Here is a 57671-nt window from a genome sequence, read left to right on the forward strand (position 1 = left end):
CTAAAGCGCTCAGGTTGTGGCTCTGGTAGACGATGGCACACGGTTTCGATAACCTTAGGATCGCTCCAAGAGAAATAATTGGCTAATTGAGGCAGATCGTGTAACGCATACTGCGCAGGCTCGCTCTGCGGTGAATAGTAAAATAAACTACCAAGGATTCGAGGAACAATGGCTAACATTGGCTTTCCTTTCTGTTTTAAAAAGTACTCAGCCCGTGAGCCAACTCCCAGCGAATTCGCTTAAAGTCGCTGCTCTCACAGGCTGAACGGTACACACTGTTTAGGAGAAGAATACGCTCAAAGTATCCTCCCAACCGCCACTACATGGTTATCCACCATAAGTTATAAAAGGTAATACGTGAGGCCAGCTCGCCAAGGATCATCAGTGCCGCACCGCTAAAAAGCAAAGGTTTAACGGCTTGTTTTTTCAGTAAGACCCACAAAGCAAGCACCAGCGCGATGGTCATCGCGAACAAATACGTGTACCAAAACATCGTTTGTGCATTCACTAAATGCGGTACTTGCTCGGTTAAAAACGCCATATAACCGGTACGAGTTGCAAACGAAATCGCCGCTCCCACGATGACCGCTAACGCACCGAGTCGTTTAGCACCGAGTGCTAAAGCACACATCCCACCAGAGATAGCAACAGTTAGCCACAAATGCAGCGACGTATAATGGCTATTCCAAGCCGGGACGGTTGCCAATTGATAAACCTGCGTAATCGACCAAGCAAAAGCTAGGCCTAATAGTACGGCAATCCCATTCAACCATTGGTGCAATGTATCGGTAACAGTAACGTTAAACTTGCTTTTCAGTATATCGCGCAGGCGAGGAGCACTGAGTGCCACCGTTAAAAAAGCACAACCAAAATAGAGGCCACTTAAAACAATTTCATTACTCATCGGTGAACGGAATAAACCAAACAGCAAATTAATCGCACGCTGAGGTTGTCCCATATGTAAGCCACCAATCGCCATGCCTACAGCAAATAAAATTACGGCAACCAGATTGATTTTATGACGCTGAGCATTGGTAATTTGTCCAACAAGACCAGCAATAAAAGCCAATAACATCATACCAACCGCGGTTTGGCCTAAAACCGTGAAAAAGACTAAAGGTAATTCATGCATCGTTTATACCTCTGAAGGGTTTTGAACAGCACCGGTTTTATCACCAGTCATACGGGCATCCGCGTGTGCTTTAATCACTAAACTGGGTTTGGTCAGTTGCGGATCCGGTAAGGGTGCGACCGCATTGGTATCGCCATATTTGGCGCGTAATGTGGCTATCTCATCAAAATCAAGCGCGCGCTGTGGACAAGACTCGACACACACGGGTTTTAAACCTTGAGCCACTCGCTCATAGCAACCATCGCACTTCGACATCACTTTCTTTTGTTCATCAAACTGCGGCGCACCATAAGGACAACGCATTTCACAATAGCGACAACCAATGCATTTATCTTGATCAACCACCACTAAACCATCTTGTTTCCGTTTATGCATCGCTCCTGTCGGGCAACCTTTCACACACGTTGGTTCAGCACAGTGATTACAGGAGATCGATAAGTAGTAGTTGAAGGTATTTTGCTGCCAAGCATTGCCTACTTTCTGCCACTCACCACCACCATACTCGTATACTCGTATACTCGGCGATATTTTGGGCCTACCTCTTGCGCCTTCTCATCTTTACAACTGATTTGGCACGTTTTGCAGCCAGTACATTTGGATGAGTCGACAAAAAAGCCATATTGTTTCATTTAAAAATCTCCTCAGACGCGCTTAACGTCGACCAAATTGGTGTGTTGTGGGTTACCTTTAGCTAACGCCGTTGGCCGTAGCGAGGTTAGTCGGTTGATACAGCCACCAACATCAACACCTTGTTTATTGGTCTGCGCCCATGCGCCCTCTGGCATCGCCGTTACACCGGGCATAATGCGTGGTGATACCTTCGCTTTAATTCGTACTCTTCCTCTGTCATTAAAGACTTCGACAAAGTCATCATTGTGGATACCTCTCGCTTGAGCATCGATAGGGTTGATCCACAAAACATCCGGCGCAACTTCTTTCAATTGAGCAACGGACGAATACGTTGAGTGGCAATGACCTTTGGTATGAAACCCTGTCAATTGCAACGGATATTTATTCAGCATCGGTTTATCTTCGATACCTTCAACGGCTGGCCAGTATTCTGGAATCGCCGAAATTTTATCTCCGGGCAGTAATTGCCATTGAGTCGCCAATTCAGCCAATTGCTCTGAATAAATCTCAATTTTTCCTGATGGCGTTTTCAGCGGATGTTGCTGTGGATCATCACGAAAATCTTTTAACGCAATATGTTTACTGCTATCGGCGATCCGGCGATCAATCACGCCCATACCATCGGTTTGCTCAAATGGAGGCAAATGCGGTTCTTGTTTACGCACTTGGTTATAAGCGTGTTCAATCCACTCTTGGTAGGTTCGACCTTCGGTAAACGCCTCTTTCAAACCCATCTTATCGGCGATTTCCGCCAAGACATCGTAAGTCGGCCGATTTTCCCACATCGGTTCAATCGCTTTTTGTAAGCGAACCAAATAATGATAAGACCCTGATTGATAAGAGTTATTAATTAACTCATCGGATTCTAAGGTTGAAACATCGGGCAATAATAAGTCGGCATATTTAGCGCTGGCTGTCATGTGGTTATCCCATACCAGAATAAATTCACACAAAGACTCATCACGCAGCACTTTATCGACTTGGTTAAGATCCGAATGCTGATTAGCGGTGATATTGGACGCGTAATTCCATAGAAACTTCACATTGGTCGTTAAACGATCTCGACCTTTGATGTAATCTTTTTCTGGTGTCATCTCGGTGCCGCGCGTGATCGCATCGACCCAGCTAAAACATGGAATCGAAACTTTGACTGGATTTGGTATCGCCAGACCCGCTAGTGGATAATTGACACTGCCTCCCCAAGTACCAATATTGGTTCCAGGACGACCAAACTGCCCGGTCATAATCGGCAGCATCATGATCGCGCGCGCAGCATGCTCACCGTTTTGTGTGCGTTGCACTCCCCAACCTTGAGAGATCCACGCTGCTTTAGCGCTAGCAATTTCACGAGCCAACTGACGAATACGTTGCGCGGGAATTTCGGTCAATACTTCCGCCCATTCTGGCGTTTTTTCAATCTTGTCTTCCCCAAGACCGAGAATATAAGCTTTATATGATGAGTTCGCTGGCGCACTGGCAGGCAAAGTTTCTTCACTCCAACCGACCGTATATTGGTTAAGCATGGCCTCATCGAGCAGATTTTCTTTGATTAAGGTATGGCCAATTGCCGCGACTAACGCCGCATCGGTTCCCGGGCGAATCGGTAACCATTCGGCATTAAATGCCGTCACGCTGTCGGTGCGGCGAGGATCAATCAAAATAACCTTAGCGCCGCTTTGTTCGAGAGCATGATAAATTTCCGCAATTTGTCCGCCCCCTGACATGCGTGTTTCTGCCAAGTTTTGGCCAAACATCACCACTAAGTCGGAATTTTTGATCTCAGCAAAAAGCGTTTGTTGCTCAGTGCCGTAAATATTCCCTGCTTGTCCAAAAACAAACGGCTGAATCCGGTTAAGTTGAGCTTCTGAATAGGTATTGTGCATATCTAAGAAGCCACCAGCTAAATTAAGCAGGCGCTTACACGTATTACGGCCTTGTAAATTCGCCCCTGTCGTTCCACTACCATATTGATAGTAAATGGCTTCATTACCATAAGTGTTGATCACTCGTTGCAATTGCTCAGCCACAATGGTGGTGGCTTCATCCCAACTGATGCGCTTGAATTTACCTTCACCACGTTCACCGACCCGCTTCATTGGGTACTTTAAACGGTCAGGGTTATAGGTACGAAAACGAGCTGAGCGCCCCCGTAAACAAGGGCGGATTTGATGCTGACCAAAAATAGCTTCATTGACCCCATCTTCTGGAGAGATCTTAACGGCTACACCATCGCGCACATGAACTTTAAATGGGCAACGACTGCCACAGTTCACTAAACAAGCGCTATAACGGATCTGTTCTGGGCTCAGCGAGGATGATGGTGTTGGTGCAGCCAGCGCATTAAATGGCAAGCTGATCGAACTGGCAGCAATCGCTGCGCCAGAAGCAACCGCAGAGCTTTGTATAAACTCACGGCGCGTAAATAGTTTTTTGATTATTGATGTGGACATAGACCCTCCAATGTATCGGCCTATTATCCAAACCTTGCATGATCTTCCCTATGATCACTATCAATGAAAATGTAATTAGTGGTTACATTTTTAAACATTTACTATCAAATAGTAACAATAATAGTTATCATTAGTTTTCTTTTAATTTGCGAAATTGCCACTCAATCGCATTAGCAGGACAAATCGGACGGCATTCACCACACCCATTGCATAAGTCCTCATTCACTACGGGTTGTTGATTCGGCTCGCACTGAATCGCTTGAGTTGGGCACTGCTCAATACACAATTCACAATAACCCAATAAACGATTATGACACTGATAAGCAAAGGTCGGTAAAAGCTCAGTTTTCGTGGCAGGCAGCAGCGCCCCGGTTGGACACACTTGCGCGCACTGAGTGCACAATTGGCAATGATTGTAATCTAGACATAACTCAGGCCACTGGCCTGTTAACTGGATAACGGAGCTTGGGCACGCTTCAACACACAGACCACAGCCATCACATAACTGCCTGAACGTTGCCTCTGCTAATGCCCCCGGTGGACGAGGTATGGTGCGTTTCGGCTGATCATCCACCTCATGATAAGCGGCCTTACCTCTGGCAACTAAACCACGAAAAAGATCACGGCGACTAAAATTACGGGGACTCTGACTCATCATCACCAAGCTACGATAAACAACACACTTCAATCATAGCGCGAAAAGACGTAAAGCTAAAAGTCTTGTTCATGTTCATGTTCATGTTCAAAAAGCAGATGACCTAACTTGCGCTTACTAACTCACGCGATTTTGAATATTTGCTCTATTTATGTTAAAAAATAAACCAAAACATACACCAAAACTAGGTTATTTAGCCTCATTCAACTAAAAGGAGTATTACGTTGAATCTTTCTTCGCAGCACCACACCACTCGTAGCGCATTAACGAGCCTGACAACACCATTTCTCTACAGCACATTAGGCGTTATTGGCGCGCTCTCATTATCAGGCTGCTCAAGCACATCATCGACACTGTCAGCACCGCTTTCTATTCCAGACAACGCGATTATTGCTCATCGTGGCGACTCCTATAACGCACCAGAAGCGACTTTACCGGCTTATCAATTAGCCTGTGAATTTGGGGCAGACTATCTTGAAGTCGATCTACAACGCAGTAAAGACGGCGTTTTAATTGCTGTACATGATAATAATTTGCGCAATAAAACCAATATTGCGGAGATTTACCCAGAGCGAGCCGATAGTCCAGTAAGCAGTTTTACTTGGGCTGAATTAGAAAAATTAGATGCCGGATCTTGGTTCAATAACGCCTATCCAGAACGCGCAAGAGAAAGTTATCGTGGCTTGCAATTAATGACCTTAGATCAAGTCAGAGACGTTGCTGAAAATTGCTCACATCAACCTGGCCTTTATATCGAAACCAAATTACCTGAACTGTTTCCCGGTATCGAAGCGGATCTGAGGGCGAACTTGCAACAGCACGGCTGGCTAGATAAGGAAATGAAAGGTAAAGTTATTTTGCAAACCTTTGAAAAAGAGAGTTTAGTTCAACTGCAAGCGGAAATGCCGAACATCCCTAAAATCCTTCTGCTATGGACTGGCGACGGTTATATCGATATGAAGCCCACAGAGCCGAAACAAGATGATGAAAGCTGGGCGGCTTACTACGCACGAGTGCAAGTCGCATCAAAATCGGCTTATGAAGAATGGATAGATTTTGCTAAAGACAATGGCGCAATTGGCGTTGGCCCATCAGGGACTCAAGCCAACTTTGCTGACTCGTGGTCGAGTAATTTTAGCTATATGGATCTCGCTAAACCTTGGATGATAGAGATGAATCAGCAAAAAGGGTTAGTGACTCATATTTACACCTTAGATGATGCTGAAGATCTTATCCGCTATCGCGATCGGGGAGTGACCGGCTTTTTCACTAACCGTCCTAATCTCGCCGTCGAAGCGTTAACTGGACGTCCAGCAAAAGACGTTACCGCAACGCTAGTGAAACTTGGTTATTAATCTCAATCAACGTTGATGGTTTCTATAAAAAATCCCGTATCAATACGGGATTTTTTGTTCTGCTGACAATAACTTGCTTCACTCAAGCTACCGATTTAGCGCAGCTAATTGGTCGCAGAGAGGAATGAACGAGGGAATGTCTGAGCGATATCGGTAAAGACACCATCCACGCCCCAGTTAAATAATTGGTTGGCTCTTAGTAGGCTATTGACGGTATAAACGTTCACTTTGTAGCCTTTGGCTTTAAAAGCGGCAACCTGCTCACGAGACAATCCTTCATTTTCTGGGTGAATATATTCAGCTTGGCATGCCTGTAAAATGGATTCCCAATCTTCCGATAGTGTCTCTTTTGTAAATAAACAAGCGGTCGGATAGTGCGGCGCACGCCGTTTAAATTCATAGAGAGCAATATGATTAAAACTCGAAATGATCACTTTTCTGTCACTATCAAGCAGTTTTAGTCCCTCAATCACGCCCTCAATTAATTTGAGCGTTTTCTCCCACCCTGCCGTACAGGATTTTATCTCAATATTAGCGTCGAGTTTTAGCTCATTAAGCAGTTCAATAAATTGGCGAAAGGTCGGGATCGGCTCACCAGCAAACGCATCAGAGAACCAGCCACCAGCATCAATATTCGCTAGATCCTGTTGACTCAACTCATACAGGCTACCACTGCGATTGGTACAACGATCTAATGTGTCATCGTGAGAGATCACTATCGTATCATCACCAAGGATATCAACATCACATTCCAGCCACTGCACCTTATGTGTATGGCAAAGACGAAAAGCAGCTAAGGTATTTTCAGGGGCTAACGATGACATGCCACGATGGGCAAAAAGTGTGTTCATTTTCAATCAACTCTCTGTGAATTGTTGCATTTCGAGCGCAGATAATCGCTCGTTCGAGCTTGAAATGCACTATACCGGAGTCAAATTGTTAACAATAGAGTGGACGGTTCAGAAATGTGATTAGCCGTTGAAAATCAGCCAATACACTACGCAACCTCAACTGTAGGATAGAAATAAAGTATCATACTGATTGTCTTGAGCATCACAATTGATCATCCACTGCCTTGGCACGTTTCTGGACAATTCTGAGTTACGATTTGCGTAGCACTCTATCTTTTCTGATTATTTTAGATATAGAAACCTAAACATTCTTTGGTAAATTTACGCCCAACTATTCTCACACTAACTGCATGAAAAATTAGTAGCTAGCGTATTTCAATAGCCGTAGCTCTGGGGCCCTTAGGGGTCTTAACGACTTCAAACAGCAAACTCATTCCTATAGATATGGAATCAATGTCAACCTGCGTTATAAAGTCGTCTATAGTGAAATAAAGGTCTTTTCCTTTCTCTCGCCTTATAAAGCCAAATCCCTTAAAATCATTAAAGGCATTAACTTTTCCGTTCACTTTTGTCATTTAACTCTCCCAAAACTCCTCAATAATTGGCACTGATGAATAGTGTTTTACCAATTTCTTCCTAAAATGTTGAGCGCGGTTTTTATTTGTACGAGATAGTATGCCCAACTGGTAAATTAACTTATTGTATTTTCTAACTATCCCCCACTGCCCATGCTGTTCTATTGGTACTTTTAATGCAGTATAATAACGCTTAGAAATCTTATTTTCTTGGTATTGGTCGTAGAGGGGTAAGATCTTAGTCAACCTTTTTCGGTAATCATTACCTTCCGAGTGTTCTAGTCGAACAAGTTTTGCCACAAGGCCCGATGTTTTATTCCACAGGCTATGATACTCGTCGCTGGTACGCGACTGAATAGCACTTTGCTCGCAGTGATACACCAGCTGCCTAACATATCTTCTATCTCGCTTACGCACTTTTGGAGAGCTAGCTCGGACACATAATCCAGTAACCTCAAATTCCTTATGTAACTCTTTCCTATCTGAAATTTTCGTCTTGGGAGATTTTAGAGATAAATTATGTTTGCGGAGCATTGCTGCCACCTGCTTTATAATCAGCTCGCAGGTGTTTTTATCTAGCGGTTTTTGAGATGAAATCGTTACATCATCCAATAATCGCGTGTATCTGATCTGCTTTCCTCTTAGAGAGCTTACCAAACGATACTCATCGTTAAAAAACACTAAATTTGCCAAATAGCTTGATGTACAACCACCCTGTGGAAGCTTTCCTTGGTAGGTCGTTAATTTGGTTAGAATGTCTACAACGTCATCGCTAAACTTAAAGAAATACTTGAAAATACTCTTTACTTCGTCTGCCTTTATATTTGGGTAGAAATTTTTAACGTCAAGATTTATCAACGTTTGACTGCGCCCATGAATGGTAGCATTTTCAATATAATCACGTTTGTTATCTTGCGTCGCTTTAATCCCACCTTGAATGTAAGAAGGAAATTTAACGTTGGTAAATATTCTAGAGTTAATTCGTTTTTGGATTTTTTTCAGTTCATGCTTTGGATCACAAACTGTTCTAACCTTACCTGTAGAACGGTGCGGCTTAAGATCGTAGGAGGTATAGGAGCTTTCAACTTTGTTGGCAATACTTTTAAGTTTTAGTGGGTGTACACCCAGTGTATTGGCTAGAGCCACAATAGAGCCAACAGGTTTATAAGGGTATAAGGGCTTATCCATAGTACACCACAGTCGTTAGAAAAAGAGAAGTCAGCTGTTTAAGTCATATAAAACAAAGCATCAGTAATTACTGGTACGATAATTGTCAATAAAACATTAACAGCCAAAGGGAAGTAGTCTACGACGAGTCCTCGCAATCCCTTCGGGCTCTGGTCATTTTGCTTTTCAGGTTTCTCATAGTTGACTTCAACTGTAAGTTCTGTGTTTTCTTTTCGATTTGTGTAACGGATATTTAAATCAAGTTTAGACATTTTATTGTCTCCTTATTAGCTTTTGGCGAAGTTGCCTGCCAGACCAATAAGTACTTATACAGAAATATTAATAATGACCGTTGAGCCGACTTCTCTAATCAATGCCAGACAACCGTCGACCAAAATTTGCGATATTTAGTGGAGCGCTCATGGCGCGCGCTAAAAATCGAATTAGGGTGCAAGGATGCGGGTCAAGAACCTAGCAACTTAATAGCCACAGGTTCGCTCAATAGAGCGTCGTTTTTCTGCTTGTTACACAATAAAAACAATAAGCAAATGGGCGAATAGCACCCACGCACAAAATATTATTCTTACATGTACGCGTTGTAAAGTTTTTTTTAGTTGTATTTATACAGTTAGAGATGCAGAGTTTGCCTTTTGGCTTTAGATTAATTATTGCAAAATATGAACTATGCAACTTGCTCTAGTATCAGTCTCAGCTCACTTTGGTGCATAAACGTTTTAGAAATGGCAGCGTACCGATGTGAACGCTGCCATTTTTGTATGATACTAATACTCAGTATGAGACTTTATTCTTCTCCTACCTCAGCTGTGAGAGTAGAATAAAGTATCATACTGGAAGGCATCGAAATCCGCAGTATACAAAGGGCTTAAATCTTAGTATAAAAAATAAAGTATCATACTAGTTTAACATTTCTTCCTATTCTGCTCTTAAATTCGTGTAATAAAGTTTCATACTAGATATAACTCCAATAGCCACATCGGTTTAATCTCTTCTCTATAGCCTTTTTTCATTTACCAGTCGCCAGTACTGGTACCCTAAAGCTGTTAATCGGCATGATGTTGAATTCATAGCCGCAAAATACATGAACTCTGCATCAACTGGAACAACTAACCCTACACTCTGATATTTCTGCAAGTCTTTAAATATTTTTACTTTTTCTGGATCAGCACTGGCCTGTGTGTCTTCATACGAGGGATCAAGCTGATGCTCAGATTCTGCTGTTGGAAAATACTGTATTATTTTCCGTAATGTTTCAAAAGGTACTTTAGGTGGTATAACGCGTAAAGGAGAAAAACTAGTTACATTTGTTTTGAATATCGGGCGTTGATCCCAAGCTCCGAGCGCCTCATCAACATACGCATACAAGGAACCAGGAGTGATGTTTCCACGAATATCAGCAGCCCCACCTTTTAGCGCATCAATCAATAGTGACGTAAAAACTCCCGCTCCATTCGATTCTAAAGCGTATTCACTATCGCGACTCGCAGTTAACACTGACATTCCTTCGGCTAATTGCGCTGTACCATTTCCAGACAGACTAGGAGATCCCATTGCGCCAGAATGGCAACAATCAAAGATAACAACTTTATTTCTTGCTCGTGATTGATTTGCCAAAGCTAATATATCATCCATAGATACGCCTTCATCGTATCTAGTAGCATCAGTCGTAACTAAATACCCTCCTGTGCTTTTAATATATCCATGCCCAGAAAAATAAAGCAAAGCCATATTGCAATCTCCTGAGAATAATTGTTCGATGGCTTCTCTTAATACAGGTCTGGTAATTTGAGTGCTTGGACATGTAATTTTACGTACTGAAAAATTTGGAGAGCCATCACCATTGGACTCTAATACCGTAGCCAAAGTGTTGGCATCATTAACACACCCTTGCAAAGGAGATGATGGATAATCATTTATTCCAATAATCAGTGCCTTTTTCATGATTAGCTCACTTCTTGTTTTTTCCCTCACCCATCATTTGCTTAATCGCTGCTGCTATCTTATCCCAATCCCATGGAATGGTACGATTACGTTGTAATCCTTTAGGCAAGTTGCTGGTTGTAGTTGCTCCGCCAACATATACTCCGAAGACTGGGACATTTTTATCCTTCGCCATGGCAATCTCTTTAGCAACACCTGTTGCACTAGCCATTGTTTTTCCACTGAGAACAATGACCATATTACATTTACCAATCTTATCTTTTATCAATGCTTCCCATTGCGCTTGAGGTAAGGATGATTTTGATGACCAATCCTCAATAGAAAATGGAGTTTTCGAGTTCTTAGATTGACCGATAAATAAATTCTTTTCTGTCACGTTATGATCAAAGTCAAAACTGATAAATGCTCTTGGGTCCGCCATCTAAAATATTCCTTATTAAATTTACCTTGAAATACAAAGTGAAAATTAAATCAATAACATACACTGTCACAATATGATTATTCTTCTCCAGGTGGAGTAGGTGTATTAGTTGGATTGCCACCACTACCACTTGTTGGAATATAACCACTCTGAGGCTCACCAGTCGGCTGAGGAATAGGACTTGGTTTTACCGGTTGATAGCCTCTTTCATTTCGCTGCGGGATATAACCTTCGTTAATTGGTTTACTGTCAGCCATAAAGACTCCTTTAGTTTCTGAGTTCAATGTGTGAAATTTCACTAGATAAAATTATCACTCCTGCCGTTTGTTTTTTTGCTCTTTCAAAGCCGCCCTTTTCATTGAGTATCCACGTTTCTTCCAAATAAATTTGCTCAGGAGCAGGCGCACTTGATGCGAATGACTTTTCAGCATATCGCCCAGCGATTACTGAACCATCTTTCAAAGTAACTTTGACCCAATATGGTTTTCTTTGAGCAAAGACATAATCCCATGGTTTTAGTGTTGGATGAGGTGCATTTCTCTGAAAAAAATCTCTTGTTCTTAGGTACTTCCAGACAAGAACCCAAATGATAGGAGCAATAAAAAGAACAAATATGTAGAACAAATAATATAGTGATTTACATGTATCCTTCAGCGTTCCCGATTCAATTGAAATAATGGGAAAAATCAGCAATGCATAATTGATAGAACTATAAGCTATTGCATCAATGAGTTGATCAGAAGTAGCACGTTCAGCTCCGGGAAAGGTTAGCTGATATGCTTTGATACTAATAAATCCCGGAATTACAAATGCGATAAACAGAGTCAGCTTATCGATTTCCCATATATCCATGTAATTTTCTCTTTCTCATCATTTATGACCGAGCAAAATTAGTAACTCTCACCCACTATCATTATTAAATATCACACATATAAGCACAATAAAAGAAACGCCTTCTCACATAATAATCACCGGCCATCCAACCACCCAATAACCCGCTCAGCCCACCTATCGATATCAGCAGGATCAATCAATCCTTTGTGCTTACTCGGAGGATGTGAAACCCCATCAAAGTTACCTTCACCACAAATCATTTCAATGTAGTCACGAGGCCATGATAATGACTTTTTAAGCAGTCGGATTTCCAACTCTGCAATTTGATCAAAAAGACCACTGGTATCTTTTAGCTTCATAAGCATGGTCGATATTGAATTTTTCGCATCCGAAGTATCTACTTCAACAAGGTGGTATATCTGCCCTTGATAATTCAATTCTACGACTGCCAAACATCTCGGGTTTGCATCATCCGCCATCATATGTTTTGTGCATCGGGAAAGTTTAGGCAACTTTCTTAACGGATGACGATACGTATTGCACCTGTGATTAATCTCCAATCGCTCGATCATCTCAAGAAAGCTATTGAATTTACTTTCATATAAATATGAATCGTCACTTTCGTCATTCAAAACGTCATAATCAGCACCGGCAATTGTACCTGTAACATTATCACCATTCGGAGATAACTTATTGGGAAGTTGTTCATTAGACTCACTATCATCGGGCTTACCGCGATTAGCCTTCCGAGTTTTATCAGTTACTCGATTAGTCTTGAATGGCTTACGAAATGACAAGCCAACTGATTCAGTATCTAAAACAACACGTTTTTTATCGGGGTCAGCCTCTTCCTCATCATCAAGTTCGTGCTCTTCCGGACGTTTAGGCCTACCTGAATTAGCTCCGCCACCTTGACCTATTACCTGCCTTTTGAAATCAGGGTGATAAAAATCTAGTTCATCAGGCATACTCGATGGCAAGTCTTCCACCCTTCTAATTTCCCAGACAAAAAAGCTGTTACTGTTCCAATCGTGCCACCCTGACACTTCTAGTTTTGTTCTATTTAAGCAAGGAGGTGTAAAAGAGAAATCCCAAAATTTATACTGCCCACTGGATGTATGCTCTCTCATCATTGTCTGGTGAATACTTTCAAATGAAGTTCGAGCTTCAGGGTCCATCAATATCCAACTTAAGAATCGTCGTGAACGTTCATCATTAAAAGCGGCAATCGGATAGCTAGAACTTGGCATCACATCAATCTGCCAATGCCCGTTTATATTGGTGATATTGAAGTCTGATGACAGCTTTCCGTGTTCCAAACAGATTCTGGACATATAGTTATCATGCAGAAAAAGAACACGTGCTAGTTCAAGCTGAGGTAGGAAAACAGTTGGACCATCAGGCACATCAAATTCAAAGCACCACTGTTCAGAATTGTGCCCATTCCCCATTGAATGAAAAGCCGGGCAGTCCCTTAAACGCTTTCTGCCCCACTGCTGAGCATCCCTAATGGTAAAAGCTAACTGTCTTCCTTTTAACTGATTAGACTGATTGGCACTTAATGATTTGTAGCGTCGAATCAATGGAACACCAGCAATGGGTATTGATGGACGATCAAGCTTTTTTGAAAAGCTGAGGTTAATTCCCCAAAACACGTTACTATTTTTCTTAAACAGCGAACCAACACCCAACACTAACGCATCTTCTGGGATGTGCTTAAATCTGTAATCGCCCATATACCTTCCGTTATTCCTGTTAAAAAACCTCTAGCCAGTGGAGTTAAACGCTCTTCACTTAGCCCAGAGCCACGTAGTAAACGCCACCGTTCAGTTTGAATATTTTGTAAATAGAGTGAGATGTACTGATTGCCCAATCGTCGGATTTGGTATTGAGCAACCGATTCCGAATACTTGGTAAGAAATTGCTTAGTTAAAGGTAAATACCGAAATTTCCTCTCTGGCATAGCCCCAATCTTTAGTTTTGACAGCAAGAACGTACTCGTCATACGGGGAGAAGAATCATCTTGTTCACATTTCTGTCGCAACTGACATAATCGACGAACGAGCGAACGATCTCGTTTAGGCCAATCGACACGCCTATCTTCATATATGATCGGACGCTCATAGCGTCGGTTAATTTTCATCAGCCATTCGTAATCATGCCGGTACAACCACATGTACAAACCTTGCGAGCCATGTAATCGAGCGTGTTTGCACCCATACTCTTTCAATAGCCTCAGCCATTGGGTTCTCTTATCTCTATTAATCTGCTTCGGCAAAACCATCGAATGGACATTTCTTTGCTTTTTCGGATAACGCTTTACGTTAGCCAAAATGTCAGATGGTGAAATATCTCGGTCTAGTAAACTGGACTGAATGATCAGGTGTTGCATAAAACTGAACGATTTTCGGTGCTTTCGTAAAATAGTTCTGGCCCAGCAGGTATCTCGCTTCGTCAAAGTTAGTTGGTTATCCGCCAACCAATTTCTACTCCAGAATGAATGGATACGCTCCCGAATTTCATCATGCTTTACATTGGAACCTCGGTTACAACCGGCTAACACGACCAAATCGCGGTAATAGCAGCTCCATTGATAAAAAGTTGGCGATTTTTGTGGTTCCACTTGCAGAAGTTGTTCGACAACATGGCTGATGCGTAAAGCTTCCCTTTTATGATGTCTTAATGGTCTGTCATCTGGTGTTGTGTCCGCTGCATAAAATTCATGGCGATGTTCGTAATGTGGTTGAATAGAAAATTCACACAAAGGGGTTGAGTGTTTTTGGCACCATGTGGCTCCTGACGCTTGCCAGGCACGCATCCAATACCGCTCACCATATTGGGCTAGTTGCTCTTCAAAACACTGGGGACAATATCTGAGTAGCTTCGGCTGCTTAACAATTGAAGCGGCAATTCCGAAAACCAAGTGTATGAGCCCTTTGGATTGATTTGCCATCCAGCGCATACCAGCCTGTCTTTTTCTTTCTTCAATAAAAGGTGCATAAATAGGGAAAAGCGTGTGCTGGTATATCAGTGAAGCCGTAGTAATATTTAAAACCGATGGATATTGCCCGGAAATTTGAGCCAGGTGACTCGGTAGGTCGACCGTAGCGATAACCTTCCGGTCTCCATAAACCTCATCCAATAGCTGCTTAGGCGATATGGTTCCGCTATGAACCCCAGCCCTAGCAACCAAGCTGTAAATCAACTCATTTGGATACGGAACGGGGAAACCGAGCATTTAACTGACCTTTTTTAAATCCAAGATAAGTTTATTGGCCTTAAGCACACTGTACATATCTTCTTTCTTGGTCAGTTGTGAATACACAAATCGCAAATCGCCAGTTTCAAGGCTTGACCAATCTGCACGTTTAACTACGGTCGCTTTTGGTGCCTTCGGTTGCTGATCGACAAACTGCTTACTTTCGTCATACCAATCAAGTACAACCGGCATCATTTCGCGCATCGTCAGTTTGGGTTGTTCACGGAAGATTTTTTCAACCAACGGAATGAGAATTTCAGACTGACAATCGGTTTGAACGAGTAGCTTGTAAAGCCGCATCGCTTGTTCGTTATTACTGAAAGGTAATTCCGGCTCATCTGGGATCTGATTGATTTTTTGGTGAAGGCTAAGCACTCGTTTGTCGATATCCTCGACTCGGAGATCAGAGTATTTGGCTATCAAGGTCGGGTTACCCCGGCGAATAGCATTCAGCATAGGGTGTACCGGTTTAAGTTCATCGTCGTAAACTGAGCGTAAAACGTTAACCGTTATACGCTCCAGTTTTGATGCTATGGCTCGTAGCTGAGCCAGGACAAACAACTTAACCACAATATCCAAAACACCTTGAGATAGCTCATACCAACAATCTCTGATTTCCTCGGTAAGCACTTCATCACGCCGATTAAGCAACTGGTATTTCCAAAGCTTATTCGTAAAAGCAACCCATTCACTTCTGGCGTTCGGATTTTCTGGATATTGCGGCATAGGTTGCCAATAAACAGAGCCAATGCCGGTAGTTCGCCTTGCAGACTGCAATTCGACTTCAAACAAAGGGCGAGCTTTCGGCGTACCAACCAATATCACAGGAATACCGACCGTATTAACCAGTTCGACGAAAAACTCCAACATTTGCTCTCGGCCAACCGCCTTGCGAATTTTCAAGCGTTGAATTTCATCAATAACCAGGACACCTATAGCACGTTCATTCGCAACCTGGCTCATTAGAGCCAGTAACGTTGGCACCCCGAGACGACTTCGGCCATGCGTATTTTCATAATTAGTACCTAGCCGCTTATCCACCTCACGGAAAAAATTCAAACACAAACTTTGTTGCGACCCATTATTCGGGCATTCGATTTTCAGATAGCTGAGTTGAAAAAAGTTATGTTGTTCGTGATAGATGACCTGAGGGTAGGTAGCCAGAATGCGCTCAAGGGTTGAACTTTTACCACTACCTGAGCATCCGATAAGAGACAGACAGAGCGCTGTCGTTGACACATCTCTGAATTTATAACTTTGTAGATCACCACTCATTACTCTCTGGTAACCATTTTGCAGATGCTTATTAAGTGATCCATCCAACAGGTTTCGACCAACGTAACCACGCCGCATCATGATTGAAATACGTTCTTCCAGTAATACATGTTGGGACAAAGGCTGAAAGAAATCATGAAGCAATGCAGCGACCATATGTGCCCGTTGTCGTGGTTTGTCCTGCAGGTTATTTAACGAGAAAGTAACTTTGCCTTCCAATCCTTCTTTTAATTGCTTAATTTCCATGATTGGCGGCAACGCCTCGATAAACGGATTCCCGTTGTAGGAGGGATTGCCGGTATCCTGATAAATGGCAGTGACATATTCACTTGGCAAACTCATTCGTTATCATCCTCGTCATCGAATAACTCATCGACATAACTCGGGTAGTCATAATCTTCCTCTGGAACACCACGTAAAGGAATGATATCTGCCGTGTCTTTCACATCTGTTTGTATTTTCGGTTTTCTGCTGTCGCGTTCATTTTGTAGTTCAGCCTTTCGGTTCGACCTAATCTCACCGATGCGTTCAGTATTCGGGATACTTGAGGTATCCGGACTTAATTTCTCTGCTTGTTTGATTTTGTCAATCACTCGTTGCTCATGCTTTCGTTTGTGCTTATCAGCTCTGACTTTACTTTCAGCATGAGTGAATTTTTTCTGCTCTTGTCGCTGCCACACTTCCCAGAAAGTGCAATTAACAAACTCCCTGGATCGTCCGGAGAGTTTACAAACCCAGTGCTCGGCACTGTTTCGACTAGGAAACAGATAAATTTCATCGGCAAGGTTGGGATCATATGCCACCAAGACTTTTTGCGGACGAGTCACTTCTTGGGCTCGATGCATCCAACCTTCGACAATCGCCTCTTGGCAGGTGTAGTAGATACCAAAAATGCAAATCCCCAAATCAGAGACTGTTGCATCTACTCTGGGAAGTAAACTTAATCTTACGGCTTCTTCAGGAGCTGAGCGCAAGCGGCCAGTACGATGCTGAATCCCCCAGTTCCACAGTTCTAATGGCACGGAAGGCAAATCAACCGGCATATCGGCAGATCTGTCATAGGTCTTCATCACATGGTACAGATTGTGATATAGAATTGAGGACAGGATAATCTCTTTAAAATCCGAAATAGATAACTTGGCATCAAGACGATAATCCTTACCACCCCGTTTTTTAACGATGGTTCCCGTCACTACACCAGGAGCAAATGGAGTAAAGTCAGCTTGCAGCGTCTTGAAATTGCGCTCAACAATACCCTTGGCGTCGCCTCGAAACGGCGGTGTATTTTCAATTCGCACTGAGAAGCTTTTTTCGAGATTTTCTATCTGATAGCCCAGTAATTCACCTCTGTCTGCCAAAATGGCATCTGGAAATCCTATTGCGGGCCAATCTTGAGATTCGATTTCTATCCCATATTGGCGACATAGTTCGACTTTATCGGTCATGGCAACTTGTAAAGCCTGCATAGCAGCTACATAAGAGGGATTTTCAAAACCGATGTAACATCCAACTATCAAACGACTGAATACGTCGATAACGATATAAACAACCGGACGTCCAACTATCCAGCCTCGGTTCACATCGGAAACCACGTAAATATCGGCGATGGTCGCATCAATTTCAAAACGGGAGCCCGGCCCCAAAGCGTGCATAGTCGCCGTTCCGGTCAAAGGTCGAATATCTTTGTTATAGGAATTTTTACTTGCCCGGCTTTTGATTTTTTCTACCTGGGTATATTCACGCTGATAGAAGTGCTTCATCTGCCAATTGGTTGGAATTTCTGCCTCGGGTACATCCGGGAAATAGGTTTCATACATATCTTTAAAACGCCGATGAGCATAAGGAAATGAATAACCTTTTTCAGTTAGCAAATACTTCTGAATAGCAATCCTGAATAGCTTCTCGATGAACTCGTCAACATTGACCCCAGAGCCCGGATCATACTTTCTGGGCCGCCCTAACTTTGTTTTGCCTGGAGTGCGCTTTTTGCCTTTCGCGCCGGAATTTTTGTAGTCAGGAAGAAGCGCGTTAACAATCTGCCCCCTCTGCCAGTATTGTCGGATTAGACGATACAGTGTTTGTTTGGTTGTTTTGTGATTAGCCATGACCAAATCAATGGCTTTAGCGCGCTGTTTCGGTTGATAGTATTCTTCAAGATGGATGATAGGGCTTATCAGTTTATAGTTTTGGTCTCTTTTTACTTGAGCTGTACTGCCATCTTCAGGCGAGAGCATGATCAAATAGGAATAGGGATCTTCGACTCGGTGTAACGATTCATCTTGTATCGCCAAATCCAGCGAATATAAATCAATAATGCTGGGGAAGGCGCTTTTATTATCGATCGATATCCAAACAAAATTGTTTCCGAATCGGCTCAAAATCCGGAATCGCTCGTTTTCGTACTCCAGAACCTCATTGATTCGAAACATGACGAGCTCCTATTAAGTTCCCCATATTCTCAACAACGAAATCCTTACCTTTTAGTAGATGGAACGGTTGGGACAACATATCAAAGTAGAAACAGCGATTAGCCAGTAATTGCCTGATTTCATAAATAGAAGAACCATCAGGCTGATTGTAAGTACGATCAGTCAACTTACAGATATCAGTGACAGTTTTATTGGAATTTTGCTGAAAAAGGTCACTGTAATACGCCGTTCTGTCTAACAAGACTTCATCCTCAATCTCATCCTGCTCAGCCGGGTATATCCAGCTAATATTCTGGACAAGCGTTGGGGATACGTCGTTTTCCGTGACCAGAAACCAAGGAACCTTTTTCAGTAGCCAATAACGGCGTTCAATTTCCAGTTTTTCAATAACACGGGGATCTTTTAAAACATTAGTGTACTTCGCTTGAATGACATACTGTGGAAGTTCGAGATCTAAGCCATCAACCAAAAAATCGGATGACATGTACGTCTTTACACCGGCTTCGGCTGGATGTTTGATTCCACTATCAAGGGCAATATCAAGTGTTTCTTCGCGCCTAAGTGGAAACTGCTCGCGAATATCAGTTGTTTGGGAGTTCCATTCGAGGGTTAAGAATACGGCAAGCTCCAAATCGGATAGCAAATGATGAGTACGCTGGCTTTTATGACCGAATACACGATGAGAACGGCCATCGGATGGCACATCGCGAACCGTTATCCAAGGCAGATAATCGGATCCGCAGCCATTACCACGGCCTTCTTTTATCCAGCGTTTATATTTTGTCTCTGACGGGGCATACTTGCTTTTTGCCATATAAACCACCACATTTTACTTATAAAACAAGCATAAACACAATGCATTTAGTGTGCAACTTTATTACTAATCAATTTCACTTGGCGAATTTATTCATAGTACTGACAACTGAAATGCCAGTATCTTGCTCACGATGAGCCGTTGTTACTTAAGTGTTGGGATTGAAGTGCTATAACACGAATCAGGACAGAGAGTTGGGAGCTTTAGCTTGGATCTACCCTTCGCATAACTTTTGATATTGCAAAAAGCAGAATGGCACCGGTTGATATGGTGCCGTCCGTGCTCGGAAATGGACATTATATTAAAAACATGGTGTCCTAAACAAGCATCCTTCGTATACGTGATTATGCAAGTCCACAGAAAGACGTTGCTTGATGAGCTGACGACAGTGGACATCAAGGACATTTCTACGTATCAAGTTTTGCTTAATTGCAGGTTGTAAAGAGTTTCTGAGGTGTTTTGAATCAATAAAGAAAGGCCATCTTCTAGAATTAGAATTCTATGTTTCAGTACTGCCTGACCTCTTTTGCTTTCACCTCAAAGCTCAAGTATTACTTTCATTGCGCTAGGCTCTTACAATGTAATGTGTATAATATCAGCCCTCTTGGATACAGTAGGGGCATGTGTGAATTTCTTCGATCGTTTAAACATCTACTTGTACCACACAAAACGATGCAAAGAGTGGGCGAACCAGCCACATAAGATTCTTGGCTGGAAAAGCGAAGAATCCCAGTTGTCGCGCTTTGGTGTTATCGCCAGACAAACTGACTTTAACAATAAGAGTGTTCTTGACCTGGGTTGTGGCTATAGCGACCTTAAACCCTACCTTGATCAGTACTATGATATTACTCACTACACTGGAGTAGACCAACTAGAGTTTTTCATTAAGGCTGCCCGAAAACGGCAATTGAAGAACAGCCAGTTTATTCACGCGGACTTTGCCAGGCAAACGTTGACAAAATGCGATATTGTCGTAGCTAGCGGCTCTCTGAATTACCACAGCAGTCAATACAACCATCTATTCAGAATGATAGATAAGATGTATCAGACGGCAAATGAATTCGTGATCTTGAACTTACTCAATACAGAAACCTTTTCCGGAGGTGAGCTTTTGACAGCGTATTATCCTGATTACGTGCTAAACCATTGTAAAAGTTTAACATCAACTAGCTATATTATTGAAAATAATGACAATAACGACTTCTCTATTGTTTTGAAAAAGAACCCTTCAAAATTGTAACCGGCTCACGCCACAGACAGAATGAGCCACTACTGCTTCTACGGATACCTGAAGAAAGATTGTTTGAACACAGACTCTAACTCGCTGAATTTTTTCTCCAGACCAATAAAAAATTATTAGCAGGCATTGCTACTTTAGCCGTTAATTTTAAGTCAGTTGCCCATAAGTTCAGTTGTTCAATATCGAGAATCCCTCCGAACCCGTTCTGTTTAAGATACTCATCAAACTCCCTGTTGCTTTGAGTTGTGAACTCATCATCCACTTTCATTGGCCCATACTGACAAAAGATACCGCCTTCAGGGAGTTTTTCTGAAACTAACTCCATCATTTTTTTGGCTTCAGAGGGTTGCATAATGTGAGTCGTGTTTGCTGTAAATACCGCATCAACATCTATATCAGGCCAGGTATCTCGACCTATCATAAATTCCAACGAAGTATGAATGTTCTTCAAGGAAGATTCGGCTATCCATGCATTAATGCTGGTATGATTTTCAGACATATCGCTGGTGTGCCAGTTCAAATGAGGCATTCGAGAGGCAAAAAACACTGCATGTTGTCCGGTACCGGAACCGATCTCCAGAACATGTCTACTGGATTTAAAATATTTGGATAGTTGATCCAAAATCGGTCTCTTGTTTCTTTCAAAATAAGGGCTAAAGCTCTTCGACATGATTGTCCACCTGCAAAAATTAAGCGTCCTTTGGTTTATCCATTATTAAGTCACCACTATATCAATAATCCATTACATTGATTATTGCTCATTCTGTAAAAGAATTTCTTAAAAAAAGCGGATTATCAACTAAGGAGCAACAAAATAAAATGTTTTGGAATTCACTGATAACCACTTTTCATTCATATAAGGAAGAAAATAATGAGCAATGTTTTTTATATGCCTCCAATGACCCTGATGGGAAAAGGTGCGATTAAAAACTTAGGTGCAGAGCTGCAAGCCAGAGATCTGAAAAAAGCTCTGATTGTCACAGACAAAGGCTTGGTTGACCTGAATCTGGTTGATGCTTTAACAAACGAGCTGGACGCATTCGCTATCTCTTACAGTATCTTTGATGGTGTAAAACCTAACCCAACTGAAGAAAATATCGAAGATGGCCTGGCTCTGTTAAAAGAAAAAGAGTGTGATTTTGTTGTTTCATTTGGTGGTGGATCTTCTCACGATTGTGCCAAAGGTATTGCGCTTGTTGCTACAAATGGTGGTCATATCCGCGATTACTCAAAAGGCGTACATGTATCTAAAAAGCCGCAATTACCGCTAGTTACAGTTAATACTACTGCCGGTACAGCATCAGAAATGACGGTATTTGCAATTGTGACCGACACTAAAGGTGAAACTAAATACCCGGTTGTTGATAAGAACATTCTGCCAATGATTGCTGTAAACGATTCTGAACTCATGGTTGCAATGCCTAAGTTCCTTACAGCGGCAACTGGTATGGATGCACTAACCCATGCTGTAGAAGCTTATGTTTCAACCATTGCAACACCGGTAACTGACGCATCCGCAATCAAAGCCATTGAGCTTATCGCTCAGAACCTGGAAGCTGTGGTAAAAGATGGGCAGGATCGCGAAGCACGTGATGCAATGCAATATGCTGAATACCTTGCGGGCATGGCGTTCTCAAATGCTTCTCTTGGTTATGTTCACTCAATGGCACACCAGCTAGGCGGAGTTTACGATCTAGCTCATGGCTTGTGTAATGCTATTCTACTTCCAGAAGTATCACGCTTTAATGCGATAGAGAAAACATCCCGATTTGCAGATATTGCTAAAGCTATGGGTGTGGATACCACTGGTTTGAATGATATTGAAGCCGCAGAAGCTGGTATTCAGGCTATTGAAGCACTTTCAGCAAAAGTTGGTACTGCACAAAAACTTGCTGATCTGGGCGTTAAAGAAGAAAAAATGGAGTTCATGGCAATTAATGCTCTGAATGATGCTTGCTCTCTGACTAACCCAAGAAAAGCTTCAACTGAAGAAATTATCAATATTTTCAAAAAAGTAATGTAAGCTTTATTTCTTACTAAAAGCCGCCTCGTGCGGCTTTTTTGTGTTTGCCCAGCGAAGCTGGCAAACACGTCAGGTTGAAAGAAACCTGAATCGCCCCGACTGAGGGGAAGATAATCCGAATCGCAAGGGCGTTGCTGGCCAACGGCAAGGTCTGAAGGAAGCCATAAGAAGTCAGAGACACACAACGCAAGTGAACCTGATTCGGCTCTACAGGTGGGTAAGCGTGCACAATAGCGCAAAGTCAGACCTGTTTGAGTGATTGAGGGTGGCGTTACTGACAGGGAGCCAGTGCAGTAACTGGGGAAGCCTGGCACCACATCCGGTCAAATGCCGGAAGCACAAGTGACAAGGTGAAAGCCAAGGCTGGTGTTGGTGTGAGGTGGCAGATGAATCCGTAGTAGTGAGTAAGGCTCGGCCTGAGAAGCCCAGTAATGGTGTGGAGGAGAATACTGAGCTGACCATCAACACGGTGTCTGATGGAGCACCAACTTGCCAAAAGCGTTTTGGTGTTGCGAAGGGAGGGAGCGGAAACGGAAAACCGTACATGGGAGTAGCTTTGACTCACTTTAGTATATTGCCATTGTGCTAGAAGGCTAGATAGCAGAGCGAAACAGACCGACACGAAAAGAAAGCATCCAGTCCTCACGCAGCACACAACCTAAAGGAAGACGTTGAAAGGCTATTACAGCTTGTATGGCCGTTTGCTCAATAAGGCACAGTTATACAAAGGATTTAAAAACGTGTGGAAAGCGAAAGGCGCGGCCGGAATAGATAGGCAGAGCCTGAGCGACTTCGCCTCAAATCTGAGTGATAATCTTTACCAACTTCTTCTCGAACTCAAAACTAAGCAATACCAACCACAACCAGTCAGACGGGTAGAAATCCCGAAAGAAGGCGGTGGAGTCAGATTGCTTGGCATCCCGACCGTTCGGAACAAAGTGATCCAACAAACCCTGAACGACCTGTTTAGCCCTATCTTCGAAGAGCAGTTCCATCCATCAAGTTTTGGATATCGGCCGAATCGAAGTTGTCATGATGTCATCAACAAGGCCACGATGTTCATCCGTCGATACGGACGCCAACATTTAGTTGATATGGACTTGTCGAAATGCTTCGATAAACTCGACCACGAGCTCATCATAAGTAGCATCAGAAAACGGGTCACCGATGGTAGCGTGTTGGAACTGTTAAATCTGTTCCTGAAAAGCGGGGTGATGGTTGACGGACATTAGCAGGCGACAGAGTTAGGGAGTCCGGAAGGTGGCGTGATAAGTCCACTGATAGCGAATATCTATCTGGATACGTTTGACCAGGCGATGCGAACTCGAGGACATCGAATCGTACGCTACGCAGATGATATCCTGATATTCTGCCGTAGCCGAGCCGGAGCAGAAAATGCGTTGGTACAGGCAACTGTAGTAATGTGATGGACGCCCCTCCAACGGCTTCAATGCGCCAGAATTAAGTTGTTACCACTTAATTCAAGAAAAGGATCGTCCATCATGAATATTAAAGTTGTTAGTATCGATTTAGCAAAAGTGTTTTCCAAGTTTGTGTATGGCAACAAAGCTAATTCAGCTTTTCTGACATAAAATCAACAAGTAACCGGACTTTAGGTGACAGGTTTCTATTATGAGGGTAAACAGCCCAGATACCCTCTTTTTCATCCCTGTAGTCGCTTAATACTTCAACTAATTTCCCGGAATCTAAAGCATCCTGAACATAATACTCCGGCAATTGAACCAAGCCTAAACCACGACAGGCCGCATTTAACAGTGCAAACCCCGAGTTGCAATGAATACGTCCAGTCACTTTAACGGATTTTTCTGTTTTATTTTCTTTAAAACGCCAATATTCAGAAGAGCCAACAAGACAATTATGTTTTTCCAGTTCGGACAAAGTATGGGGGATGCCATATTTTTCCAGGTAACCCGGTGTGGCACAGACAAACAATTGCCGGGAGGCTAACCTTTTTGCGATCAGGCTGGAATCTTTAAGACGACCCAGACGAATAGCGACATCCATACCAGATTCAATAAGATCAACCGTTAGGTTAGTCAGGTTGAGTTCGAGATTAATCTGAGGATAAAGCTCCAGAAAATCATAAAGCAATGGAGCAATATGGGATTCACCATAAGCGACAGGCGCGGTTACTTTTAGCAGCCCTTTCGGCGTCGATTGCATCTGGGTTACGGCAAGCTCTGCGGTTTCAAGCCCTTCTACCAGGCTGCGGCAATGAAGGTAGTAGATCTGCCCTGCTTCTGTGACGTATACTTTTCTGGTTGTTCTGAGCAGCAATTTTACTGCCAGCCTCTCTTCCAGCATTGAAACCCGTCGGCTTATCTGAGCAACAGATGTATTCAGTTTTTTCGCCGCTTTAGTGAATGATTGTGTATCTGCCACCGCTACAAATTCCGTGACACCTTCCCAATTTGCCATGCCTTATTCTCATTAATTAGTTCATTAACAGTTTAGCAATTATTACGTATACGTAAAAGATATTTTAAATTTCACCGGATTATCAATTGATAGGAAACATTTAAAATATGCCTAACTTAAATGTTCACGAGTTCTAAACGTTTTCATCTTTAGGACTTTATCTTGTACTGAATTCTAAGGAATTAACTATGTCATTAGATATCAAACCGGGTCAGGAATTTATCAAATCAAAAGCAGCGGTTGCATGGGCTGCGGGCGAGCCACTGAAAATGGAAGAGGTGGATGTTCAACTGCCTAAGAAAGGAGAAGTGTTAGTTCGTATTCTTGCCACCGGCGTATGTCATACCGATGCTTTCACTCTTTCCGGTGACGATCCGGAAGGCATTTTCCCTTCAATCCTTGGCCATGAAGGTGGCGGTATCGTCGAAATGGTCGGTGAAGGTGTGACCAGCGTTGAAGTGGGTGATCACGTTATTCCGCTTTACACTGCAGAATGTGGTGAATGTAAGTTCTGTAAGTCGGGCAAAACCAACCTTTGCCAGGCCGTACGTGAAACTCAAGGTAAAGGCCTGATGCCCGATGGCACGACCCGTTTCTATAAAGATGGCCAGCCTATCTACCACTACATGGGTTGCTCTACTTTCTCTGAATACACTGTGCTGCCGGAGATTTCTCTGGCGAAAGTAAACAAAGACGCGCCACTTGAAGAGGTTTGCCTGTTAGGTTGTGGTGTGACCACCGGTATGGGTGCGGTTCTTAATACGGCAAAAGTAAAAGAAGGTGACACAGTCGCTATCTTCGGTCTGGGCGGCATTGGTTTGTCGGCAATCATTGGTGCCCGTATGGCGGGTGCAAGCCGAATCATTGGTGTTGATATTAACGAAAGCAAGTTTGAGCTGGCTCAACAGCTAGGTGCGACTGACGTTATCAACCCTCAAAAGTTCGATAAACCAATTCAGGAAGTCATCGTTGAAATGACCGACGGTGGTGTGGATTACTCATTTGAATGTATCGGTAACGTGAATGTGATGCGCCAGGCACTTGAGTGCTGCCATAAAGGCTGGGGAGAATCTGTCATCATCGGTGTTGCCGGTGCTGGCCAGGAAATCTCCACTCGCCCGTTCCAGCTGGTAACGGGCCGTGTATGGCGTGGCAGCGCATTCGGTGGCGTTAAAGGCCGATCTGAGCTTCCTGAAATCGTAGAGCGCTACATGGCGGGTGAGTTTGGCCTGCAGGAGTTTATTACTCACACCATGGGGCTGGAAGATATCAACGAAGCCTTTGACCTGATGCATGAAGGTAAGAGTATTCGTACTGTTATCCATATGGATAAGTAACCTCAATAATCCGATGACAATCGCTGTGCTTTCTCATTGACACGGCGGTTGTCATCACCAACGTAAAAGATTAAAGACTATGACACTTGTAAACATAAGTCAGAATAAAGTTGCCGGGGGGTGGCACAAGCAGTATACCCACGACTCCCGCACCTTAGGCTGCAATATGCGCTTCGCGATATTTTTGCCGCCAGACGCTTCAAAAGCAAACCCTGTACCGGTCCTGTACTGGCTGTCAGGCCTGACATGTACCGATGAAAACTTTATGCAAAAAGCCGGGGCTTTTAAAAAAGCGGCTGAGCTGGGTATTGCGATTGTTACCCCTGATACCAGCCCTCGTGGCGATGACGTTGCTGACGACGAAGGCTATGATTTGGGCCAAGGCGCCGGCTTTTATGTCGATGCGACTCAAAAACCCTGGTCGGAGCATTACCACATGTACTCTTACGTTCTTAAAGAGCTCCCTCAGATCATTGAAAAGAATTTTCCGGTATCGGGGATAAAATCGGTCTCGGGCCATAGCATGGGCGGGCATGGCGCACTGGTCATCGGGCTTAATAATGCTGAGCAGTATCAATCTATTTCAGCCTTTAGTCCAATTGGAAATCCGATGCAATCTCCTTGGGGAAAAAAAGCGCTCATGGCATATCTGGGCAATGATTTTTCTACCTGGAAAACCTACGACGCATGTGAACTACTGGCGCAAAAAATGTCCGGCCTGCCAATTCTGGTCGATCAGGGGGATGCAGACGAATTTATGGTAGAGCAACTCAAACCAGAGCAACTGCTTAAAGCCGCAGAAACCAGTGGCTCCTCACTTAAACTGAGAATGCAACCTGGCTATGACCATAGCTATTTCTTTATCTCAAGCTTTATAGACGACCATCTGGAATTTCATGCTAAACATTTAACTGTTTGAATAAACTTAAATAAATTTAACAGTCCGGATTTGTCGCGTAATTGACCTGAAGACCGGCGGTTAACTGTACGAAATGAACCCAGGTGCATGAGTCCTGGGTTACCTCTATATGTGGTTGTTTTATGACTAGTTTTTCTTTGAAGTTAGCCCGGATATCCCAAAAGCCCAGTGTATTGAATAACCTAAAACGTGGCATTGAACGAGAGGCTTTGCGTTATAGTGAGGAAAGCAGACTTGCCAAGACACCTCATCCCAAAGCGCTGGGCTCCGCCTATGCAAATAAATGGATCACAACCGATTTTTCGGAGTCACAACTTGAACTAGTGACACCCGTTTCGACATCTATTGAGACGTTATTCGCACAACTGGAAGATATCCATCATTTCACCCAGACCAATCTGGGCAACGAATATATGTGGCCAATGTCGATGCCTTACAAGGTGAATGAAAGTGATATCGTTCTCGGGCAGTATGGGACATGCAATGCGGGAAGGCTTAAGACTCTTTACAGAAAAGGCCTTAAGCACAGGTATGGCAGTAAGATGCAGATCATCTCAGGTGTCCATTACAATTTTTCATTTCCTGAATCCTTTTGGGATGAATTATTTGGGAAGCAGCACAAACAAGAAAGGCAAGAAGCCAAATCCAACGCTTACTTAGGGCTGATCAGAAATTACTACCGGTTTGGATGGCTGATACCATATTTTTTTGGTGCATCTCCGGCGGTGTGCTCTTCATACATAAAAGATCTGAAGACGGATAAGATGTTCCTTAAAGCTGAAGACATGTTATATCTGCCTCACGCAACATCTCTGCGTTTAAGCGATATTGGCTATTCCAATAGCAATCAGGAGCAACTTAATATCGGTCTCAATAGCCTGGACGATTATTTGTCTGGTCTGAAAAAGGCGATACGTACATCTTCGCCTGCCTTTGAACAAATGGGTGTAAAAGTTAGTGGAGAATATCAACAGCTCAACAGCAATATTCTGCAAATGGAAAATGAGCTTTATGCACCAATCAGACCTAAACGAGTTCCTGAAGAGAATGAGAAAGTCTATGAGGCCTTGAGTCAGCGGGGCGTTGAATATGTTGAAGTTCGCGCACTGGACATCAATCCATATAGCGCTGTGGGCATAAGTGAAGATCAGGTCCGGTTCCTGGACTTATTTTTGGTATGGGCAGTATTAAAAGATTCCGACTTGATGACAAAGCAAGAAAAGGACATCAGCTTAAGTAACTGGAATAAAGTTATCCATCAGGGAAGGAAACCCGGACTGCAGCTTGAGTGTTGCTCTAGTGAAAATGCGCAGACGCTGAAGGAGTGGGCCATGTCGATAATCAAAGAAATTATCGCGGTTGCAAAGGCGATGGATAAAGCAAACGGAGACATAAAGTATCAATCCGTGTGTCATAAACTGGCTGCAGCAATCCACTATCCTGAATTCACGACGGCCGGTCTGCTACAGGCTGATATTGAAAAGGCGGGAGGGATCGGGCAATTCGGTCATGAGATGGGAACAAAGCATACGCGCTCACATCTAAAGCATCGCTACCGCTTCTATAAAGCACAAGACATGGAAAATGAAGTCGCTCGTTCATTGCATGAACAAGAGGCATCAGAAAAGTCCGATGTATTAGATTTTGATGCTTTTCTTGCTGCAAATTCCTAAGGTATGTTTTCTTTGATGAACCTGATTAATCGGGGTAAATAATGATTAAACTTGGCATAGTAATGGATCCAATTTCATCCATTAACATAAAAAAAGATTCAAGCTTCGCCATGCTGCTTGAAGCGCAAAAACGCGGTTATGAAATTCATTATATGGAAATGCAGGACCTTAGCTTGGAACAAGGCGTTGCCATAGCAGAGACAAAGGTCATAGAGCTAAAGGAAGATCCAAACGGCTGGTGCGAATTCAAATCCGAGCAGACTATTGTTCTTTCTGAATTGGATGCCATATTGATGCGTAAAGATCCCCCGTTCGATACGGAGTATATCTACGCAACCTATATCCTTGAGCGCGCAGAAGAGAAAGGCACGCTAATCGTCAATAAACCTCAGAGCCTTCGCGACTGCAACGAGAAGCTGTTTACCGCCTGGTTCCCTGAGCTGACTCCGACAACGATTGTTACCCGTAAAGCAAAAAGGATCCGCGAGTTTCAGGATGAACATGGCGATATTATCCTTAAGCCGCTGGATGGTATGGGGGGGGCGTCCATCTTCCGTGTAAAGCAAGGCGATCCGAATGTTTCAGTCATCATTGAAGCGCTGACCAACCACGGCGAATACTATGCCATGGGACAGACTTTTGTTCCGGATATCAGTAATGGTGACAAGCGGATACTGATTGTTGACGGTGAACCAATGCCTTACTGCCTTGCCCGAATTCCAGCCAAAGGAGAAACCCGAGGCAACCTTGCTGCTGGCGGCAGAGGCGAACCAAGACCATTAAGTGAAACAGATCTTAAGATTGCGAACGCTGTTGCCCCCACCCTTAAGGAAAAGGGACTTATCTTTGTTGGCCTGGATGTGATTGGTGACAAACTCACTGAAATAAACGTAACTAGCCCCACCTGCATCCGTGAGATAGAAGCGGCATTTGATATCTCCATCACGGGTAAACTAATGGATGCAATTGAAGAAAAAGTCAAAAATAACAAATAAATATCCTTTATATTCATTTTTTCAGAGCTAATAAGAAGAGCGCCGGTATGTTTTACTGGCGTTTTTTATGATGTGGTCACCAATACAGAACCAGGTGAAATTTATCTGCCAGAATCAACAGCTCATGAGTATTTATATTTTCATCTAAACATAGTAGAGAGTAGGAGGAATTGATGGCTATTGGCTGGTCTAAAGATGGAATGGTGCAAGAGCAAATCGAAAATAGCATTGATGATGCAATAGCACTAGTGAGAAATAAGCTGCATTCAAACAGCCAAAGCCTTAGCTTCTGCGAAGAGTGTGATGCACCTATACCAGAGGCAAGAAGACGGGCAATTAAAGGTGTACGGCTATGCATAGAGTGCCAGAAAATACAGGATAAACGAAATAAATATTAATTATCGGATGGGGTTCTTTTACCATATAAATTAAACAATTTGCTTTTCTTTGGGCGGTGAAATATGAATAGGTACAATACCTATTCATATTTCACAAACTAAGCACATCTCTGCTAAGCAAAGCAGAATTGTGGCATTAAAAGCGGTAGACATTCCGACAAGGGCGGGATCGAACTTTAACCACTGAAACTTAACAACCACCTACTAAAGTAGGTGGGTTAGTATTGCGGACTGAAAGTCCGGATACGGGGCAAAGACCCGTTGTTAATCGCTTTCAGTTCGAAAGTTATCTTCGACCTTCGGCTCAAAATGATGCTCTAGATATTCTTCGATCATTGTTTGAGTTAGTTCACCCGAAGTGACACAAAAGTACCCTCTCGCCCAAAAATGACGCCCCCAGTACCTTCTTTTGAGATCTGGGAAACTCTCAAACAATTTACTAGAAGTGGACTGCCACCACTCTCCTAGACAAATTTAGCCTATTCTTGGACTGCCACCACTCTCCTAGACAAATTTAGCCTATTCTTTTTGCATAGGAGAGTTGATTATGAGTGGACAAAGATATACCCCAGAATTTAAAGATGAAGCAGTAAAATTGGTGTTAGAACGTGGCTATTCTGCTGCTGATGTATCCAACCGTTTAGGCGTATCGCAACACAGCATCTATAAGTGGATCAAAGCAGCTCAACCACTGTCTCGACCTAAAGATGAAAATGAGTTATTAGAAGCGAAAAAGGAAATACTCCGACTTAAGGGGCTTTTAAAGCAGACTGAAGAAGAGCGCGATATTTTAAAAAAGGCCGCCAGATACTTTGCAAGCCTGCCAGAGTAAAGTATCAGTTTATTCTAGCGCACTCTAAGATGTTTAAAATCATGACAATGTGTCGTGTGTTGCAACTAGCAAGAGCTGGCTATTACGCATGGCTGCATGAACCAGAATCACAGAGTGCAATTGAAGATCGGCGACTACTCAAGTTGATCCGTACTTCCTATGATGCCAGCTACGGAATATACGGTTATCGACGCATCACTTTAGACCTCAAAGAACTAGGCGAATGCTGTGGGCCTAACCGCGTGCTTAAGATCATGAAAAATAATGGTATAAAGGCGATCAGAGGCTATAAGAAAAACCGAAGTTACGGTTATGGCCGTCCCCCAATTATTATGCCCAATCATTTGAACCGAGAATTTAAGGTTAGTGCTCCAGACAAATCATGGGTAACCGATATTACATATATCCGAACCTGGCAAGGCTGGCTTTATCTGGCTGTCGTCATCGACCTCTATTCACGAAAAGTTATCGGTTGGTCAATGAAGCCAACATTAGCAAAAGACATCGTTCTCGATGCCCTTCTCATGGCGGTATGGCGACGTAGACCTGAGGGAAATGTAATTATACATTCAGATCAAGGTTCCCAGTATAGTAGTGGAGATTGGCAAAAATTTTGCCAAAAACATAACTTAATTCCGAGCATGAGCAGACGAGGAAATTGCTGGGATACTGGGATTAGAATATAAATACAGACTGTTTGTACTGACCCGTGCTGGGATTGACTGAAATGTCTTTGTGTTGACCTGTCGTTCAAAGAGTCTGTTTAATTCTATCGACTCAGTTGTGACCTAATAGGAGCTTTGTCCTGCACCTCCAGTGTCCCGTCCAGCTGGGCGACTCACACAGGAGAGTGTTTAGATGAACAGTGACGATCCCCGCTATAAATTGTATCTCGGCGTAGATACTCATCTAGAGCTTCATGTTGCAACACTTATCAATGAGCTTGGTCAAGTTGTTAAGAGTGAAGCATTTAGTGCTAATCTTTCAGGTTATCGTAAACTTTTGGCATGGTGTAAATCTTATGGGTTCCTTCAAAAATCAGGAGTAGAAGGTACGGGCAGCTATGGCGCTGAACTGACAAAGTTTCTGATCAAAAACGGCATTGACGTATATGAAGTTATGCGGCCAAATCGGATGGAGAGACGCCTAAAAGGCAAAACAGACGTTTTAGATTCAGAGAATGCTGCTAGAAGCGTATTATCTGGTGAGGCTAAAGTTATTCCTAAAAGCCATACAGGGCCCGTTGAATCACTGCGAAGCCTACTAGTGACTCGCAACAGCGCTGTTAAAGCAAGAACTCAGGCAATGAATCAAATTCGAGCACTTCTTGTCTCAGGCCCTGACGAACTAAAACAATCGCTTTATCTTCCAAAACCAGGAGCGTGCGCAACTGCATGCTTAATTAGATGTTCAAACAGCAGCGAACCGTTAATGCTCTCTCTTGTATTACTGGCACAGCGGTGGAGCTTCCTAAACGAACAAATAAAAGCGCTCGAAAAGGTGTTAAAAAAGCTAACCTTAAACACAGCTCAAAGCCTTGTATCAAGGTTTGGTGTTGGTGCAAATGTAGCAGCTACACTTCTGGTTGCCGCTGGAGACAACGCAAATCGATTAAGGAAGGAGTCATCGTTTGCTGCATTATGTGGAGTTAATCCGATTCCTGCATCTTCGGGTAAAACAACTCGTCATAGATTGAATCGAGGAGGATGTCGGAGTGCAAATAACGCTCTCTGGACGGTAGCTATGGTAAGAATGCGTAGTGATCCCAGAACGAAAGACTATGTTACACGGAGAACGGCTGAAGGATTATCAACCAAAGAAATAACTCGCAACCTAAAGCGCTATATAGCAAGAGAGCTATTTCCGCTAATCCTAAAAGATTTAGCTAGACTGGCTTGACATAGGAGCGTCAATGCGGTCGCAGAATCCTTCTTTAGTAGTCTGAAGAAGGAAAAAATCAAGAAGCGGATCTACAAAACACGAGAAATGGCCCGTGCAGATGTGTTTGACTACATCGAATTATTCTACAATCGAATAAGGCGACATACCCACCTCCGAGGAGTTAGCCCAGAGGCGTTTGAAGCAGCCTCAAAATGAGGCTGAAAACTGTCAAGGATATTGGGGGCAGTCCACCTTAATACTCTCAAGTATTTTTATATTAAAAATGGCAGCGTACCGATGTCAACGCTGCCATTTTAGTATGATACTTTAATACTTAGTATGAATCTTTATTACTCAGTATGATACTTTATTCTACTCGCACATCAGCTCAGCATCATCGAGGCATGATTATTCCACCGTCACCGCTTTGGCGAGGTTACGTGGCTGATCAACATCTGTCCCTTTGATCAAGGCGACGTGATAAGACAATAACTGCATCGGAATCGTGTAATAGATCGGCGCAGTAATGGTACTGACAGGCGGCATAGTGATGATTTTCATCGTCGCATCTTCAGCAAAACCAGCGTCTTGATCGGCAAAGACATACAACAAACCACCACGCGCTCGCACTTCTTCGATGTTTGATTTGAGCTTTTCAAGTAAATCATTACTTGGAGCCACAACCACGACTGGCATATCAGCATCAATCAGTGCGAGTGGTCCATGTTTTAACTCACCCGCCGCATAAGCTTCTGCGTGAATGTAAGAGATTTCTTTGAGTTTTAATGACGCTTCAACGGCAATAGGGTAAAACTCACCACGGCCTAAAAATAAGGTGTGGTGTTTATCGGCAAACTCTTCAGCAATCGCTTCAATTTGCTTTTCACAGCTCAATGCTTGCTCAATTTGTCTTGGTAGCGCATGTAAAGCTTGAACAATTTCAGTTTCTAAGGCGCGATCTATCACCTGCTTTTGTTTGCCTAATGCGGTGACTAGCATGAGTAGAGCCGCTAGCTGAGTAGTAAAAGCTTTGGTTGATGCAACGCCAATCTCTGTACCAGCACGAGTCATAAAGGCAAAATCAGACTCGCGAACTAAAGATGAACCCGCGACGTTACAAATCGTCATCGCCGCCATGTAACCTTTCTCTTTCGCAAGACGCAGTGCTGCCAGTGTATCGGCGGTTTCTCCTGATTGAGATAAGGTAATTAATAGGCTATTGGGGCGAGTCACAAATTTACGGTAACGAAACTCAGAGGCGATTTCCACATCGCAGCTCACGCCTGATAAAGCTTCAAACCAATAACGGGCGGTCATACCTGCATTATATGACGTGCCACAGGCGACAATTTGGATATGCTCAACTTGCGCTAAAATTTCCGCAGCATTGACACCAATACTCTCGGTGATCACGCTATCGTGAGTGATGCGTCCTTCCATGGTATTGATCAGTGCTGTGGGTTGCTCGAAAATTTCTTTTTGCATAAAGTGGCGAAACTTACCTTTATCACCAGCATCGTGTTCAGCGTTCGACTCAATCACTTCACGCATTACCTGCTCGCCATTGGCAGCAAAAATATTCACCTCACGGCGCGTCACTTCAGCAACATCGCCCTCTTCAAGGAACATAAAACGGCGAGTCACATTGAGTAACGCCAATTGATCAGAAGCTAAGAAGTTTTCACCCACACCTAAACCAATCACAATCGGGCTGCCTGAGCGAGCGACGACAACTCGGCTAGGATCGGTACAATCGAGCACGACGGTACCGTACGCGCCTTCCAGCTGTTTAACCGCTTTTTGTACCGCTTCAAGCAAAGTGCTTGCAGAGCGACGCTCCCACTCAACCAAATGAGCAATAACTTCGGTATCGGTTTGTGATTCAAAGACATAGCCACGGTCTTGTAATACGGTTCGCAGTGATGCGTGATTTTCAATAATGCCATTATGGACGACGGTAATCGTGCCCGAGAGATGTGGATGAGCATTAATTTCTGACGGTTCACCATGAGTTGCCCAACGAGTATGAGCAATACCTGTACCGCCAATGACTTTTTGCTGCTCGACCGCATCCGCTAATTCTTGCACTTTTCCTAAGCGACGTACGCGAGTAAGCGTATTCTCACTATCCACCACCGCAACGCCGGCAGAATCATAGCCTCGATATTCCAAACGACGTAAACCTTCGACTAAAATTTCCGCCACATCACGCTGCGCAACCGCGCCAACAATTCCACACATCTTCACACTCCATTTATTTCGATCTTTTTTCCACCAGTAGATCGCCTGTTAACAGCCATATACTGATGAGTAGATAATCATGCTTACGCTCGAATCACTCGCACACGATGCGATTCAATTTGTTTGAGATAGGCGTCGCTGAGATCGCTGTCCGTCACTAAGACATCAATACAATCCCAAGCCAGCTCTAAGTTGGGGATTTTTCGGCCAATCTTTTCTGATTCAATCATCACGATCACTTCACGTGACACTTCCGCCATGACTTTGCTTAACCCGGTTAACTCATTGAACGTGGTCGTGCCGCGTTCAAGATCAACACCATCAGCGCCGATAAATAACTGATCAAAGTCGTAAGAACGCAAGACAGACTCCGCCACTTGACCCTGGAAAGATTCAGAATGAGTATCCCAAGTGCCACCGGTCATCAGTAGTGTCGGCTCACTTTCTAGCTCATTGAGGGCATTGGCGACATGCAATGAGTTAGTCATAACCACCAAACCACGTTTATCGTTCAACTGCTGGATCAGTGCTGCCGTGGTACTGCCACTATCAATCACAATTCGATTATGATCTCTGATCAGCTTAGCGGCTTGTTTGGCTAGCGCCACCTTTCGAACCGAAACTTTTTCATTCAATTCATCTGCCATCACTTCTTTTGGCAAAGCGATCGCGCCACCATAACGCCTAAGTAATAGACCATTGGTTTCTAATGAGGCAAGATCCTTTCTAATCGTGACTTCTGAGGTGGAAAACTGCTGAGAAAGTGCTTCGACACTTACCTCGCCTTGTTGATTGACTAAACTGGCGATCGCGTGTCTTCGTAGCTGGGTATTTCGTTTCGACATGAGGTTTGATTTTTTAAGTTTCGATTCGAAATCAATTATAATCACTTCGAAACATTTTAGTCTATTTATTTCGATACAAAAAATTAATAATTAGCGCTAAAACCTTGTTCTAAGACAAGTCTTAAATCGTGATATTGGCAGCATTAGATGATAGAATTCGCATCCGAAAAGAAAAAAAATTACAGAACTTGACGTAAATTTTTAACCACAATGGCTATTTGTAGACGTTGTGGGTTTGTTTGTGAAATTTCACCTCAGATAAGCAGTCATAAAATGACTAAATCTGTTGAAAGACTTTCAGCTTTAGAGTGAAACAGACTCGTGAAACCTAAGAGGCAAACGGAGACGCTTGCCATTACCGAGAACACTTTAAGGCTAAGCATTACCCTTTAAATTCATCTTAAATTTATTTACCGGAGAGCACTTTCCATGAAAAAGACCAAAATCGTTTGTACGATTGGCCCTAAAACTGAATCTGTAGAAAAACTGACTGAGCTAGTCAATGCGGGCATGAACGTCATGCGTCTTAACTTCTCTCACGGTGACTTCGTTGAGCACGGTACACGTATCGCGAACTTCCGCAAGGTAATGGAAAACACCGGTAAGCAACTCGCGATTCTATTGGATACTAAAGGTCCTGAAATTCGCACCATCAAACTAGAAAATGGTGATGATGTTGATCTCGTTGCTGGTCAAGAGTTCACGTTTACTACTGATACCTCAGTTGTCGGTAACAAAGACATCGTTGCTGTAACTTACGCAGGTTTTGCTAAAGATCTTGCCGCAGGCAACACTATTTTAGTCGATGATGGCCTAATCGAAATGAAAGTGATTGCCACCACTGAGACTGAAGTGAAATGTAAAGTTCTTAACAACGGCGCACTGGGCGAAAATAAAGGCGTTAACCTACCTAACGTTTCAGTTAACCTACCCGCTCTGTCTGAAAAAGATAAAGCAGACCTTAAATTTGGTTGTGAGCAAGGCGTTGATTTCGTTGCAGCTTCTTTCATTCGTAAAGCAGACGATGTACGTGAAATTCGCGAATTACTGACTGCCAACGGCGGCGCAGATATCCAAATTATCTCTAAAATTGAAAACCAAGAAGGCGTGGATAACTTCGACGAAATTCTTGAGCTTTCTGACGGTATCATGGTTGCTCGTGGCGACCTAGGTGTTGAGATCCCTGCTGAAGAAGTTATCTTTGCACAGAAGATGATGATCGAAAAATGTAACCGCGCACGTAAAGTGGTTATCACCGCAACGCAAATGCTTGATTCAATGATCAAGAACCCACGTCCAACGCGCGCAGAAGCGGGTGACGTAGCCAACGCGGTAATGGATGGTACAGATGCAGTGATGCTTTCTGGCGAAACAGCAAAAGGTAAATACCCTGTTGAAGCGGTCACTATCATGGCGCAAATCTGTGCTCGCACTGACCGCGTTCTACAAGCGGAGTTGGGTTCTCGTCTAGACAGCCCACGCCTACGCATTACTGAAGCCGTTTGTAAAGGTGCGGTAGATACTGCTGAGAAATTGGCGGCTCCACTTATCGTGGTCGCAACTGAAGCGGGTAAATCAGCTCGTTCAGTGCGTAAGTACTTCCCAACTGCGAACATCATTGCGGTAACAACCAACAAGAAAACGGCCGCTCAACTCGTTCTGACTAAAGGTGTAACACCTGTTGTTGTTGATGCGATTGAAAGCACCGATGATTTCTACCGTCTAGGTAAAGAGATTGCTTTAGAATCGGGTTTAGGTAAGAAAGGCGACATCGCCGTGATGGTTTCAGGCGCATTGGTTGCATCAGGTACAACCAATACCGCTTCTGTTCACGTTCTATAATCGTTGCTCGATACCGAGAAAGTGATCAACTAAACGCAAAACGGGGCTGAAAAGTCCCGTTTTTTTATCTCGCTAATACCGACACCAAGATTATCTTAACCGATGATCAGCTCTCTTGACTTAAAAAAGTCGACACCTGATTGCGCCCCGACTTTTTCGATTCATACAGAGCGATATCGGCGCACTTATAGGAACGCGTTGCATCAAGGGTTAAGTCAGTAATGCCAGCACTGACGGTCACGGATAAATGCGGTTCGGCTTCCACCGCCCCTCTTAATCGCTCAATAATCTGCTGCGCTTGCTCAATGCGGGTTGAGGGCATAATAACGGCGAACTCTTCACCACCAATTCGTGCGATAAAGTCATAACTGCGAAGGTGTTGAGTCAGTAAACGCGCCACGTCGATAATCACTCGATCGCCCTGATCGTGACCTTGTTCATCATTAACACGCTTAAAGAAATCAATATCTAATAACACCAAACAGACGGGATAAGCATCGCCCTCAGCTTGAATACGTTCCACTTGATGGGTGAGCTCTAATTCAAACTTACGTCGATTCCATAGCTGCGTCAGGCTATCTTTCTCACTTAATTCACGCAACTTATTCTCTAATTGCTTACGTTCGGTAATATCAACAATCGACGTAATATAATAACTCACTCGCCCTGACTCTATAATGCCTTGAATGCACATCAGTGTAGTCAACATGTCACCTTGCGCAGTAGCGAACTCGACTTCCCCTTGCCAATAATGCTCGTTGGTAATTCGCTCTAAGACACTTAATATAAATGGCATGCCGTTATGATAAAGCAAGGTTTTCAGTCCATTACGGCCGATCGCCCACGCTTTTGGTAACCCCGTCATACGTTCAAACTCATTATTAACCATCATGATTTGATGGTGTTTATCGGCAATCATCACCGCTGTCATGCCATTTAGTGCTGCGCGGGCAAGCTTACTTTCTATATCGCGTCGATGGTAATGCAACACCATCGATAAGGTTGGCAAAGTGAAAAGCATCACCATGAGCAATACAAATAATCCTTCTTTGATTAGGTCATTTAAATCACGTTCGGCACGCTGTGCTAATTCTTCCGGAGTTAAATGGACAATCAAATACATCGCTTGATCATCGGTTAATGAAATAGATGCAAAGGCAATTAAATGCCCCTGTTCAAGCTGATACCCCGTATTTGCGGTCTGCATACGTTGCCACGTCAGCGGAAAACGGTGTGCGAGATTATCTTCCAGTATAAAAGGCTTCATTAACGCATGTTGTGATAACTTATGGCTCAAGACAACCCCTTGATCAGTAACGATTTCGGGTTGTAAATCGCGTTGTAAGCTATAACTGACTCGCTCTGCTAAACGCCAAAGATTAATATCCATCATGATATAGCCGTAACGCAGCCCAAATACCTTAACGGGCGTGATAAGCTGCATCGATGGCATCGGATGGTGATCATTCCATCCCCAAATACCAATTTGCTCGTCACTGAGCTGCTCAGCAAGTGCAAGTCGTTCGCTACTGGCTTGATTGTCCAGTGCATGGCTGATCACTTTGCTCGACTCTGTAGCCGAGTACATCACCCCGACATTGGCTTGGCCTTCATTATCAAAAAAGACGATTGAGTTATACCATTTTTGGTAATGAGCAACGGACGCAAACGCTTCTTCGAGTAAGCGCTGATTATTCGGCTCAGGTGAGAAGGCGTAATCGCAGGTCGTCTGACTATGACTGAGTAGATGAATGATAGAAAAAAGCTGATCTTGGATATTGGCGTACTCTCTCACACCGTAAGAGAGTTGATGGAGTGCTTGCTGAGCGGCGTGATTAATATGATTTTGTTTAATTTTTTGATGGCGCTGAGCGTAATAGAAAACGATGATTGAGGTGGTCAAAGCGCAGGCAATGAGAAGAAAAGTAATCGCTCTAGAAAATCTCATAGCCCTAATTATATACACTCAGTCGTCTCAGAATGCGCATTATAACAGCATTTTCTTATTGCTGAACAAAAAACTAGCGCATAGCACTCAAGCGCACCCACGCAACGGAGTGCGCTTGAGGTCAAATTTAGTGGGTCAATTTATAAATCACATCGACTCGATCACGGATAACAATCGTTGAATCTTGATAGCTCTGACTCACTTCTGCGCTATCGGCCATGCTGACTGAACGCATCATCACCGGCTGAGGAGTGATTGAACTGTATTCAATACGCCATACTGGACCCAACTTACTTTGAAACCCAGTAGCCAATGAATTGGCTTTTTGTTTGGCATCTTCAATCGCTGCCATTCTCGCTTGCTGTTGGTATTTGGCTTGTTCACTGACTTTTAGCTGAACGTTATCGACCTGATTAATGCCCAAAGCCAACGCTAAGTCTAAGTACTGATTCAAAGCACTGAGTTTTTCGACCTCAACGGTGACACTTCTCTGCGCTCGATAGCCAACTAACTCAGGCTGTCCAGACTTTGGATAATGATATTGAGGAGTGAGATACAAATTTGAGCTGGAGATATCTTCACTTTTTACGCCAGATTGCTTAAGGCTATCGACAAAGTCCGCGACCACTTTATCCACCGTGGCTTTCGCTTGCTCAGCATTCATCGTAGTTTCAACCACCTTCACAGAAAACTGCGCTCTGTCTGGTTGAGCAATGACTTCACCATAACCAGAAGTCACGATATGAGGAAAGTTCATTTGCTGAGCTTGCGCACTCACCGCCGTAAGACTGCATAAGACTATAAGCCATTGACATAGCGATTTCATATTACTCATCCTTTATGTTGGAAAATGTTGTGATAGATAAATCACGTTAACTCGTTATATCATCATAAACCAATATAGAGTGATTCACTTGGCATTGCTGATAAACTGACACCGTTTTAACTTATTGAACTCACTTAAACTTACTGTGGCAAATGTGTCCTCGCATAATTAACGATCCCTGTTGATAGCTGAGCTAAAATTCCCGTTTCTAATAGCCAATGATGCCAATAGATCACATTGGTTACGGTTTGCCCAGGCGTCACCTCAACCAACTCACCTTTTGCCAACTCCTCTACAATTTGTAAACGTGGAATTAAACAATAAGCCAACCCCGCTTTTGCAAGGGCAACGAAAGCCTCAGAGCTACCGACTTTATGATTGATCCGCATCTCACTCTGCACCGCAAAGTGCTGTTTTAAAAATTGTTTATGTTGGCTATCTTGCATATCAAATGATACCGATGGGGCATGGAGCAGAGTTTGCGCATTCACACCATTCGAAAAATAGCGCGTCATAAAGCTGGGGCTGGCGACACATAAGTAATCCATTTTGCCCAAGTATTCGGCTCGACACCCCGGTAACGGTTGATCATCTAAACTGATCGCTCCCACGACTTCGCCATTCTTCATTTTTTCTATCGAACGGGATTCATCAAGAATAGAGAATTGAAACGCGACGTTTTCTTTACTCATGATCGGCTGTAGAGCTGGAATGACCCAACTGGCTAAACTGTCAGCATTGGTAGCAATTGATAAGGTAACCGGACGTGCCGAGGTATCATTTAATAACTCTGGCATGGTTTCTTGCTCCAGCAAGAGAACCCGACGATACAAGCCAAGCAATTTTTTGCCTATCAGAGTTGGCTTCGGCGGGGCGCTACGCACCAGTGCTGGCTGTGCGATGAATTTCTCCAGTTGTTTGATACGCTGCGAAACAGCAGACTGAGAAATACACAGCTTTTCAGCCGCACGCTCAAAGCCTCCATATTGTAAAACCGCATCCAGTGCTTCTATCCATTTGTAATCTAAGCCACGCATTCTTGTTCACCCTACAGAAAATAAGCCAAGCTTATTTGATATTAAAATTATTAATTATACTAATCAAATAACTCTGGGTATCTTGCGGCCATTATTTAGCATTCTATTAATGAGACAACTGTGAACTTCTGGATTTTGCTACAAGGCTTCGGACTCGGGGCAACGATGATTATCCCCATCGGAGCACAAAACGCTTACGTGTTAAACCAAGGCATTAAACGTCATCACCATCTAACCACGGCAACCATCTGTAGCGTATTAGATGTTATCTTTATCTCCTTGGGAATATTTGGCGGCGGCGCATTGCTGTCACAAAATGAAAGTTTATTGATTGCGGTTACTTTAGGTGGGATCGCCTTTTTAACTGGCTACGGATTATTGGCATTAAAAACGGCTTTTAAACCATCGCAAAAACAAGAGTCTTCCTCTGAGATCACGGCAAGAGGTAAACGAACGGTGATTCTTGGGGCATTAGCGGTCACCGTACTGAACCCACATTTATACTTAGATACGGTGGTAATTTTAGGATCGATTGGTGGTCAATTTGAAGGCCATGATCGGCTTTCATTTGCCTTAGGAACGATGATCGCTTCCTTCGTATGGTTTTATTCATTATCGATAGGCGCAGCCAAATTAGGGCCAACCTTATCCAAACCCGCCGTCAAAAAAGGCATCGATCTGGTGATCGCGGCAATGATGTTTACCATTGCTTTTCTATTGGCGAATAACCTTCAGCAGTATTGGAACTAAAATAACAACGGAGGCCAAGGCCTCCGTTGTTATTTTCTACTGTTCATCTATTTACTCAGCTCAACCAATAACGTCCGTTAGCTGATTTTATTCAAATGAACATCCATTTGTGGGAACGGAATTTCAATACCATTTTCATCGAGCGCTTCTTTAATTTTATGCGTCAGTTCCCAATAAACGGGCCAGTAATCTGCACTCTCCACCCAAGGGCGAACAATAAAATTAATCGATGAATCACCGAGTTGATGTACTTCAACTCTCACCGCAGGATCTTTTAACACTCGAGGATCGCGCTCAACCACATCACGCAGTACCTGCTTGGTTTTATTTAGATCCGATTTATAAGATACGCCTATCAGTAAATCAACACGACGTGTGGCGTGGCGTGAATAATTGACAATTGCGCCATTCACTACCGCAGAGTTAGGTAATACCACCATTTTGTTATCGGGTGTTTTTAAAATCGTCTGAAAAATATGAATCGAATCAACCGATCCAGCGGTTCCAGCCACTTCGATATAATCACCCGATTTAAACGGACGGAAAGCAACGATTAAAACGCCAGCGGCAAAGTTGGATAAAGAGCCTTGCAGCGCTAAACCCACCGCTAAACCCGCCGCACCGATAATTGCCACAACGGAAGCAGTTTGGACTCCGATACGACTTAACGCGGCGACCAATACAATAATAAATAGCGTATAACGTACGATGCCTTGGATAAAATCAACAACCGCCTTATCCATCTCTTTTTTCATCAACACGTTTGCTAAGCTACCCGCAATCGTTTTGACTATGATGTTACCAATAAACAAAATCAAAATAGCGGAAATAATATTCACACCGTATTGAATAAATAAATCTGAGTTATTGGTTAACCAACTATTGACCTGATGTAAGCTTTCAACGCCAGGAACTTCTATTCCCACTGACTCATTCGCCATATTGTATATCCTCTACAATCAATGATATCGATATTGTTTTTTTGATGTATACAAAGGAGTGACAACTGCCCTATGTAATATCCCACGCAAAGTATACTAATTTAAATCTCAGCAAACATAAGATTATTCTTTAAACTAGCAGATCTATTTCCTAATCACTAGCCATAAAAAAAGCCGCCCTAACAAGGACGGCTAATGACTAACTAGACACTAATTACAGTACGTTAACAGCGTTAAGGTCTGCAAAAGCTTTCTCTAGACGAGCCACCATTGAGGTTTGGCCTGCACGTAGCCATACGCGTGGATCGTAGTATTTTTTGTTTGGTGCAGCTTCACCAGTTGGGTTACCGATTTGACCTTGTAGGTAATCGTGGTTTTCCGCTTCATATTTACGGATACCATCCCATGTTGCCCACTGAGTATCAGTATCGATGTTCATTTTGATAACACCGTAGCTGATTGACTCTTTGATTTCCGCTTCAGAAGAACCAGAACCACCGTGGAAAACAAAGTTTAGAGAGTTAGCTGGAAGGCCAAATTTCTCAGAAACGTACGCTTGAGAATCACGTAGAATGGTTGGAGTCAATACCACGTTACCCGCTTGATAAACACCGTGTACGTTACCGAAAGAAGCAGCGATAGTGAAACGATGGCTGACTGCGCTTAGTTTTTCATAAGCGTAAGCCACGTCTTCTGGAGAAGTATACAGCTCAGATGAATCCATATGAGAGTTATCAACGCCGTCTTCTTCACCGCCAGTACAACCCAGTTCGATTTCGATGGTCATACCCATTTTCGCCATACGCTCTAGGTATTTCGCGCACGTTTCGACGTTTTCTTCTAAAGACTCTTCAGAAAGATCTAGCATGTGAGAAGAGAACAGAGGCTTACCTGTTTGAGCAAAGAACTCTTCGCCAGCATCAAGTAGACCATCGATCCAAGGCAGCAATTTCTTCGCAGCGTGGTCAGTGTGTAGAATCACTGGCACACCGTAAGTTTCAGCAACAGCGTGAACGTATTTTGCACCAGCTACTGCACCAAGGATTTGAGCACCTTGGCCTTCAAGTTTAACGCCTTTACCAGCAAAGAAAGCAGCGCCACCGTTAGAGAATTGCACCACGACTGGCGCTTTCACTTTGGCTGCAGCTTCTAGTACCGCGTTGATAGAGTCAGTATTAACAACGTTAACAGCAGGTAGAGCAAAGTTATGCTCTTTCGCTACTGCAAATACTTTCTGTACGTCATCACCAGAAATCACACCAGGTTTTACGAAATCGAAGATCTTAGACATGGATTTGATCCTATTTTTTCTGTCGTTTAAAAATAAAACAGTTAAGTTTACATTCTTGCAAACGTTTGCTCACAACTGGCGCTATTCTAGCAGAATAAATACCCTCGTGCAGCAAACAAGAAAGCGGGAGTTGCCCCCCGCTCTCATCGTCATTATGCTTTCGCGCGTGCTTCTAGCATTTCTACTGCTGGTAGAACTTTACCTTCAACAAATTCAAGGAAAGCACCGCCACCGGTTGAAATATAAGATACGTCAGCTTTGATACCAAACTTATCGATCGCTGCTAGCGTGTCACCGCCACCCGCTACTGAGAAACCTGCCGATTTGGCGATCGCTTCAGAGATACCTTTAGTACCAGCTTCGAAATTTTTGAATTCAAATACGCCGACTGGGCCATTCCACAAAATCGTTTTTGCGTTAGCGATGATTTCAGCCAATGCTGCGGTTGAATCTGGGCCTAGGTCGAAAATCATATCGTCATCTTGCACTTCAGAAACGTGCTTGATTTCCGCTGCGGCGTTTTCATCAAACGCTTTCGCACAAGCAACATCAGTCGCAAGAGGAATAGAGCACTCTTTCATTAACTTTTTCGCTGTATCAAGCAAGTCGGCTTCATAAAGAGACTTACCGACATTGTGACCCGCAGCGGCAATAAAGGTATTTGCGATACCACCGCCAACAACCAGTTGGTCAGCAATTTTAGAAAGGGATTCGAGTACGGTGAGTTTTGTTGATACTTTTGAACCACCAACGATAGCCACTAATGGACGCTCTGGGTTATCCATCGCTTTACCCAATGCTTCAAGTTCTGCAGCCAGTAGTGGGCCAGCACAAGCGATCGGAGCAAACATACCAACGCCATGAGTCGACGCTTGAGCACGGTGAGCCGTACCAAACGCATCCATCACAAACACGTCACATAACGCTGCGTATTTTTTCGATAATTCTTCTTCGTTTTTCTTCTCGCCTTTGTTAAAGCGAACGTTTTCAAGAACGACCAATTCGCCAGCGTTCAATTCCAAACCATCAAGGTAATCTTTAGCCAGTTTAACTTCGCAATCTAACGCGTCTTTTAAGTAGTTAACGACGGGTAATAGAGAGAACTCTTCCGTGTATTCGCCTTCCGTTGGACGACCGAGGTGAGAAGTCACCATTACTTTAGCGCCAGCCGCTATGCAGTGCTGAATGGTTGGTAAAGACGCAAGAATACGTGCATCCGAAGTCACTTTGCCATCTTTCACTGGTACGTTTAGGTCAGCACGGATAAATACGCGTTTACCTGCTAGATCCAGGTCGGTCATCTTGATTACAGACATGGTTTGTCCTCTCAAATATTAATAAATAAAGTTTTTGGAAACCCGGCAACCTTGCCGAGCTTAGTTATTCTTCAAACTGGTTATTGATATGGAGACCGTCACGATGTATTTCAAGTTCAATACTCAGCCATCCCCATCATCCTGCTCCTACTCGGATGCTTGCATTGCGAGCGCCGTATCCAGCATGCGGTTCGCAAAGCCCCATTCGTTATCGCACCAAACCAACATTTTAACCAGTTGCCCGTTACTGACTCGGGTTTGTGAACCATCCACAATCGCACTGTGTGGATCATGGTTAAAATCGATGGATACCAATGGAGCTTCAGTATAGTCAACAATGCCATCTAATGTACACCGAGATGCGTGTATGATGGTTTGATTTACGTCATTAACTTTCACATTTGTATTTAATGTGACACTTAAATCCATCGCTGTGACGTTAACTGTTGGCACGCGCACTGAAATTGCCTCAAATTTGTTAGAAAATTTCGGAAAAATTCTTTCAATACCTTTATGCAATTTAGTATCAACGGGAATGATCGATTGGCTAGCAGAACGCGTACGACGCAGATCGGTATGGTAAGCATCAATCACGGGCTGATCATTCATCGCCGAATGAATGGTGGTGATGGTACCAGAGTCAATACCAAAGGCTTCATCCAAGACTTTTATGATCGGCACAATGCAGTTGGTGGTACAAGAGCCATTGGACACCACGCGGTGCTCAGCAGTCAGCGTTTGATGGTTAACACCATAAATGATGGTGTTATCGAGATCATGGCTCCCGGGATGGGAAAAGAGCACTTTCTTAGCACCCGCGGTAATATGGGCTAGACCATCGGCTTTGGAACCATAGACTCCGGTACAATCGAGAACAATATCAACCCCAAGATCGCGCCAAGGCAGTAGTTTGATTTCGCTAAGATGAAGGATCCGAATCGAATCATAGACACCTGCCTCATGATGCACATAGATATGCTCTTGATCATTGGTGATTTTTTTACCAAAACGGCCATGACTCGTATCGTATTGCAGAAGGTGGGCCATCGCATCGGGTAATGCCAGTTCATTGACTGCCACTACTTTGATTTGCTGATTTTTTCCACTCTCATATATCGCTCGCAAGACATTGCGCCCGATACGCCCAAACCCATTGATCGCAACTTTAAGCATCATTCCATCGTCTTAATTGTTTTCGAGAGGAGGATAGTAACTGATAGCCTTTAAGAGCAACACCCCCACTCATCCATCGTCGATAAAAAAAGGCTCACTAAATAAAGTGAGCCCGGTATAACGCTTTTAGAAACTGATATCCGCCCCTATCCAGTAGCTGCGTCCATCCAGCACTTTGCCATGTTTATCTTGTGAAATATCGGTATCGGTGAGGTTATAGATACCAAACAGTAAACGTGTCTCTTTGTTGACTTGATAATTACCACCAATATCTAAGGTTTGGTAAGCATCGTATTTATCTCCAACAGCCCCGCCTCGCACAATCGCATATTCACTGCCTTTGTATTTGGCATGTGTCCAAAACGTTAGCTGCTCACTGGCATCCCAATCTAAATTGATCGATGCTTGATGGCGTGGAGTTCGACTTAATGGATCGCCACGATTCGCCCCACTGCGCTGCTCTGAGTCCGTAAAGGTATAGTTGGCCGATAGAGCGAGTTGTTCCATGACTGGTATTTTAAAACTGGTTTCTATCCCTTGAATCCGTGCTTTATCGACATTTTCTCGTTGCTGAATAAAATCATGCTGACTGCCTGAAGGTGAAACACATCCTCCACCGTTGCTGGCATCATCACATAGAGTGGTAATCAACACTTTATCTTTAAAGTCGGTATTAAATAAGCTGAGTGATGCTTGAAACCCTGTTGGTAGCTGATAGAAGATCGCAATTTCTTGGTTCAATGTTTTTTCAGGTTTGAGATCAGGGTTGCCTAAAATCACCCCATTACGACGCCCACCACCGGTCACTTGTCCCCAATCGCTAGAGACTTCACGCAACCCTGGAGCACTGAAGCCATTAGTCACACCACCTTTTACCGTCCAGTGATCACTTAATTGCCAAACAGCATAGGCACGGGGGGTAATTTCATTGCCATAATGCTGATCGCGATTAAAACGTGCTCCAAGTGTTAAGGCAAAGTCTTGTGTCATTTGCCACTCATCTTCAATGAAAAAGGCACCGCGCCAACGTTCTAATGAATTTACGCTAGGATTGTATTTGTTACCGGCATCATCCAACGATTCGTTAAAGTATTGTCCACCAACAGTCACGAAATGATCGTCAAACGCACGTTGTAAACTGGCGTCAACCACTTGGTTAGTGATCGTCATTTGACGGCTTTCATTGTCTGTTTTTTCGTGACTATAGCTCAATTGGCTGGTTGCAAACTCCCAACGTCCTTCATGAGAAAGGGCATAATACGAACGTTCATAATCCCCTTGTGATGGACGTTCGGCACTTTTTTTAGAACTGTCCCGCTGTTGACGACTTTGATTAATATCGATACGAATATCTTGCGTGTCAGTCGGGGTGAGATCAAAACGGACATTGGCACTGTTCATCTCTTGTTCAGGGTAATAACCGATTTTGTCATCTTCAGCACGTCGAGAAACGGAACCAGAAAGCTGAACCCCAAGTAAACCATCAATCAAAGGACCAGCGATAGTTGCACTGGCTTGCTGGCTATCACCGGCATAACCACGATCGCGCAGTTGGCTTTCTAGACGAAGTGAACCATTCCAAGTATCCGACACTTTTTTAGTGATAATATTAATCACCCCGCCCATTGCATCAGAACCATACAACGAAGACATTGGGCCGCGTACAACCTCGATTCGTTCTATCATATTGAGTGGTGGGATCCAGCCTTGCTCTATGCCTGGTCCATCGCTGTTAGGGCGCGTTTGACGGCTGCCTTGTCTTTTTCCATCGACTAAAATCAGCGTATATTTAGCATCTAAGCCGCGAATACTAATGTCTTGACTGGCGCCGCCACCAGAAATATAAATGCCCGGTACCGAGCGCAACGCATCGGTTAAATCTCTAAATGAGCCCTTGGCCATCTCTTCGGCACTGATCACCGTGATACTGGCTGGCGCATTTCTCACCACCTGCTCAAAACCTGACGCAGTCACGACCAGTGTTTCGTCAACTTGACGCTCTTGCTGAGCACTCACTGGTACCGACGCAAATAGACCAAACGCTACGGCCAAAGCGACGCGGGTTGGATTTAATCTAGACATTCACCACTCCATAAATGATAATGATTATTAATTTCGAAGTGGAATTATTCACAATTTGAATCATTGAGATAGACCGACAGATGGAATAGTCAGTCCCAGATATGGAACAACACGATTATTGAATAACGAGGTCACTGTTATCATGCATGATTTAAGTGCTATCAAAGCCTTCCATGCACTCTGTCAGCACAAAAGTCTGACCGCTGCCGCTAAAGCGCTTGAACAACCAAAATCGACACTAAGTCGACGGCTTGCTATGCTCGAAAGTGATTTAGGACAAGCGCTGATCACTCGTCAAGGCAACCGACTCACATTAACTAAGGCCGGACAAGTGTTTGCCGTTTATAGCGAGCAATTAGTTGAATTGGCATCAAAAGGTATTGAAGCTCTTCAAGAGCTGAACAATCAAATCAGCGGTAACCTGACGTTAGTCGTTCATCCCAACTTAGTCCGAGGGTGGATAAGCCACGTTCTCGATGAGTTTATGCTGGCACACCCCGAAGTAACCATTCGAGTACACAGTCACTACGTAGCCGAAAATAGCCTGTTAGAACCTGATTTGATGATTTGGATCGGGGCTATCACCCCCTCTGGATGGCGGCGCGAGCTTCTCGGTAATTGGCATTATTCACCGTACGCTTCTCCAAATTATTTAGCCACTCACCCTAAGCCCGAACATCCTGAGCAGCTTATAAATCATACTTGGATAGATTTTATCGCCTGTCGCCAAGAAGGATTAACCCTAACTCATCCAACTCAAGGAGACTGGGTATTACCAGCTCTGAAAAGTCGTTTACAAAGTGATAGCTTAGCCATGCAAGCCGACGCGATAGCCAAAGGGCGAGGAATTGGCTTGCTACCCACTTGGTTTGCAGAAGGCTTTGAACGCGCTCATCCGGGGAGTCTTGCTGCTTGTTTACCAGAGTGGTTATCTCCACCCAGTGAGGTGGCTTGTTACTATCCAGCGGGGCGTCACCCTTTGCGTTTACGCTTGTTTATTGATGCTTTGCGTCATGCTTGCCCTAATGAATGGAAAACGGCTTAGCTCCATAGAAAAAGCCCAGCAAATAAGCTGGGCTCAGTTAGAACTCAATATCAACCATTAAGCCAGTAGTTCGTTTAAGCCAACAGTTCGTTAGCTGTTTTCACCACATTTTCAGTCGTAAAACCAAACATTTTGAACAGTTGATCCGCTGGTGCCGATTCACCGAACGTCGTCATGCCGATGATCTTGCCGCCAAAACCAACGTACTTGTACCAGAAATCCGCAATGCCTGCTTCAATCGCGATACGTTTGGTCACGTCTGCAGGTAATACCGCTTCACGATACGCTGCATCTTGCTTGTCGAAAGCATCGGTCGATGGCATTGAAACCACGCGAACGTGCTTACCTTCAGCGGTTAGCTGCTCTGCCGCTTTCACCGCTAGCTCCACTTCAGAGCCGGTCGCAATCAAGATAAGCTCTGGTTTGCCAGCGCAATCTTTAAGGATATAACCACCTTTGGCGATATCAGCCACTTGCGCTGCCGTGCGAGGCTGCTGAGCGAGGTTTTGACGTGAGAAGATCAGCGCTGATGGCGCCTCTTTACGTTCAATCGCCAGTTTCCAGGCGACTGCAGATTCCACTTGGTCACAGGGACGCCATGTGCTCATATTCGGAGTTAAACGCAGTGAAGCGATTTGCTCAACCGGTTGGTGAGTCGGGCCATCTTCACCCAAACCAATCGAGTCATGAGTATAAACCTGAATGTTTTGGATCTTCATCAGCGCCGCCATACGCATTGCGTTACGAGCGTATTCCATAAACATTAAGAAGGTCGCGCCATAAGGGACAAAGCCACCGTGCAACGCGATACCGTTCATAATAGCCGTCATACCAAATTCGCGTACGCCGTAATGGATGTAGTTGCCAGAGAAATCTTCAGCGGTGAGTGATTTTGAGCCAGACCACATGGTCAAGTTTGATGGCGCTAAGTCTGCGGAGCCGCCCATAAATTCTGGTAATAATTTACCGAACGCTTCAAGGGCATTTTGCGAGGCTTTACGTGACGCAATATTAGCAGGGTTAGCTTGTAATTCAGCAATGATCGCATTGGCTTGCTCTTCCCACTGCGCTGGAAGGTCACCATTAACACGGCGTTTGAACTCAGTCGCTTCTGCTGGGTACTCGGCAGCGTAAGCGGCAAATTTTTCATCCCAAGCCGCTTCTTTAGCTTGGCCCGCTTCTTTGGCGTCCCACTGAGCGTAAATATCAGCCGGAATTTCAAATGGAGCGTATTGCCAACCCAAGAATTCACGCGCCGCTTTAATTTCATCGTGGCCTAATGGCGCGCCATGGCAGTCATGAGAACCCGCTTTATTGGGCGAGCCAAAACCGATGATGGTTTTGGTACAGATCAATGTTGGACGAGGATCGGCTTTGGCGGCTTCAATTGCTGCGTTAATCGCCTCTGCATCGTGACCATCAACCGCTGGGATCACATGCCAGCCATAGGCTTCAAAACGCTTAGGCGTGTCATCAGAGAACCAGCCTTCAACGTGGCCGTCAATCGAGATGCCGTTGTCATCCCAAAACGCGATAAGCTTACCAAGGCCAAGCGTGCCAGCCAGTGAGCAGGCTTCGTGAGAAATGCCTTCCATCAAGCAGCCATCACCCATAAAGACATAAGTAAAGTGATCAACGATGTCGTGACCTGGCTTGTTGAACTGAGCCGCGAGCGCTTTTTCAGCCATCGCCATGCCCACTGCATTAGTAATCCCCTGACCTAGAGGACCAGTCGTGGTTTCAATACCTGGCGCGTAACCGTATTCTGGATGACCTGGGGTTTTGGAATGCAACTGACGAAAGTTTTTCAGATCATCAATCGATAACTCATAACCACTTAGGTGCAGCAGTGAGTAAATCAGCATTGAGCCATGGCCGTTAGACAACACAAAACGGTCGCGGTCAGCCCATTGTGGATTGTGCGGATTATGGTTGAGGTGTGAGCGCCACAGCACTTCAGCGATATCCGCCATGCCCATTGGGGCTCCCGGATGCCCGGAGTTAGCTTGTTGAACACCATCCATGCTTAACGCACGAATCGCGTTAGCCAGTTGTTTACGCGAAGACATATCAGCTCCTAAAAAGCGATGAAATAAAAAGCGATCTCCCAAACCAATCAAAGTTGCAAATCAACGATGGGTGCTCTCGCTCCTACCAGCAACATTATTGCTCTGAATAGAAGGCAAACCAAATCACTGAACCGCCGCCGCTTAAAGTGGGAAGGGTATAGAAAAAGTGCTCAATATTGTCGCAAAGCCCCTTACGCTCTGCAAACCTTTTACTGCCTCTTAGGCTGATTTTTGCAATCGGTTACATGAAATTTCATCGTAATTATAAAAACATCACAAAACCAAGCAAACGTTTGGCCATAAGATAAACTAAAAAAGAGCTTGTAATTTGAGCATTGAAAACTAGAATAGACGTCTAGATGTAGAAACGCCTACATATTGAACAATTTTACCGACGCGTTTATCGAATAACGGGTCGCTACTAATATGAAAATTGGAGCTATCATGGCTAAACATTTGTTTACTTCTGAATCTGTATCAGAAGGTCATCCTGATAAAATTGCCGACCAAATCTCTGACGCGGTTCTTGATGCCATTTTAGAACAAGATCCAAAAGCTCGTGTCGCGTGTGAAACCTATGTCAAAACCGGAATGGTCATGGTTGGCGGTGAAGTAACGACGTCAGCGTGGGTGGATATTGAAGAGCTGACTCGCCAAACGGTACGTGAAATTGGTTATGTTAACTCTGAGATGGGCTTTGATGCCAACTCTTGTGCGGTACTCAATACCATTGGTAAACAGTCGCCAGATATCAACCAAGGCGTTGATAAAGCCGATCCTAAAGATCAAGGCGCAGGTGACCAAGGCATCATGTTTGGTTACGCTTGTAACGAAACCGAAGTGCTGATGCCTGCACCGATTACCTATGCACACCGTTTAATGCAGCGTCAAGCTGAAGTGCGTAAAAATGGTAGCCTAGCTTGGTTGCGCCCTGATGCAAAATCTCAGGTCACTTTCCAATATGACCAAGGTAAGATCGTCGGTATTGATGCTGTGGTACTGTCTACTCAGCATTGTGATTCCGTCTCTACCGCTGATCTGCGTGAAGGCGTGATGGAAGAGATCATCAAGCCTGTTCTACCTGCAGAATGGCTAACCAAAGACACCAAATACTTCATTAACCCAACTGGTCGTTTCGTGATTGGTGGTCCAATGGGTGACTGTGGCTTAACGGGTCGTAAAATTATCGTCGATACCTACGGCGGCGCAGCACGTCATGGTGGTGGTGCTTTCTCTGGTAAAGATCCATCAAAAGTTGACCGTTCAGCCGCTTACGCTGCTCGCTATGTTGCCAAAAACATTGTGGCTGCCGGTCTGGCGGATCGCTGTGAGATTCAACTTTCTTACGCCATTGGGGTCGCTGATCCAACGTCGATCATGGTAGAAACCTTCGGTAGCGAGAAAGTACCACACGATATTATCATTGAAGCGGTTCGTCAGTTCTTCGACTTACGTCCTTACGGTTTGCAAGAAATGCTCAGCTTACTACAGCCGATCTACAAGAAAACCGCCGCTTATGGTCACTTTGGTCGCGAAGAATTCCCTTGGGAAGCGACAGATAAAGCTGCCCTATTGCGTGACTTTGCCGGTTTAAAATAATTATCCATAGCCGAAATGGCTTACTCTCCAACGAGTGGTAAGCCATGATTGGATAAACCTCAGATCCGTCTGAGGTTTTTTATTGGAGGTCCTTTGATCAATTTTGAATTGCATTATCGTGCCCAGCAGCAAATACAACGCTGTATTGAACGGGCCTCAGAATACTTTAATACCCCTTTCTCCCGACCAAACCTCAGCCTAAAACTACGCGGTAAAACCGCAGGTAAAGCCTATTTGCAACGCTGGGAAATTCGCTTAAATCCGATTTTATTGGCTGAAAATCCGCAAGCTTTTATCGATGAAGTGATCCCCCATGAAATTGCTCACCTGATCACTTATCAACGTTATGGACGAGTACGTCCTCACGGTCGTGAATGGCAATCCGTTATGTCACAGGTGTTTAATCTGCCCCCCAGAACCACTCACAGCTTCGATGTTGGCTCTGTCCAGGGTAAAACCTTTGCTTATCGCTGCGCGTGTCAAGTTCACTCATTATCAATTCGTCGTCATAACAAGGTGTTACGTCAACAAAGCAGCTATCATTGCCGCCACTGTCAAACACCTCTGGTCTTTACTGGATAAACCGACTCCTCATTCATCTATCAATAGGCAAGTCATTTTTTGAGTGGTAGACTGCGAAAAATCATACTTATCTCAGTCTTTTGCCATGTTTTATTTACGTTTGCTGTCGATTTTAGGTTTATTTGTTTTTACTACCAGTAGCCTCGCTGCTGCCCCAACTTCTTTTGCTCAAGCCAAACGTATCGCCGTTAAACTTTATCAAGATCATCCGGTTAGCTTCTACTGTGGCTGTGAGATTAGCTGGCAAGGTCAACGAGGTATTCCTGATCTTGAAGGCTGTGGCTATGAAGTTCGCAAACAAGCCACCCGCGCCAATCGAATTGAATGGGAGCACGTGGTGCCTGCTTGGCAGTTTGGTCATCAGTTACAATGTTGGCAAGAAGGCGGGCGCAAACACTGTGCACGCCACGATGAGCAATTTCGTCAAATGGAGGCCGATTTACACAACCTCACTCCCGCGATTGGTGAAGTGAATGGCGATCGCTCTAACTTCAATTTTAGTCAATGGAATGGGATTGATGGCGCGACGTATGGTCGCTGTGAAATGCAAATTAACTTTGCTCAGCGTAAGGCTATGCCGCCGACAAGAGCTCGTGGCGCTATCGCCCGTACCTATTTGTATATGAGTCAGCACTATGGGTTTAAGCTATCTAAGCAACAAGCACAATTAATGCAGGTTTGGGATAATCAATACCCGGCTGATGAATGGGAGTGTGAACGTAACCGACGCATTACCACCATTCAAGGTCACTCTAATCCATTTGTTGATACACAGTGTTCTCGTCGCCACCGTGAATAGAGCCAAGATCGTCATCAACAACAATGACTAAAACTTCAAGCTGAGCGCTTAAACGAATAGGGACAGTGTCATCGCATCTTAAACGGTGACCGTCCCTCAAACGCCGCAGAAAAAGATATTTCCCTTCAACGCGGTGATCAGGTGAGCTATCATCACTAGATTGTGGTTATCAAGACATCGGTCGGGTAACACGGATACTCCATGACTTGAACCCGTCACTTAACGTACCAATATTATCCATACTGTGCGATCTTCAAGTCACCAAAGTATCGCTTTGTCATCAATTATTAGGAACTTGGCATGCGTATTCCTCGAATTTATCATCCCTCCCCTATCCACCAATTGGGCACGCTTGCCCTCAGTGACGACGCCGCCAATCATATCGGTAAAGTTCTGCGTATGCAGCCCGGTCAATCGGTGACGTTGTTTGATGGGAGTGATGCTGAATTTCCTGCGGTGATCAGTGAGATCAGCAAAAAACAGCTGACCGTTGACATTCAGCAACGCATTGAAAAAAGCATTGAATCACCGCTCAATTTACATCTTGGGCAAGTGATTTCTCGTGGTGATAAAATGGAATTCACCATCCAAAAATCGGTCGAGCTTGGCGTGAATACTATTACGCCTTTATTATCAGAGCGTTGTGGGGTAAAACTGGATCCAAAACGCTTTGAAAAAAAACTTCTGCAATGGCAAAAGATAGCGATTGCTGCCTGCGAACAATGTGGCCGAAATCGGATCCCTGTCATCCGCCCAGTGATGGAATTAGAAGCTTGGTGCGCTGAGCCTAGTCAGGCACTTAAACTCAATTTACACCCTCGCGCGTCCTATTCGATCAATACCTTACCTGAGCCGGTAAGCAACGTCCGTTTATTGATAGGTCCAGAAGGTGGCCTATCTGAGCAAGAAATTGCCATGACCGAACAATACCACTTTGCAGAAACGCTGCTCGGTCCTCGCGTATTGCGCACCGAAACCGCAGCACTGACTGCCATTACAGCGCTACAAGTTCGTTTCGGCGATCTTGGCTAACTCGGAGAAATTCAATGATTAAACTTGGCATCGTGATGGATCCCATTTCATCAATTAATATTAAAAAAGATTCCAGCTTTGCCATGATGCTTGAAGCACAGCGTCGTGGTTATCAAATTCATTACATGGAAATGGCTGATCTGCACTTAGAACAAGGTGTGGCTATGGCGGATACCAAAGTGGTCAGCGTCAAAGAAGATCCCGCGGCTTGGTATCAATTTCAGTCTGAGCAAACCATTCGTCTCGCGGATCTTGATGCCGTATTGATGCGTAAAGATCCCCCTTTTGATACCGAGTATATTTACGCAACGTATATTCTGGAAAGAGCGGAAGAAGAAGGCACACTGATCGTCAATAAACCGCAAAGCCTGCGTGATTGTAATGAAAAATTATTTACCGCTTGGTTTCCAGAATTAACGCCTACCACACTGGTGACTCGTAAAGCGGAAAAAATTAAAGCCTTTCGTGAGCAACACGGCGATGTGATCTTAAAACCGCTCGATGGTATGGGTGGCTCATCGATTTTTCGCATCAAACAAGGCGATCCTAACGTATCGGTGATCATCGAAACGCTGACCAACCACGGACAAACCTACTGCATGGCACAAACCTTTGTCCCCGATATCAGTAACGGTGACAAACGGATCCTAGTTGTCGATGGTGAGCCAATGCCATATTGCTTAGCACGTATTCCTGCTCAAGGTGAGACC

Annotated in this window: 46 protein-coding genes and 5 pseudogenes (1 of these 51 running past the window's edge); 20 read left to right on the forward strand and 31 right to left on the reverse strand. The window is 44.0% G+C overall.

Annotated features, from left to right (window positions below; all coding sequences use genetic code 11):
- Positions 1-319: 319 nt before the first annotated feature.
- From FKN93_RS06650 to FKN93_RS06665, 4 genes and pseudogenes are all read right to left on the reverse strand, one after another.
- The gene (locus tag FKN93_RS06650; protein ID WP_154169184.1) at positions 320-1132 is read right to left on the reverse strand and encodes a DmsC/YnfH family molybdoenzyme membrane anchor subunit; all 813 of its coding nucleotides are present in this window, start codon (positions 1130-1132) and stop codon (positions 320-322) included.
- 3 nt (positions 1133-1135) lie between these two features.
- Positions 1136-1761, reverse strand: a pseudogene (locus FKN93_RS06655) (DMSO/selenate family reductase complex B subunit).
- Positions 1762-1773: 12 nt separating this feature from the next.
- Positions 1774-4212 (reverse strand): DMSO/selenate family reductase complex A subunit, encoded by a 2439-nt coding sequence (locus FKN93_RS06660; protein ID WP_170904724.1) that lies wholly within the window; start codon positions 4210-4212, stop codon positions 1774-1776.
- A gap of 130 nt (positions 4213-4342) precedes the next feature.
- Entirely contained in the window at positions 4343-4867 is a 525-nt protein-coding gene (locus FKN93_RS06665; RefSeq protein WP_170904725.1) for a 4Fe-4S binding protein, read from the reverse strand.
- A 224-nt stretch (positions 4868-5091) separates the two neighbouring features.
- Here FKN93_RS06665 and FKN93_RS06670 point away from each other — a divergent pair, with 224 nt between their 5' ends.
- Positions 5092-6222: a glycerophosphodiester phosphodiesterase gene (locus FKN93_RS06670; RefSeq protein ID WP_170904726.1), complete on the forward strand. Its 1131-nt coding sequence runs from the start codon at positions 5092-5094 to the stop codon at positions 6220-6222.
- Positions 6223-6326: 104 nt separating this feature from the next.
- On the opposite strand, the gene FKN93_RS06675 is transcribed toward FKN93_RS06670, so the two are convergent.
- The 13 genes from FKN93_RS06675 to FKN93_RS06735 all read right to left on the reverse strand — a co-directional run bounded on the left by FKN93_RS06675 (position 6327) and on the right by FKN93_RS06735 (position 19806).
- The gene (locus FKN93_RS06675; RefSeq protein WP_170904727.1) at positions 6327-7073 is read right to left on the reverse strand and encodes a glycerophosphoryl diester phosphodiesterase; all 747 of its coding nucleotides are present in this window, start codon (positions 7071-7073) and stop codon (positions 6327-6329) included.
- A gap of 365 nt (positions 7074-7438) precedes the next feature.
- Entirely contained in the window at positions 7439-7648 is a 210-nt protein-coding gene (locus FKN93_RS06680) for a retron Se72 family effector protein (RefSeq protein WP_170904728.1), read from the reverse strand.
- Positions 7649-8836: a reverse transcriptase family protein gene (locus FKN93_RS06685; RefSeq protein ID WP_170904729.1), complete on the reverse strand. Its 1188-nt coding sequence runs from the start codon at positions 8834-8836 to the stop codon at positions 7649-7651.
- A 38-nt stretch (positions 8837-8874) separates the two neighbouring features.
- The gene (locus FKN93_RS06690) at positions 8875-9087 is read right to left on the reverse strand and encodes a hypothetical protein (protein ID WP_170904730.1); all 213 of its coding nucleotides are present in this window, start codon (positions 9085-9087) and stop codon (positions 8875-8877) included.
- A 739-nt stretch (positions 9088-9826) separates the two neighbouring features.
- Entirely contained in the window at positions 9827-10774 is a 948-nt protein-coding gene (locus tag FKN93_RS06695; RefSeq protein ID WP_102939367.1) for a caspase family protein, read from the reverse strand.
- A 7-nt stretch (positions 10775-10781) separates the two neighbouring features.
- A complete protein-coding gene (locus FKN93_RS06700) occupies positions 10782-11195 on the reverse strand; it encodes a TIR domain-containing protein (RefSeq protein WP_102939366.1) in 414 nt (137 codons plus the stop codon).
- A 77-nt stretch (positions 11196-11272) separates the two neighbouring features.
- A complete protein-coding gene (locus FKN93_RS06705) occupies positions 11273-11452 on the reverse strand; it encodes a hypothetical protein (RefSeq protein ID WP_102939365.1) in 180 nt (59 codons plus the stop codon).
- A 10-nt stretch (positions 11453-11462) separates the two neighbouring features.
- Entirely contained in the window at positions 11463-12047 is a 585-nt protein-coding gene (locus FKN93_RS06710; RefSeq protein ID WP_102939364.1) for a DUF6338 family protein, read from the reverse strand.
- 116 nt (positions 12048-12163) lie between these two features.
- Positions 12164-13765 (reverse strand): Tn7-like element transposition protein TnsE, encoded by a 1602-nt coding sequence (locus FKN93_RS06715; protein ID WP_102939363.1) that lies wholly within the window; start codon positions 13763-13765, stop codon positions 12164-12166.
- On the reverse strand, positions 13723-15267 hold the full coding sequence (locus FKN93_RS06720) for a TnsD family Tn7-like transposition protein (protein ID WP_102939362.1): 1545 nt from the start codon (positions 15265-15267) through the stop codon (positions 13723-13725). Before FKN93_RS06720 ends, FKN93_RS06715 begins: the two co-directional genes overlap by 43 nt.
- Positions 15268-16905, reverse strand: a complete 1638-nt coding sequence (locus tag FKN93_RS06725; protein ID WP_102939361.1) for an AAA family ATPase — start codon at positions 16903-16905, stop codon at positions 15268-15270.
- The gene (locus FKN93_RS06730) at positions 16902-18992 is read right to left on the reverse strand and encodes a Mu transposase C-terminal domain-containing protein (RefSeq protein ID WP_108315268.1); all 2091 of its coding nucleotides are present in this window, start codon (positions 18990-18992) and stop codon (positions 16902-16904) included. The genes FKN93_RS06725 and FKN93_RS06730 overlap by 4 nt, the downstream gene beginning before the upstream one ends.
- Positions 18976-19806, reverse strand: coding sequence for a TnsA endonuclease C-terminal domain-containing protein (locus FKN93_RS06735; protein WP_102939359.1), 831 nt, complete (start codon positions 19804-19806; stop codon positions 18976-18978). Before FKN93_RS06735 ends, FKN93_RS06730 begins: the two co-directional genes overlap by 17 nt.
- A 625-nt stretch (positions 19807-20431) precedes the next feature.
- Here FKN93_RS06735 and FKN93_RS06740 point away from each other — a divergent pair.
- Entirely contained in the window at positions 20432-21046 is a 615-nt protein-coding gene (locus FKN93_RS06740) for a class I SAM-dependent methyltransferase (protein WP_102939358.1), read from the forward strand.
- A gap of 76 nt (positions 21047-21122) precedes the next feature.
- On the opposite strand, the gene FKN93_RS06745 is transcribed toward FKN93_RS06740, so the two are convergent.
- Entirely contained in the window at positions 21123-21716 is a 594-nt protein-coding gene (locus tag FKN93_RS06745; RefSeq protein ID WP_102939357.1) for a DUF938 domain-containing protein, read from the reverse strand.
- Positions 21717-21917: 201 nt separating this feature from the next.
- Between FKN93_RS06745 and FKN93_RS06750 the strand changes: the two genes are divergently transcribed.
- Both FKN93_RS06750 and FKN93_RS06755 read left to right on the forward strand, forming a co-directional pair.
- Positions 21918-23069, forward strand: a complete 1152-nt coding sequence (locus FKN93_RS06750) for an iron-containing alcohol dehydrogenase (RefSeq protein WP_102939356.1) — start codon at positions 21918-21920, stop codon at positions 23067-23069.
- A gap of 671 nt (positions 23070-23740) precedes the next feature.
- A pseudogene (locus tag FKN93_RS06755) lies at positions 23741-24493 on the forward strand (reverse transcriptase domain-containing protein); the annotation flags it as partial.
- A 145-nt stretch (positions 24494-24638) separates the two neighbouring features.
- Here FKN93_RS06755 and FKN93_RS06760 read toward each other — a convergent pair.
- Positions 24639-25508: a LysR substrate-binding domain-containing protein gene (locus tag FKN93_RS06760; RefSeq protein ID WP_102939344.1), complete on the reverse strand. Its 870-nt coding sequence runs from the start codon at positions 25506-25508 to the stop codon at positions 24639-24641.
- 188 nt (positions 25509-25696) lie between these two features.
- Between FKN93_RS06760 and FKN93_RS06765 the strand changes: the two genes are divergently transcribed.
- The 5 genes from FKN93_RS06765 to FKN93_RS06785 all read left to right on the forward strand — a co-directional run bounded on the left by FKN93_RS06765 (position 25697) and on the right by FKN93_RS06785 (position 30830).
- Positions 25697-26845 (forward strand): S-(hydroxymethyl)glutathione dehydrogenase/class III alcohol dehydrogenase, encoded by a 1149-nt coding sequence (locus FKN93_RS06765; RefSeq protein ID WP_103194976.1) that lies wholly within the window; start codon positions 25697-25699, stop codon positions 26843-26845.
- Between the two features lie 79 nt (positions 26846-26924).
- Entirely contained in the window at positions 26925-27764 is an 840-nt protein-coding gene (gene fghA, locus FKN93_RS06770; protein ID WP_102939346.1) for an S-formylglutathione hydrolase, read from the forward strand.
- 122 nt (positions 27765-27886) lie between these two features.
- A complete protein-coding gene (gshA, locus tag FKN93_RS06775) occupies positions 27887-29437 on the forward strand; it encodes a glutamate--cysteine ligase (protein WP_102939347.1) in 1551 nt (516 codons plus the stop codon).
- A 41-nt stretch (positions 29438-29478) separates the two neighbouring features.
- A complete protein-coding gene (gene gshB, locus FKN93_RS06780) occupies positions 29479-30432 on the forward strand; it encodes a glutathione synthase (protein ID WP_102939348.1) in 954 nt (317 codons plus the stop codon).
- 173 nt (positions 30433-30605) lie between these two features.
- Complete coding sequence (locus FKN93_RS06785) at positions 30606-30830, forward strand: DksA/TraR family C4-type zinc finger protein (protein WP_102939349.1); 225 nt, start codon at positions 30606-30608, stop codon at positions 30828-30830.
- A 264-nt stretch (positions 30831-31094) separates the two neighbouring features.
- Here FKN93_RS06785 and FKN93_RS06790 read toward each other — a convergent pair.
- A pseudogene (locus FKN93_RS06790) lies at positions 31095-31277 on the reverse strand (transposase); the annotation flags it as partial.
- Between the two features lie 100 nt (positions 31278-31377).
- On the opposite strand from FKN93_RS06790, the pseudogene FKN93_RS06800 reads away from it, so the two are divergent.
- From FKN93_RS06800 to FKN93_RS06810, 3 genes and pseudogenes are all read left to right on the forward strand, one after another.
- Positions 31378-32330, forward strand: a pseudogene (locus tag FKN93_RS06800) (IS3 family transposase); the annotation flags it as partial.
- 190 nt (positions 32331-32520) lie between these two features.
- Complete coding sequence (locus tag FKN93_RS06805; RefSeq protein WP_170904731.1) at positions 32521-33561, forward strand: IS110 family transposase; 1041 nt, start codon at positions 32521-32523, stop codon at positions 33559-33561.
- 12 nt (positions 33562-33573) lie between these two features.
- A pseudogene (locus FKN93_RS06810) lies at positions 33574-33759 on the forward strand (IS3 family transposase); the annotation flags it as partial.
- A gap of 192 nt (positions 33760-33951) precedes the next feature.
- On the opposite strand, the gene glmS reads toward FKN93_RS06810, so the two are convergent.
- Positions 33952-35784 carry a glutamine--fructose-6-phosphate transaminase (isomerizing) gene (glmS, locus tag FKN93_RS06815; RefSeq protein WP_170904732.1) on the reverse strand — a complete coding sequence of 611 codons (1833 nt, stop codon included), beginning with the start codon at positions 35782-35784 and terminating at the stop codon, positions 33952-33954.
- An 83-nt stretch (positions 35785-35867) separates the two neighbouring features.
- Positions 35868-36629, reverse strand: a complete 762-nt coding sequence (locus FKN93_RS06820) for a DeoR family transcriptional regulator (RefSeq protein WP_040904702.1) — start codon at positions 36627-36629, stop codon at positions 35868-35870.
- A 429-nt stretch (positions 36630-37058) separates the two neighbouring features.
- Between FKN93_RS06820 and pykF the strand changes: the two genes are divergently transcribed.
- On the forward strand, positions 37059-38471 hold the full coding sequence (pykF, locus tag FKN93_RS06825; RefSeq protein WP_004396037.1) for a pyruvate kinase PykF: 1413 nt from the start codon (positions 37059-37061) through the stop codon (positions 38469-38471).
- Between the two features lie 106 nt (positions 38472-38577).
- Here pykF and FKN93_RS06830 read toward each other — a convergent pair whose 3' ends face one another.
- The 3 genes from FKN93_RS06830 to FKN93_RS06840 form a co-directional block, all read right to left on the reverse strand.
- Positions 38578-40419: a diguanylate cyclase gene (locus FKN93_RS06830; RefSeq protein WP_170904733.1), complete on the reverse strand. Its 1842-nt coding sequence runs from the start codon at positions 40417-40419 to the stop codon at positions 38578-38580.
- A 127-nt stretch (positions 40420-40546) separates the two neighbouring features.
- Complete coding sequence (locus tag FKN93_RS06835) at positions 40547-41245, reverse strand: oxidative stress defense protein (RefSeq protein WP_158137792.1); 699 nt, start codon at positions 41243-41245, stop codon at positions 40547-40549.
- Between the two features lie 140 nt (positions 41246-41385).
- On the reverse strand, positions 41386-42282 hold the full coding sequence (locus tag FKN93_RS06840; RefSeq protein WP_158137790.1) for a LysR family transcriptional regulator ArgP: 897 nt from the start codon (positions 42280-42282) through the stop codon (positions 41386-41388).
- A 120-nt stretch (positions 42283-42402) separates the two neighbouring features.
- On the opposite strand from FKN93_RS06840, the gene FKN93_RS06845 reads away from it, so the two are divergent.
- Entirely contained in the window at positions 42403-43032 is a 630-nt protein-coding gene (locus tag FKN93_RS06845) for a LysE/ArgO family amino acid transporter (RefSeq protein WP_154169220.1), read from the forward strand.
- Positions 43033-43109: 77 nt separating this feature from the next.
- On the opposite strand, the gene mscS is transcribed toward FKN93_RS06845, so the two are convergent.
- The 5 genes from mscS to FKN93_RS06870 form a co-directional block, all read right to left on the reverse strand.
- Entirely contained in the window at positions 43110-43973 is an 864-nt protein-coding gene (gene mscS / locus FKN93_RS06850; protein ID WP_154169222.1) for a small-conductance mechanosensitive channel MscS, read from the reverse strand.
- Positions 43974-44187: 214 nt separating this feature from the next.
- Positions 44188-45264 (reverse strand): class II fructose-bisphosphate aldolase, encoded by a 1077-nt coding sequence (gene fbaA, locus FKN93_RS06855; protein ID WP_004396043.1) that lies wholly within the window; start codon positions 45262-45264, stop codon positions 44188-44190.
- A 152-nt stretch (positions 45265-45416) separates the two neighbouring features.
- The gene (locus tag FKN93_RS06860) at positions 45417-46580 is read right to left on the reverse strand and encodes a phosphoglycerate kinase (protein WP_040904704.1); all 1164 of its coding nucleotides are present in this window, start codon (positions 46578-46580) and stop codon (positions 45417-45419) included.
- 147 nt (positions 46581-46727) lie between these two features.
- On the reverse strand, positions 46728-47753 hold the full coding sequence (epd, locus tag FKN93_RS06865) for an erythrose-4-phosphate dehydrogenase (protein ID WP_154170701.1): 1026 nt from the start codon (positions 47751-47753) through the stop codon (positions 46728-46730).
- A 126-nt stretch (positions 47754-47879) separates the two neighbouring features.
- Positions 47880-49835 (reverse strand): TonB-dependent receptor, encoded by a 1956-nt coding sequence (locus FKN93_RS06870; RefSeq protein ID WP_158137786.1) that lies wholly within the window; start codon positions 49833-49835, stop codon positions 47880-47882.
- Between the two features lie 142 nt (positions 49836-49977).
- On the opposite strand from FKN93_RS06870, the gene FKN93_RS06875 reads away from it, so the two are divergent.
- Positions 49978-50880: a LysR family transcriptional regulator gene (locus tag FKN93_RS06875; protein ID WP_158144297.1), complete on the forward strand. Its 903-nt coding sequence runs from the start codon at positions 49978-49980 to the stop codon at positions 50878-50880.
- 74 nt (positions 50881-50954) lie between these two features.
- Here the strand turns inward: FKN93_RS06875 and tkt are convergent, their stop codons facing one another.
- Positions 50955-52949, reverse strand: a complete 1995-nt coding sequence (gene tkt, locus FKN93_RS06880; protein WP_170904734.1) for a transketolase — start codon at positions 52947-52949, stop codon at positions 50955-50957.
- A gap of 444 nt (positions 52950-53393) precedes the next feature.
- On the opposite strand from tkt, the gene metK reads away from it, so the two are divergent.
- The 5 genes from metK to gshB (FKN93_RS06905) form a co-directional block, all read left to right on the forward strand.
- A complete protein-coding gene (metK, locus tag FKN93_RS06885) occupies positions 53394-54548 on the forward strand; it encodes a methionine adenosyltransferase (RefSeq protein WP_154169230.1) in 1155 nt (384 codons plus the stop codon).
- 93 nt (positions 54549-54641) lie between these two features.
- Complete coding sequence (locus FKN93_RS06890; RefSeq protein ID WP_158137784.1) at positions 54642-55130, forward strand: SprT family zinc-dependent metalloprotease; 489 nt, start codon at positions 54642-54644, stop codon at positions 55128-55130.
- Between the two features lie 85 nt (positions 55131-55215).
- Complete coding sequence (locus FKN93_RS06895; RefSeq protein WP_161439132.1) at positions 55216-55929, forward strand: endonuclease; 714 nt, start codon at positions 55216-55218, stop codon at positions 55927-55929.
- A 300-nt stretch (positions 55930-56229) separates the two neighbouring features.
- Positions 56230-56961, forward strand: coding sequence for a 16S rRNA (uracil(1498)-N(3))-methyltransferase (gene rsmE, locus FKN93_RS06900; RefSeq protein ID WP_154169232.1), 732 nt, complete (start codon positions 56230-56232; stop codon positions 56959-56961).
- A gap of 14 nt (positions 56962-56975) precedes the next feature.
- Positions 56976-57671: the 5' portion of a glutathione synthase gene (gene gshB / locus FKN93_RS06905; protein WP_158137782.1), read on the forward strand. Its footprint extends 261 nt past the window's final position; 696 of the gene's 957 nt are visible here — the first part of the coding sequence; its start codon is at positions 56976-56978; the stop codon falls past the right edge of the window.

Source organism: Vibrio sp. A8-1, from assembly GCF_013048685.1.
Classification (GTDB): Bacteria; Pseudomonadota; Gammaproteobacteria; order Enterobacterales; family Vibrionaceae; genus Vibrio; species Vibrio metschnikovii.

Bases quoted from the DNA above. Each gene is read 5' to 3' on its own strand.
- FKN93_RS06650 (WP_154169184.1), bottom strand. From the start codon at position 1,132: ATGCATGAATTACCTTTAGTCTTTTTCACGGTTTTAGGCCAAACCGCG.
- FKN93_RS06660 (WP_170904724.1), bottom strand. From the start codon at position 4,212: ATGTCCACATCAATAATCAAAAAACTATTTACGCGCCGTGAGTTTATA.
- FKN93_RS06665 (WP_170904725.1), bottom strand. From the start codon at position 4,867: ATGAGTCAGAGTCCCCGTAATTTTAGTCGCCGTGATCTTTTTCGTGGT.
- FKN93_RS06675 (WP_170904727.1), bottom strand. From the start codon at position 7,073: ATGAACACACTTTTTGCCCATCGTGGCATGTCATCGTTAGCCCCTGAA.
- FKN93_RS06680 (WP_170904728.1), bottom strand. From the start codon at position 7,648: ATGACAAAAGTGAACGGAAAAGTTAATGCCTTTAATGATTTTAAGGGA.
- FKN93_RS06685 (WP_170904729.1), bottom strand. From the start codon at position 8,836: ATGGATAAGCCCTTATACCCTTATAAACCTGTTGGCTCTATTGTGGCT.
- FKN93_RS06690 (WP_170904730.1), bottom strand. From the start codon at position 9,087: ATGTCTAAACTTGATTTAAATATCCGTTACACAAATCGAAAAGAAAAC.
- FKN93_RS06695 (WP_102939367.1), bottom strand. From the start codon at position 10,774: ATGAAAAAGGCACTGATTATTGGAATAAATGATTATCCATCATCTCCT.
- FKN93_RS06700 (WP_102939366.1), bottom strand. From the start codon at position 11,195: ATGGCGGACCCAAGAGCATTTATCAGTTTTGACTTTGATCATAACGTG.
- FKN93_RS06705 (WP_102939365.1), bottom strand. From the start codon at position 11,452: ATGGCTGACAGTAAACCAATTAACGAAGGTTATATCCCGCAGCGAAAT.
- FKN93_RS06710 (WP_102939364.1), bottom strand. From the start codon at position 12,047: ATGGATATATGGGAAATCGATAAGCTGACTCTGTTTATCGCATTTGTA.
- FKN93_RS06715 (WP_102939363.1), bottom strand. From the start codon at position 13,765: ATGGGCGATTACAGATTTAAGCACATCCCAGAAGATGCGTTAGTGTTG.
- FKN93_RS06720 (WP_102939362.1), bottom strand. From the start codon at position 15,267: ATGCTCGGTTTCCCCGTTCCGTATCCAAATGAGTTGATTTACAGCTTG.
- FKN93_RS06725 (WP_102939361.1), bottom strand. From the start codon at position 16,905: ATGAGTTTGCCAAGTGAATATGTCACTGCCATTTATCAGGATACCGGC.
- FKN93_RS06730 (WP_108315268.1), bottom strand. From the start codon at position 18,992: ATGTTTCGAATCAATGAGGTTCTGGAGTACGAAAACGAGCGATTCCGG.
- FKN93_RS06735 (WP_102939359.1), bottom strand. From the start codon at position 19,806: ATGGCAAAAAGCAAGTATGCCCCGTCAGAGACAAAATATAAACGCTGG.
- FKN93_RS06745 (WP_102939357.1), bottom strand. From the start codon at position 21,716: ATGTCGAAGAGCTTTAGCCCTTATTTTGAAAGAAACAAGAGACCGATT.
- FKN93_RS06750 (WP_102939356.1), top strand. From the start codon at position 21,918: ATGAGCAATGTTTTTTATATGCCTCCAATGACCCTGATGGGAAAAGGT.
- FKN93_RS06760 (WP_102939344.1), bottom strand. From the start codon at position 25,508: ATGGCAAATTGGGAAGGTGTCACGGAATTTGTAGCGGTGGCAGATACA.
- FKN93_RS06765 (WP_103194976.1), top strand. From the start codon at position 25,697: ATGTCATTAGATATCAAACCGGGTCAGGAATTTATCAAATCAAAAGCA.
- fghA (WP_102939346.1), top strand. From the start codon at position 26,925: ATGACACTTGTAAACATAAGTCAGAATAAAGTTGCCGGGGGGTGGCAC.
- gshA (WP_102939347.1), top strand. From the start codon at position 27,887: ATGACTAGTTTTTCTTTGAAGTTAGCCCGGATATCCCAAAAGCCCAGT.
- gshB (WP_102939348.1), top strand. From the start codon at position 29,479: ATGATTAAACTTGGCATAGTAATGGATCCAATTTCATCCATTAACATA.
- FKN93_RS06785 (WP_102939349.1), top strand. From the start codon at position 30,606: ATGGCTATTGGCTGGTCTAAAGATGGAATGGTGCAAGAGCAAATCGAA.
- FKN93_RS06805 (WP_170904731.1), top strand. From the start codon at position 32,521: ATGAACAGTGACGATCCCCGCTATAAATTGTATCTCGGCGTAGATACT.
- glmS (WP_170904732.1), bottom strand. From the start codon at position 35,784: ATGTGTGGAATTGTTGGCGCGGTTGCGCAGCGTGATGTGGCGGAAATT.
- FKN93_RS06820 (WP_040904702.1), bottom strand. From the start codon at position 36,629: ATGTCGAAACGAAATACCCAGCTACGAAGACACGCGATCGCCAGTTTA.
- pykF (WP_004396037.1), top strand. From the start codon at position 37,059: ATGAAAAAGACCAAAATCGTTTGTACGATTGGCCCTAAAACTGAATCT.
- FKN93_RS06830 (WP_170904733.1), bottom strand. From the start codon at position 40,419: ATGAGATTTTCTAGAGCGATTACTTTTCTTCTCATTGCCTGCGCTTTG.
- FKN93_RS06835 (WP_158137792.1), bottom strand. From the start codon at position 41,245: ATGAAATCGCTATGTCAATGGCTTATAGTCTTATGCAGTCTTACGGCG.
- FKN93_RS06840 (WP_158137790.1), bottom strand. From the start codon at position 42,282: ATGCGTGGCTTAGATTACAAATGGATAGAAGCACTGGATGCGGTTTTA.
- mscS (WP_154169222.1), bottom strand. From the start codon at position 43,973: ATGGCGAATGAGTCAGTGGGAATAGAAGTTCCTGGCGTTGAAAGCTTA.
- fbaA (WP_004396043.1), bottom strand. From the start codon at position 45,264: ATGTCTAAGATCTTCGATTTCGTAAAACCTGGTGTGATTTCTGGTGAT.
- FKN93_RS06860 (WP_040904704.1), bottom strand. From the start codon at position 46,580: ATGTCTGTAATCAAGATGACCGACCTGGATCTAGCAGGTAAACGCGTA.
- epd (WP_154170701.1), bottom strand. From the start codon at position 47,753: ATGCTTAAAGTTGCGATCAATGGGTTTGGGCGTATCGGGCGCAATGTC.
- FKN93_RS06870 (WP_158137786.1), bottom strand. From the start codon at position 49,835: ATGTCTAGATTAAATCCAACCCGCGTCGCTTTGGCCGTAGCGTTTGGT.
- FKN93_RS06875 (WP_158144297.1), top strand. From the start codon at position 49,978: ATGCATGATTTAAGTGCTATCAAAGCCTTCCATGCACTCTGTCAGCAC.
- tkt (WP_170904734.1), bottom strand. From the start codon at position 52,949: ATGTCTTCGCGTAAACAACTGGCTAACGCGATTCGTGCGTTAAGCATG.
- metK (WP_154169230.1), top strand. From the start codon at position 53,394: ATGGCTAAACATTTGTTTACTTCTGAATCTGTATCAGAAGGTCATCCT.
- FKN93_RS06895 (WP_161439132.1), top strand. From the start codon at position 55,216: ATGTTTTATTTACGTTTGCTGTCGATTTTAGGTTTATTTGTTTTTACT.
- rsmE (WP_154169232.1), top strand. From the start codon at position 56,230: ATGCGTATTCCTCGAATTTATCATCCCTCCCCTATCCACCAATTGGGC.